Raw genomic sequence first — 57671 nt, 5'->3', positions numbered from 1 at the left:
TCGTCGATGAGCCGGCGTCGCAAGGCATCTCGCTTGTCGGGATCGGTCGGTGCGGTGACCATCCGCCCCTCGGTCTTGGAGAACACCTTGCTGGTGACCACCAGGATGTCGCCGTCGTGCAACCACGGTGCGTGGCCGAGGATCTCGGCTGCGAGATCGGAGTCGGTGGTGAACTCGGGCAGTCCGGTGACCGGCAGGATCTCGATCGCGCCATGTGCCCGGTGGTCGACGATGCTCACCATTGTCCGCCGGCCGCGTGTTCGGGCGTCGCAACGCCGACGAGCGCGCACGCGGCACGGACCATCCGTGCCGTCGCCGACGCGTCGGTCATCAGCAAGGGGGCCGAACCCACCGTTATCCCGTTCACGTGCGCCTGATCACCGTCGGCCACGAGCCAGCCGTCGAGGATGCCGTTGCCGCTGCGCGCCCCGTAGTGCTCTGCGATCGCAGCCGCCGACGTCTGCACCCCGATCACCGCGAGACACTCGTCGGCCATTCCGCGTAGCGGCCGGTTGTCGATGACCGGGGAGATCCCCACCACCGGCGCCGACGTGGACCGCAGGGCCGCACGCATACCCGGCACACTGACGATCGCGCCGATGCTCACCACCGGGTTGCTCGGCGCGAGCAACACGATGTCGGCCTCGGCGATCGCGTCGGACACCCCCGGAGCGGTCTGCGTCTCATCCGAACCGACTTGTGCGAAACCGAAAGTGGGGATCTGGGCGCGGTAGCGCACCCACCACTCCTGGAAGTGGATCGCGACCCGTTCGTCCTCGGCGCCGTCGGGTTTGGCCACCACGACGTGCGTCTCATGCCTCTCGTCGGTGGCGGGCAGCAGCCGTACGCCCGGTTGCCAGCGCCGGCACAGCGCCGCGGTGACGTCCGAGAGGCGATAGCCCGCGTCGAGCATCTGCGTGCGGATGAGGTGCGTGGCCAGGTCGCGGTCACCGAGACCGAACCAGTCGGGATCGGCGCCGTAGGCGGCGAGTTCTTCTTTGGCGTGCCAGCTCTCCGCGCGGCGTCCCCAGCCGCGTTCGGGGTCGATACCACCGCCGAGGGTGTACATGCAGGTGTCGAGATCGGGGCAGATGCGTACCCCGTGCATCCAGGCGTCGTCACCGACGTTGACGATCGCGGTGACCTCGTGTGCACTCGCGGGCGAATCCGACGGCGCCCCCTCGTCGGCTGCCTCGACGGCAGGAAACGGTGTCGGGCCGAGTAGTTCGCGGACACCGGTCAGAAATCGTGCGCCGCCGACACCGCCGACGAGTACCGTCACCTTCACCCGACCAACTGTAGTGACTGGTTCCCGAGCCCCTACCACGGACCACGATCCGACCCCGGGCGATCGGGTCAGAATGTGAGAATCCACCCCCCGGCGAACACGCATCGTGTCTTACCGGAGCTCCGGCGTCGGTCGATGGTATTAAGGAATCTTTCGATTCAACTTGACCAGACCCGCGGTGTGCGTGTGTAATCACATCAGTGTCATTCTGGGTTCGAGATCGAGAAGCACTGGCCCGCAAGGGCTTCGATCAATTGTTCGAATCCGGACGGATTGTTCGGACACCATCGGGGTGACCGTCGCGCCGGGCACTTGGTGAAGATCGAGAATGTACGGGTATGAGTGGCAGGCGGCAGTGGCGTCGCGATGCACGATGACAGAACGAGAAACGACTTCCCAGGCAGGAGGCGCCGACGATGGCTTTTGACAATGCGATCGGCAATCCCCTTGAACCACAAGACAGTTCCGCATTTGATCCCGAGGATGGTTTGGACTCGATGTTCAGAACCCTTGGGCCGGTTGACGAGTCGCTGATCGGCGGCACCGGAACCATGGACGAGGCCACTGGAGCCCGTCGGCACCTTTCCCTGGTGCCCAACGAATTCGACGATCTCTTCGAAGCGGTCGAGGATCAGTGGCAGGACCGGGCGCTGTGTGCGCAGACCGATCCGGAGGCGTTCTTCCCCGAGAAGGGCGGTTCCACCCGCGAGGCCAAGCGCATCTGTCAGGGGTGTGAGGTGAAGGCCGAATGCCTCGAGTACGCGCTGCACAACGACGAGCGGTTCGGCATCTGGGGCGGGCTCTCCGAGCGTGAGCGTCGCCGCCTCAAGCGCGGGATCATCTGACCCGAACTCGTTGCCCGCGAGGATGCGAGGGTAGGAGTCACTCCGGCCCGCGGTCGACGGTGTCCTCGTCGATGCCGAGGTGGGTGGCCACCTGTTGCACCAGCACCTCGTGGACCAGATCGAGAAGATCGGCGCCGCGTTTGGCCCGGCTCTCCAGCGGGCGCCGGAAGAGAATGATCTGAGCCCGCGTGGGCTGGCCCGCGACATCGATCCCGGCCGGCATCAGGCGCGCCAACGGCACCGCCCCGTCGGCGGTCACCTCTTCGGGCCACTGCACCGTCTCCGGATCCCGCGGCAGCAAACGGGGAATCTCGTCCACCGCAATATCGAGTCCGGCCAACTGCTCGTGCCAGCGGCCGTCGATCTCTGCGAATGCCTCCAGGACGACGGCGTCGAAGTCGTCGGATCTGCTCTGCCAGGCCGGCACACCTTGCGGGAGCAGGGGCGCGCGGAGTCCACGGCCCCGGCGGTCCCGGCGCGTACGACGCGAGACGGCCGTGGTCGGTGACGGATTGCGATCCCGCGCCTGCCGCCGCCGATCGATACGCATGGCGCGAGTGTAGTGGCCGCCGCGCCGTCATGTCCGCAAGGCCCGCCCGCAGGCCCCCGTCCGGTGTCGGCGGCAGGCGCGTGTCGCCACCCGTGATCGCCGACACGCCGGGATAACCTCGTGGGCGTGAAGCTTCCCCGACAGTGCTGCCGACCGGGCTGCTCCCGGGCGGCGGTGGCGACCCTGACCTTCGTGTACGCCGAGTCCACGGCGGTCATCGGGCCGCTGGCGACGTCGGATGAACCGCATTCGTGGGATCTGTGCGGCGATCATGCGGCGCGGATCACCGTTCCGCGGGGCTGGCAGATGCTGCGCAGCGAGCGGGGTTTCTCGGCGCCGGTCGCCGAGGACTACGAACTCACCGCGCTCGCTGAAGCGGTTCGCGAGGTCGGGGCCGCCGGTGGCGGCGCTGCCCGTGGTGGCCGGCCGTTCCGCAACTCTGCGGGTCGTCCCGGGGTCGGGTTCGCCGACGGCGGCGGAGCCGGAGCCGACCAGGACCTGTTCGACGAGGTGCAGTCGGGCCGACACCGCTCGACCGGACCCGTGCTCGATTCGCCCCCGGCCGACGGCGGCCGTTCGGGAGGCGGACCGCATCGTTCCGGTGCGGTCAAGCCGCGTCCGGGGCGTCGTGGGCATCTCCGGGTCTTGCCCGACCCCATCGACTGAGACGGGGAGCGTCGTGCATCGCTAGGCTGAGTGTCATGCGAACCGGTGCTCCCGACCTCGACGACGTCGACGATCTGATCGCGGCCGACGTCGACGGACTGCTCCCGGTGGCGGCGCTCGGTGGCGCGCAGGTACGCGCGGTGGCCGAGGCACTCCGGGAGGGCGTGTTCGAGCCACTCGACGCGCTGCGGCCGCGCAGTGTGGTGGTGGTGTGCGCGGCCACCGGTACAGCACGGGCGGCGAGCGCATGCGTGTCGGCGCTGTTGGCCGGGCGTCTGGACGTCCCGATTGTCTCCTCTCCGTCGTTACCCGGATGGATCGGTCCGCTCGACGTCGTCGTGGTGGTCGGCGACGACGCCGGTGACATGGTTCTCGCGGACGCCGCGGCGCGCGCGTCCCGGCGCCGCGCCGAAGTGGTCGTCGTCGCCCCGATCGAGGGTCCACTGCGGGATGCGCTGTCCGGAAATGGAATCGACGCCTCGCCCCGGGTGCATGTCGACCGGCGCTTCGCCTTCGCCGGCAACGTCGCGGCGCTGTTCGCGGTGTTCGCGTCGCTGACCGGGGTGCGGTTCACCGGTGCCATGCCGCGTCTGGACGACGTGGCCGATGCCCTCGACGCGGAGGCGGCCGCAAACCACTCCTCCCGCGAGACGTTTCACAATCAGGCGAAGTTGCTGGCCGCACGAATCGGTGAACGCCCGACGGTGTGGACCGGCGACGGTCCCGCCGCCACCGTGATCGCATCCCACAATGCCGCAACACTGCTCTCGGTTTCTGGAATCGTCTGCGGCACAAGCGATCTCGCCACGGTTGCGCAGACGTCCAGGCAAATCTGGGCGAATCGTCGACCCGAGGTCGATCCCATCTTCTTCGACCCCGACATCGATGGTCCTGCGGCCGATCCGCCGCCCCGGGTGTTCGTGGCCACCACCGCCGCCCGGGAGTGGTACACGCGCCAGGTGGCGGCGGGAATGCCGGACGCGGACGTGGTGGTGGGTGAGCAGGCCTCGCCCGCAACTCCTGCCGGTGGCCCGGCAGGATCCGACGATCTCGGCGACGCACCTACCGACCTGGCGTCGCTGCTCGTCGTGGCCGAGCGGGTGGAGATGGCGGCGGTCTATCTGGCATTGACCGCGGGCGGGGTTCGATGAAGGTACTCGAGGGTGTGGTGCGGCCCTATGCGTGGGGTTCGCGGACCGCGATCGCGTCGTTGCGCGGGATGCCGGTCCCGTCGCCACACCCGGAGGCCGAGTTGTGGTTCGGCGCGCACCCGCAGGGTCCGGCACATGTGCTCGACGCGCAGAACCGGCCGGTCTCGGATCTGCTCACCGTGATCGACTCCGACCCCGTCTTCGCATTGGGCGCCGGGTGCACCGCGGAGTTCGGCAAGCGGCTGCCGTTTCTGCTGAAGTATCTCTCCGCCGAGGAGCCCCTGTCGTTGCAGGCACATCCGAGCGCCGCCCAGGCACGCGAGGGGTTCGACCGCGAGAATGCGCAGGGCGTTCCCCTCGACGCGTCGGACCGCAATTACAAGGACCCCTGGCACAAACCCGAACTGATCGTCGCGGTGACCGACTTCGACGCGCTGGCAGGTTTCCGGGACCCGGGGCGGACCATCGAACTGCTGCGCGCACTGCAGATCAGCGAGCTCGACCCCTTCCTCGGGATGCTGGCCGGGCAGCCCGACCGCGAAGGCCTGCGTGCCCTGTTCACCACGTGGCTGACGCTGCCCGAGGCCTCGATCCGGGCGCTGGTCCCGGCCGTACTCGCGGCGGCGGTCGGTGCGCTCGAGGCCGGTGGCACCCCCTTCGTGAAGGAACTGCGGACGGTCCTCGAACTCGGCGAGATGTATCCCAACGATCCGGGCGTACTCGCGTCCCTGCTGCTCAACCGGGTGTCGCTGAGTCCGGGGCAGGGCCTGTACCTGCCGGCGGGTAATCTGCACGCCTATCTGCGGGGTACGGGCGTGGAGATCATGGCGAACTCCGACAACGTGCTGCGCGGCGGTTTGACCCCCAAGCACATCGACGTGCCCGAGTTGCTCAAGGTCCTCGACTTCACGCCCGTCGCGGAGGACGAGCTACAACCCCGCATCCGGATGGTCGGCGCCGAGCGGGTCTACCTGACGCCGTTCGGCGAATTCCGGCTCTCCAGTGTGGAACTCGACGGCACGGGCATGCTTCATGCGTCCTCGATCTGCTTCGACATGCCGGGACCGCAAATCCTGATGGTGTTGTCCGGCTCGGTCGAGGTCCGACCCGGCACCGGCGATTCGCTCACCGTTCCGCAGGGCCGTGCGGTCTGGCTTGCCGACGGTGATCCCGATGTGGTGGTGCGCGCGGCCGCTAGCCGCGCGGTGTTCTTCCGGGCCCTGGTGCCGCTGGCGGGAACGGCCTAGGCGGGACGGATCGTGCCGTCGGTCCGGACCCGATCAGGGTCCATTCCTCGTCGGTGGCGACCATGGTCACGCGGAACCGGTCGTCCGGGGTCGTGACCGTGATGTCTTGGGGGGAACGCGGATCCTGCATCAACACGATCGTCGCCGAGGCGACCTCCGGCGCGTCGGTCTGCGTGAGGAAGAGCCGGGTGGTGCCCGCCGGCGCTGGGTGTGGGGCCACCCCGTCGTACACCTCCACCCCGAAGTGACCTGCGGCACCGGGATGACGCTGGTGGACCGAGAATTGCCGCGGGTCGCCGACGGATTCCGCCAGTCGTGCCCACCGATCGGGCCGGGTGGTGTGCACCACGACGGCCGCGCCCGTCGCGACGATACGCGCGGTCAGCAGTGTGGCCAGACGATGTCCACCGATCACCGCGACGTCGGCAACATCGGGACCGTACAGCGGGATCGCCACGGCCCGGCCGAGGTGATCGGCGCCGACGAGTTGTCCGCAGCCCGCGGCCGGCAGCGCGATGGCTGCGAGCAGGTCGTATGCGGCGCCCCCCGAGGTGGCGGGCAGGTGCCGGAACAACCGTGCGGAGGCGGCCGTGGGGATGGTGGCGGTCAGGGCGTCGAACTGACGCCCGTCGACCGGCCACGCGCCCCGCGGCCACGCGGTGATCGCGCGGCCGGCATCGGGCAGTTCGGCGACACGTAGGAGTGCGCTGACCCGTAGGCGTCCGTCGGGGCCGTTGGCCAGGCGCAGCGCCGTCGTGGTCGACAGCGCCTGGTTCACCCAGGCGGTGGACAGCACCCGGCCCAGGTCGGCGGGCTCGATGGCGGCGGTGCGAATCCGGACTCGGCCCGCATGCACCCCCTGCCACTCCTCGGACGTGCTCTCCAGTGCCGCCCCTTCGGTCAACTGCGTTGTGACAGAGGTGATTTCAGCGGCATTGAGGGGTACGGCCTGCAGTCCGGTCTCGGTGAGCCGCCGGGCCACACGCCGGGTGGTGATGGTGGCCGTGCGCAGTGCGCCGGTTGCGCCCCCGCCTCGTCGGGCCACCGCGTCGGCGCAATCGGTGGGGTCCAGGCGCAAGACGACGTAGACCGAGCGATGGGCGGTGGCGGGCAGTGGCCCCAGTGTGCGGTCGTAGGCGGCGGCGACCCGGCCGGTTCCCCCGAGGCGCACCCCACGTGTGATGACGTCGATCGAGGCCAGCGGGATGTCGAACGGGTCGATACACATGGCCAGGGCGGTCAGCGGAATCAGCTGGCCCTCGTCGGTACCCGGAATGCCGCCGTGCGGGGTGAGATGGGTGGGGGCCGGTGCTGCGGGGGAGACGCGCAACACCGTGATGAGAGTGCCGCCGGCCCAGCGCGCGCCGACATGTCCACCGGGGTCCTGCGCCGTTCGCGCACCGCGGGCCGGCGGCCGGGTGATGGGTATGTCGAACGGAGCGGGCGTCAGCTCGGCGGAGCGCCGTCGCATGCGTGACCAGGCGAAGCCGATGCGGCGTGTGCCCGCCGCCGCCGCCGAGGCGCGCTCGCCCAGCGGAATTAACGCGAGGGCGATCAGCAATGCGGTGAGCAGTGCGATCCACCCCCAGGGACTGCCCGACGCGATCCAGATGATCATGCCGAGGGCGAGGAGCACCTGCACACCGACAAGAGTCGCCAGACCGGGCAGGTGTGGCATCCGACGCGATGCCGTGGACACGGCACGGCGCTGCGTCGTCACCGTCATCGACCGCCCCCTCGAAGTCCGCCCCGGCACCCGGACACGTCGCTGCCGGTGATCGGGTTTCGGTTAGGCTACTACCGCGCCGCGGCCGGACGCGCGGCGGAATCCACCGCGCCGGCGGCCATGTCGTTCGAACGAACGCCGATCGCCGCCGGGGGGAACCGGACGCGGGCGCCGCCCGTCACACTCGACGGACGCGGCGCGTGCTGCGACGCGCGAGTACCGCGACCGGCGGTGGCGCGCACATGTACACAGGGGGAGCGATGGCCCGTCAGCTGACCACGAAGGCTCAGGTCAACGGATATCGCTTCCTGCTGCGCCGACTCGAGCACGCGCTGGTCCGCCGCGATGTCCGGATGCTGCACGACCCGATGCGTTCCCAGTCGCGGGCGTTGGTCGTCGGGACCGTGCTCGCGTTGCTGGCGCTGGCCGGATTCGGGATCTGGGGGCTGGTGTCGCCGCAGGGTTCGGTGGGCAAGGCGAACATCATCGCCGGCAAGACCGGCGGAACCTACGTCCTGATCGACGGCACCCTGCACCCGGTCCTGAATCTGGCATCCGCACGACTGATCACCGGCAGTTCGGCCACGCCTGCCTCGGTGAGTGATCGCAAGCTGGCGCGCTATCCGCGCGGCCCGCTGCTGGGGATTCCCGGTGCGCCGTTCGCGTTGCCGTCGTCGGCGCATCCGGACATCTCGGTGTGGACGGTGTGCGACGGACCCGTCGGCGAGCACACCGACCCGTCCTCGGCCGACGCCTCATCCCGCCGGTTGTCGGTGCTTGCTGCGCCACCCGCACTCGGTGACGGCATCGACGTGGCGCAGCGCGATGCCGCGCTGTTGGTGACCGACGGCACCGACACCTTCCTCGTCTATCAGCTGCAGCGGGCATCGGCGACGGTGTCGGTGCGTGCACGCGTCGACACGGCCAGCGTGCCGGTGATGCGCGCGCTCGCGCTCGAGGGGGTCACTCCACGGCCGATCGCCACCGGCCTGCTCAACACTTTCCCGGAGGTCGACGACCTCACCCTGCCACGCGTCGACGGGGCGGGCGGTGCCGGGCCGCTGGCCGGGGTGGCGGTGGGGGCAGTGATCAAGTCGACGGGTATCGACGACGTGCCGCAGTACTTTGTCGCGCTGCGTGATGGGGTCCAGCCGATCTCGGCGGCGACCGCCGAGATCCTGCGCCTCGCCGACCGGGAGGGTGCCGCGCCGGTGGCCACCGTGGCGCCCGGCGCGGTGGCTTCCCTACCGGTGCGACACGCCCTACCGGTGGATGATTTCCCCACCGTCACACCGCATTTGGTGGACGCCCAGACGTCACCCACCGCATGCCGTGTGTGGCGGCGCGACGCCGGTGAACCGAATGCGACCACCCAACTTCTGGTGGGCCGGCAGCTGCCGGTGCCCGCCGGCGCGAAGGCCGTCGACGTGGCCACGGCCGACGGCGGCGGGCCCGGCGTCGACCATGTGTATCTCGCACCCGGCAGCGGCGAGTACATCCAGGTCACCGGGAACGAGCCGGACAGCGCCCGTGCCGAGTCGCGGTTCTTCGTCGGCGATACCGGTGTGCGATTCGGAGTGCCCGACAAGGCTACGGGAACGCTTCTGGGACTGGGTGATTCGCCTTCGCCCGCCCCCTGGGCGGTGGTGTCGCTGCTGGCCGCGGGTCCCACACTCTCGAGGGAGAATGCGCTGGTCTCCCACGACGGGATCGCGGCCGACGAGCAGGGGCGGCCGATCACGCCTCCGGGCAACTGACGGCTCACGCCGCCGGGCAACTGACGGCTCACGCCGCCGGGCAACTGACGGCCGGGAAACTCACGGTCGGGCCCGGTCGCCCGATGACGGGTCAGGACGTGAGCGGTCCGCCCATGATGTTGCCGACGATGCCGCGGATGATGTTGGAGCCGTCCTCGTCGCGTAGCTCGGCGTACCAGGCGGACGTCTTCTCCGGGTCCTTGCCGTGGGTGACGTCGCAGCGCTTGCGGGCACGCAGCACCAGGTCGCCCGCTCGCTCGGTGCGAGACGCCTCGTAGGCGACGAGCGCTGCATGGACGTCGTCGGGGTGTTCTTTGAATGCGAACTGCAGTGCCACAGCGTCTTCCATGGCCGAACAGCCGCCCTGACCGATGTCGGGTGTGGTGTTGTGGGCGGCGTCGCCGAGCACCGCGACGCGGCCTTTGACCCAGGTATGGAACGGATCGAGGTCGAGGATCTCCACACGGTTGGTGGTGGCGGGGTCGAGGGTCTCGATGAGCTTTTGCACACCCGGTGCCCAGTCGGCGAACTCCTCGGCGAGTACTTCGCGGGCGGTGCCGCGCTCAAAGGGTTCGCCCTCGGGCATCGGAACATCGAAGAAGAAGTAGAAGCGGTCGCCGGCCACGGGCATCACCGAGACCCGGCGGCTGTCACCGACGTAGGTGGTCCACTCGGTGGCCGGGCCGATCGAGGGGTCGGTGGCGACGAGGCCGTTGAAGTTGACGTACCCGGCGTAGCGCCGGGTGACCGGGCCGCCGAGGACGTATTCCCGGGTGATCGACTTGGCGCCGTCGGCGCCGATGACCACGTCCGCGGAGTCGGAGGTGCCATCGGTGAACTCGACCGTCGCGGCATCGGGACCGTCGGATACCGACGACATCCGCTTACCGAAGTGGATGTCGTCGATTCCGTAGGCCTCCATGAGCATCAGCTGCAACTCGGCGCGTGCGATGGGGTAGGGGCGCTGCCCGACCTCGTCGATCAGCGGCTGCATGCTGAAGCGGCACATGGTGTCTCCGGTGTGCCCGTCGATGTAACTCATGGTGTCGACGATGCCGCCGAGGTCGGCGGTTTCCTTCTCCAGCCCGAGATGGTTGAGGCATTTGACGCCGTTGGACCAGACGGAGATGGCCGCGCCCACCGGCTTGTTCTCGGTGACCTGCTCATAGACCTCGACATCGAAGCCGAGCTGTTTGAGTGCGATCGCCGCACTCATCCCACCCATTCCCGCGCCGATGATGACAGCCTTCACGGTCGTTCCTTTCGCCAGGTGTCACCAGGCTAAAGGGGATCGGACTCGTCCGCGCGTCGAGTAGGGGTGGGGTCAGCGAGGACCCAGTCCGGCGGCCAACGTGGTGACCATCCGCTCCCAACTGGCCAGGATCGACGCGTAATCCAGGCCGACCACACGGGTCAGGTGCCGCAGGGGGGCGGCGCCCAGCGGCGCCAGAATCGCCGTCGCCACGACGTCGAGTGGGTCGGGGAACCCGACCTGCCGCAACAAGATCTGGACGTGCTGGGTGGACGCCCGCATCACCGGGTGATCCCAGAACTCCCCGTTGTCGGTGCCCGCCTCGAGCAGGATGTCGAGGTGGTCGAGGTTCATCTTCAGCCGCGCGCGTCCATAGGCGAGGAGTCGGTCGAGCGGATCAGCGCCGGGACCCAGCGGTACGGGACCCGAGAGGTAGGCCTGTTGCAGTTCGGACTCGGAGTGGTTGAGCAACGCGAACATCAGTCCGGTCCGGCTGCCGAAGCGGCGGAAGACGGTGCCTTTGCCCACCCCGGCTTCGCGCGCCACGGCGTCCATCGTCACCGCGGCGGCGCCGTGGTTGTCGATGAGACTCTTGGCCGCCGCCAGCAGCAGCTGCCGGTTGCGGGCCGCGTCTGCGCGTTCGGTGTCTGCGCGTTCGCTGTCCGGGCGCCCGTGCACGTGCAACGGGAGCGGGCCGTCCTCGATGTGCTTGCGCATGCGATGAGCCTAACGGTCGACAGGATGGTGAACGGGATGAGACCCGATCGTGTGGGAATTAATCGGACCATGGTCCGGTTGTCTCACTCCAGTGTAGCGATTCGGCGCCGTGAAACATTCCCTGACTGTGTGTCGGGCGTTGGTCTGGGCACCGGCTCTCGCCGGCGGCGGATACGGGTGAATCACACGATTGTGATGCGTCGAGCGCGTTTCGGTCGTCGGCGCGCGCCGCGACGCGCCGCGACACGCGGCAATTCGAGATTCTGCACCGCCGGTGACCAGCGACTTTCACGAATGTGATTCACAACTTCTAGTGGTGACCCCAAATGTCAGACACTAGGTGTAGTGTTTTCCACACCAGCAAGGCCGACGACGAACCCCGGAATGGGCGACTCGGAGAAGGCGGTGGATCGGTGACCTGAGTCACATAGTTCACTCTGGGAAACCGTCCGAACCGCCAGTGTTTCGTAGCGAGCCACACCAGGACTCCTCGACTACCTCACCTTCTGAAGGAGCGATCGAATGGCCATCACCGTCTACACCAAGCCGGCCTGCGTCCAGTGCAATGCCACCTACAAGGCTCTCGACAAGCAGGGTCTGTCCTATGAGGTCGTCGACATCAGCCAGGACGCGGAGGCCCGCGATTACGTGATGGCGCTCGGTTATCTGCAGGCCCCGGTGGTCGTGGCGGGCGATGAGCACTGGTCGGGCTTCCGTCTCGACCGCATCAAGGCGCTGGCCGCGGCAGCTGCCTGAGGTTCGCGCCCACGATCCGAAGGGGAAGCCGGATCGATCATGATGTCCACCGACTCAACATCCATGCAATCACCCACCACCACGGCGGGTCCGCTGGTGGTCTATTTCTCGTCCGTGTCGGAGAACACCCACCGCTTCGTCGGCAAACTCGGCGTGCGTGCCGTGCGCATCCCGCTGAGTGGCGGCGTGGCGGGGGGTGTGACCGTCGACGAGCCGTACGTCCTGATCTGTCCCACCTACGGGGGTGGAAAGGTGTCGTCGGGTATCGGCGGCGGCTTCGTGCCCAAGCAGGTGATCAAGTTCCTGAACAATCCGCACAACCGTTCGCTGATCCGCGGCGTGATCGCCGGGGGCAACACGAATTTCGGTGAAGAGTACTGCCTCGCCGGCGACATCGTCTCCGCGAAGTGCTCGGTGCCGTATCTGTATCGCTTCGAACTGATGGGCACCGCCGAGGACGTGGAGCGCGTCCGTCGCGGACTCGCCGAGTTCGCCGAGAGCGATGCGTTCGCGACATCGGTCGCCCGCGGCGCCTGACTGTCGCACCCCGTTACTAGCCTCGTTCGTGTCAGCACCGTCCTCAGCCATACCCCATCCTCTAGCTGCACAGGAGTTCTTCGTGTCGCCAACCACATCCCTCTCCGACGCGACCACCGACACCACCACCTCGGCCAGCAAGTCGGGAGTGCATGCCGGGCCGTCGGGTCACGATCCGGGCGAACTCGACTATCACGCGCTCAACGCGATGCTGAACCTGTACGACGCCGACGGGCGGATCCAGTTCGACAAGGATCGTGAGGCGGCGCACCAGTACTTCCTGCAGCACGTCAATCTCAACACCGTCTTCTTCCACGACCTCGACGAGAAGCTCGACTACCTGATCGAGGAGAATTACTACGAGGCCGAGGTCCTCGAACGGTATGACCGCGAGTTCGTCAAGCTGCTCTTCGGGCACGCGTACGCGAAGAAGTTCCGCTTCCCCACATTTCTCGGCGCGTTCAAGTACTACACGAGCTACACGCTCAAGACCTTCGACGGCAAGCGTTACCTCGAACGTTTCGAGGACCGCGTGTGCATGGTGGCCCTGACGCTGGCCGACGGCGACACCGCGCTGGCGCGCAATCTGGTGGACGAGATCATCGACGGCAGGTTCCAGCCGGCCACGCCCACGTTCCTCAACTCGGGCAAAAAACAGCGCGGTGAGCCGGTTAGCTGTTTCCTCCTTCGCATCGAAGATAATATGGAATCCATTGGGCGGTCGATCAATTCGGCTCTCCAGCTGTCCAAGCGGGGCGGCGGTGTGGCGTTGCTGTTGAGCAACATTCGCGAGCACGGCGCACCGATCAAGAAGATCGAGAACCAGTCGTCGGGTGTCATCCCGATCATGAAGCTCCTCGAGGACTCGTTCTCCTACGCCAACCAACTCGGCGCCCGCCAAGGCGCCGGTGCGGTGTACCTGCACGCGCATCATCCCGACATCTACCGGTTCCTCGACACCAAGAGGGAGAACGCGGACGAGAAGATCCGCATCAAGACGCTCAGTCTCGGCGTGGTGATCCCCGACATCACCTTCGAGTTGGCCAAGAACAACGACGACATGTATCTGTTCAGCCCGTACGACGTGGAACGTGTCTACGGGGTGCCCTTCGCCGACATCAACGTGACCGACAAGTATCACGAGATGGTGGAGGACCGCCGGATTCGCAAGACGAAGATCAAGGCACGCGAGTTCTTCCAGACCCTGGCGGAATTGCAATTCGAATCGGGCTACCCCTACATCATGTTCGAGGACACGGTGAACCGGGCCAACCCGATCGACGGCAAGATCACACACTCCAACCTGTGCTCGGAGATTCTGCAGGTGTCGACACCGTCGACGTTCAACGACGATCTGTCCTACTCCCATGTGGGCAAGGACATCTCGTGCAATCTCGGCTCGCTGAACATCGCCAAGACGATGGATTCACCCGACATCGGACAGACCATCGAGACGGCGATTCGCGGGCTGACCGCGGTGAGCGATCAGACCGCGATCACCTCGGTGCCCTCGATCGAGAAGGGCAACAACGACTCTCACGCGATCGGTCTGGGGCAGATGAATCTGCACGGTTACCTGGCGCGCGAACGCATCTTCTATGGCAGCGAAGAAGGAGTGGATTTCACGAACATCTACTTCTACACCGTGTTGTTCCACGCGTTGCGGGCATCCAATGCGATCGCGCGTGAGCGTGGTCGTGCCTTCGCCGGGTTCGAGCGTTCCACCTACGCCTCCGGTGAGTTCTTCGACAAATACACCGACCAGGAGTGGTTGCCCGCCACCGACAAGGTGCGGGAGTTGTTCGCACAGGCCGAGATCGCCATCCCCACCCAGGACGACTGGCGCGAACTCAAGGCAGCGGTGGCGCGCGACGGGATCTACAACCAGAACCTGCAGGCGGTGCCGCCCACCGGGTCGATCAGCTACATCAACCACTCGACGAGTTCGATCCACCCGGTGGCCGCCAAGATCGAGATCCGCAAGGAGGGCAAGATCGGCCGCGTCTACTACCCGGCGCCATATATGACCAACGACAATCTGGACTACTACCAGGACGCCTACGAGGTCGGGTACGAGAAGATCATCGACACCTATGCGGCGGCCACCCAGCACGTCGACCAGGGGCTGAGTCTCACGCTGTTCTTCAAGGACACCGCCACCACTCGCGACGTCAACAAGGCCCAGATCTACGCGTGGCGCAAGGGGATCAAGACGCTCTACTACATCCGGCTGCGCCAGATGGCCCTTGAGGGCACCGAGGTGGAGAACTGCGTCTCCTGCATGCTGTAGCGCAGGCGGCTTCACGGGAGCAGACCGCATGGAACCAGAACAGTGGCTCGCCGCGATCAAGTCGGAGAGCGAGATCCTCGCATCGACGTCGGTCGGTGATTTGGCGATCGCCGTGCCGTCCTGCCCGGGCTGGACGGTGCACGACCTGCTCGGGCATGTGGGTGCGGTCCACCGGTGGGCTGCCGACCGGGTTGCGGGCACACGGCTGTACCGCGGCTACGACGGTATCCCGGTGCCCGGTCCGGACGCGGTGATCGACTGGTACGTCGAGGGGCGTGACCAGTTGGTGAGCACGTTGGGTTCGCACGACCCCGACGATCGCGCATCCACATTCGTCGGCGAACGCACCGTCGCGTTCTGGTACCGGAGACAGGCGCACGAAGTTGCCGTGCATCGGTGGGATCTGGAGTCGGCGACGCAGCCGCCGGAGCCGACGCCGATTCCCGCAGCGCTGGCCACGGATGCGATCGACGAGTGGTTCGAGGTGGTCGCGCAGCGCTCCATCGCCCGCGGGCCCGGAGTGCCACCCGAACTCGCCGGGCGGTCGATGCACCTGCACGCCACCGACGTCGACGACGGTGAATGGTCTGTCGACATCACCGCAGACGGCTTCGAGTGGCGTCGTGAGCATTCGAAAGCCGATGTGGCGCTGCGTGGTTCGGCAGCAGACTTGCTGCTGACCGTCTGGCACCGCATACCGCGCGACGACGTCGAGCGCATCGGCGACCACTTTGTGGCCGCTCGTGTCCTCGACCTCGTCCACGTGACCTGACCGATCCCACCTCCACCGACCCCAGTTCGCACCATGAACATCAACCCGCCACAGGAGGCGACACCATGACCGCAGGGACGCACAGCCCCGCCGACGGCGCACCGATCAAGCTGGTGAGCCGGGTCTCGGCCATCAACTGGAACCGCGTCACCGACGAGAAGGACGCGGAGGTGTGGGATCGCCTCACCGGCAACTTCTGGCTGCCGGAGAAGGTGCCGGTCTCCAACGACATCCCGTCGTGGAACACGCTCACCGCATACGAGAAGGAACTCACCATGCGGGTGTTCACCGGGCTCACCTTGCTCGACACCATCCAGGGCACGGTGGGAGCGGTGTCGCTCATCCCGGACGCCACCACCCCGCACGAGGAAGCGGTGCTCACCAACATCGCGTTCATGGAGTCGGTCCACGCCAAGAGCTACAGCTCGATCTTCTCCACCCTGTGTTCCACCAAGGAGATCGACGAGGCGTTCCGCTGGTCGGAAGAGAACGACCAACTGCAGCGCAAGGCCAGGATCGTCATGGACTACTACCGTGGCGACGATCCGCTCAAGCGCAAGGTGGCCTCCACGCTGCTCGAATCGTTCCTGTTCTACTCCGGCTTCTATCTGCCGATGTACTGGTCGAGCCGGGCCAAGCTCACCAACACCGCCGACCTGATCCGACTGATCATCCGCGACGAGGCCGTGCACGGTTACTACATCGGCTACAAGTATCAGCGTGGGCTCGAGACACAGTCACCGCAGCGTCGGCAGGAACTCAAGGACTACACGTTCGAGTTGCTGTTCGACCTGTACGACAACGAGTCCGACTACACCGAGGCGCTCTACGACGAAGTGGGTCTGACCGAGGACGTCAAGAAGTTCTTGCGGTACAACGCCAACAAGGCGCTGATGAACCTCGGCTACGAGGCGATGTTCCCGCGCGACGACACCGACGTGAACCCGGCGATCCTCTCGGCGCTGTCACCCAACGCCGACGAGAACCACGACTTCTTTTCCGGGTCGGGCAGTTCGTATGTGATCGGCAAGGCCGTCAACACCGAGGACGAGGACTGGGACTTCTGACGGCTGCCGGCGGTCACCGTGACGAGCGGGCTCGGCGGTGATTGCCGACCCAGGTGTCGAGGGTGGTGAGCGCCAAGGCCATCACGATCGCCGCGAGCACCGCTTCCACGTGCTCGAGAGCCAGCGACCACGTCGATTTTCCACTGGACGTCAGTAGCACCGCGGGCGTCAGGAAGATCACGTACATCGTGTAGTCGTGGGCGCGGATGTAGGCGAGGCAGAGTACGACACAGATCGCCGCCAGGATCAACGGGATGGGCGATGGCAAGGCGCTGAGCGCACTCGCGGCCAGGGCGCCGGCGATGGTGCCGATGATCCGTTCCCGCATTCGAGAACTGCGCATCGGGGCATCCACCGCCAAGATCATGCAGAAGGCGAGCAGCGACCACTGTGCGCGCGGCAACTCGAACGGTGAGAGTTCTGCGACCAGGAAGATGATCAGGCATCCCACCGCGAGGTACAGGCCGCTGCGCAACTGGTCGGACACCTTCTCGGCGGGTACGGCCTCGGACAGGTCCTCGTCGGCGTCGGAACCGGATCTGCTCGCCGCGAGAACAATGGCACCGATCACCGCCAAGACGGCACCGATTGTCGCTCCGAGCACCACCTGCCAGGCCTGGGCGCCGGTGGACGGCATCGCGGCAAACAGGATCAGATTGACCGGCGATCGCGAGATCGTGGCCACCTGGCCGAACCGAAGCACCGACTGCGCCAGGCACACCACGACGAGCGCCACCACGAGGAGTGCCAACCCTCCGGTGCCGTCACGGTGCTCGCCGATGACGTAACCCACCACGGCGACGATGAGCGCCCAGCCTGCGGCGGCAAACAGCCAGCGCAGCGGGAGCCGCATCGCCGGTGCAAGGAGAAGCAGCACACAGAAGTACGACGACAAGGCGGTCGGCATTCCGAACGCAGCGCGGATACCGAGCAGAACGGCCGCGGCCGCGACGACGATCCCGGCCGAGGAGAGGATGAGCGTGGGGTCGAGCCGGAGCCGTGTCACTAACGTGTGCACGCGCGACGTGGTGGGTTGGTCCGTTCCTGAATGCTCTTGCACCGCACGACCTCCGTGGTTGGCGGAGGCACATACTACGCGCCGGATCCCTCCGGTGCGTCGCGAGGATCGAGCCGGTCGTAGAGGTCGCCGAGCTGGTCGATGGCCTCGGCGATATCGCCCGGGGCAACACCGGACGCCCGCAGCGCCGTCCGCAGCGCGGTGGTGTCGAGGTCGGTGAGCGGATTCATCCGCGCAGGACGCGGCAGCGCCGGAAGCGGGGAGTGGTCACCGTAGAAGTCGTTGCCGGCCGGCGGCGTGCGGCCGTCGTCGCCCGAAGCGTCACCCCGCGGAGCGCCCGCGGCGCGATCGTCGAGCGCGTCGAGGATCGATGACAGGTCCGTGCCCATCACCGTCAGCAACGTCAGCGGTGAGCGGTCGATGTCGGCGGCCACCTCGTAGGCCACCGCGAGCACGTGGATGCAGCGCGACGACTCGTCCGGACACGTGCAGTCCGAGACGACGTCGGCCGATTCGGTGGGGCCGAGCAACCCGCCGAGCATCGCCGGCTGTTGGCCGCGTGTCACCGACATCACGTCATCGACCCCACCGTTGGCCCGCAGCAGCTCGGCGACCGTCGCGGCATCGACGGTGCGCATCGTGAGGGTCACCTCGAACGGCTCGAGCTGGCTGCCCTCCACCGACGCGGTCACCCGTCCGGGTGTGATGGCCGGCCGATGTACGTGTCGGTCTCGAAAGTATCTGCGCGCCTTGGCGATACGACGGCTGTCGGCCGACTCGGTGATCTCGCCCACGCCCGCGATGTCGGCGCGTCCCTCCACCACGTCCACAAACGTGCGCGACCAGCGCGTCAACGCGTATCCCCGCACCGGGACCGTTCCGCGGCTCATTCGCTGACCGCCTCGTCGCGTAGCCGGAACAGGTCGAACAACTCGTCGTCGCCGAGATCGGAGATCCAGTTCTCGCCCGCGGCGACGGTGAGCCGCGACAATTCACGCTTCTTGGCAACCATGTCGTCGATGCGTTCCTCGAGTGTCCCCACGCAGACGAACCGGCGGACGTGCACATGCTGATGCTGACCGATCCGGTACGCGCGATCGGTTGCCTGGTCCTCGACGGCCGGATTCCACCATCGGTCGACGTGGATCACGTGGTTGGCGGCGGTCAGATTCAACCCGGTGCCGCCGGCCTTCAACGTGGCCACGAGGATCGGGGGTCCGGTGTGCCCCGACCCGAACTCCCCGACGATCCGGTCGCGTTCGGTGCGCGTGACACCGCCGTGCAACAGCGGAATCGGCGTCTCGAGCAGATCGCCGAGCCACGCCGAGAGCATCTCGCCGAAGACTGCGAACTGGGTGAAGACCAGGGCGCGGTCACCGTCGGCGACCAGGGTGGCCGCCATGTCGCCGAGCAATTCGACCTTGCCGGAACGGTGCTGCTCGCGGTGCATGATCGCCGAGCCGTCACCGAGGTAGTGGGCGGGATGGTTGCAGACCTGTTTGAGGCGGGTGAGGGCGGCGAGGACGGTTCGCCGGCGCATCGCGCGTTGCTGCTTCACGCGGAGTGCGGCCATCAGATCGTCGATGATCGCGCGGTAGAGGGCTGCCTGTTCGACGGTCAGGTTGGCGCGCACCGTGATCTCGGTCTTCTCCGGCAGATCGGTGATGATCGTCGGGTCGCTCTTCTCCCGCCGCAGGATGAACGGGCGCGTGAGACCGGTCAACCTGCGCAACGCCCCGGGGTCGCGGTCACGTTCGATCGGCTCGGCGAAACGTGCGCGAAAGACGGACGCAGATCCGAGCATTCCGGGATTCACCAGGTCGATCACCGCACGCAGATCCTCCAGCCGGTTCTCCACCGGCGTTCCGGTCAGTGCCAGTCGATGGGCGGCCGGAATCGACCGCAGCGCCTTGGCTGCCGCGGTGTTGACGTTCTTGACGTGCTGGGCCTCATCGACCACCAGGCGCCGCCATGACCGGCCCGCCAGGAGTCCGCGATCGCGGGTGGCGATCGCGAAGGTGCTCAACACCACGTCGACGCCGTCGGTGCGTGTGCCGAACTCGCTGCCGCGCGCACGGTCGGCGCCGTGGTGCACCACCACCCGTAGGTGCGGTGCAAAGTGCTGCAGCTCGCGAAACCAGTTGCCCACCACTGACATCGGACAGATGATCAAGGTGGGTTCGGTGACTGCGCCAGGGGGTGTGGACTCCCGTTCACGGCACAGCAGTGCGATCACCTGAACGGTTTTGCCCAGGCCCATGTCGTCGGCGAGGACACCGCCGACCCCGAGTGTCGACAGATACCAGAGCCAGTCGAGTCCACGGAGTTGGTAGGGACGGAGTTCGGTGGCCAGTGCCGCGGGGGGACTCAGTGGCGCCGGCCGCAGCGCGCCCCCGGCCGCGATGTCGTCGAGCCAGCCCAACCCTTCGACCGAGGTCACGGGTACGGGCGCGTTGCCGGCTCCGTCGACCACCAGCCCGAACAACTCGCCCATGTCGGCGGGTTGGTCGGTGGCGCGCAGGGCGCGCTGGGTCCGGATGAATGCTGCCGCGCGGGTCAGGGCGGCGCCCTCGGCGCGCATCCATACTCCGCGAACCCGGACCAGATCGCCCTTCTGGCGCGACAATTCGTCGAGGTCACCGTCGGTGAGTGTGACGGCCTCGGGATCGTCGCCCAGCGACAGACGCCATTCGAACTCCCGCACCTCACGCAACCCGACCATTCTGGCCGGCGCGCCGCCACCGGGAACCGGTGTCGCCCGCACACCGAGGACCGGCCGCACGTCGGCGATCGTGCGCGGCAACAGAACCGGGAATCCCGCATCACCCAGGGCGGCGGCTCCCTCGGCGAACAACTGCTCCACCGCGCGGGTACCCAGCAGGAAATCGAGCGTGGTGCGGTCCGGTTCCGCCTGGGCGAGTTCCCCGAAAGCCCGCACCGCCGAAGCGAGTTCGGTGGTCATCTGGTCGAGGTCGTGGGCGTCGAGACGATGGGGGAGCACCGGTTCGGTGTGGCCGTCGGGTGCCCGGCGACACACCTGCAGGCGCCACCGGGGCTCCGCGATGGCGATGTCGGGTTCCCACTCGCCGAAGGAATCGTCGGGAGCGGGTAGATCCTCGGGCTCGTGCAGCCGGAAGATCAGTGTCGAATCATCTTGCGGTGCACTGCTGTTCCACTGACTCCAGGCCGTCCGGGTGGCCGGATGGCGTGCCTGCGGTGGCACCGTGGCGCCGTCGACCAGGGAGGCGAGCACCGGCGTGGACGGTGCGACCGGGCCCAGGCGCGGTATCGACGCGGCGAGGCGGGAGCGGCATTCGAAGTCTGTCAGTTCGGCGGCGAGGTCACCCAGCGCGGACGCACCCCCGTTGTCCAGGAGCACCTGCGGCGCGCCCGCGGCCACCACCGTGCACCAACTGCGCCACGACGGGGTGGGAATCGGCTGCCACCGCGCCACGGTCTCCCCGGCGACGTCGACGACGGCCGGCACCACCGCGCCCGCATCGACGAATCGGCGAACGCCGTCGAGGATCAGCCGGCACCAGCGGACATCCCCGCCGACCGGCAGGGACCGGGTGGCGTCGAGCAGGGTGACGGCCGACGACGTCCCCAACGTCATTGCGGAGACGAAATTTCGGTGGCCGTCGGGCCCGATGAGTGCGATGTCGCGGCGAAAACGTTTGCCCGCCAACAGTGTGGACACGGCGTCGGGGAGTGCGGTACCGGTCTGGTGAGGAGATGTGGCAGGGAGCTGGTCTCCGGCCGGGGTGGAATATGCGGGGTCCAGCCAGACGGCCAGGCCGATACCCGGGCGCCACAGCACATGCAGTCCGGACGCCGACACCGCCCCGACGCGATCTTCGGAGACGGTCGACCCCATGAAGCCACTGTAACCGGGACGGCCGACACCGGTTTGGACACAACTGCCGGGTATGCGAGCAGACCGGTCCACACTTGACCCATGACGACACCACTCGGCGACGGCGATACGACAGACGGCGATACGACAGACGGCGATACGACAGACGGCAACACGTCAGGCAGCGACACGTCAGACGGCGATACGACAGGCAGCGATACGACAGACGGCGACACGACAGGAATCGACACGCCGAACGACGACATGGCCGACGTGCCCGTCACCGAACCGGACATGTCTCCGTCGGATCCCACCACCGCCGCCGGGCCATCGACCTTCAGCGCCGCGCTGGCTTCCGGTCCCACCAAGTACTCGACCACCCGCAATCCCGTCGGGAAGGCGGCGCGCAAGGTCGTCCCGCGCAGTCAACTCGGGCAGTGGGATCCGTCGCGGCGTGGCCACGATGCCCTACAGACCATCCTGGCGCAGAACGAGATCCGCGATCAACGGCTCGTCCCCATCCGGCATGGCCGGATGTCGAAGTCGCCCTGGACGTATTACCGGGGTGCCGCCGCGGTGATGGCAGCCGATCTGGCGTCGCGGCCGAACACGGGGATCCACGTACAGATGTGCGGCGACGCCCACGTCCTCAACTTCGGGCTCTGGAACACCCCCGAACGCACACTGGCGTTCGACCTGCGCGACTTCGACGAAACCCTGCCCGGTCCGTTCGAGTGGGATCTGCTGCGGTTCCTCGCGAGCCTGGTGGTGCTCGGCCGCGACAACGGGGTCACCGAGGACGCCTCGGTCGACGCGGTTCGCGCCGGCTTCACCGCCTACCACACGTCGATGCTGGACTACGCGGGCTGGCCCATTCTGGACGTGTGGGCGGAGACGATCTCAGCCGACGAACTGTCCGGGTATCTGGCGCCGGCGCAGGGCGCCGAACTCGACAAGGCCATCACCAAACGGGCCAAGAAGCGCACCAGTCGCGGCGCGTCGAAGAAGTTCACCCACATCGTCGACGGACAGCGGATGATCATCGAGGACCCGCCGTACCGGGAACACCTCGACGGCTCGGCCACTGATCTACTCGACGAGATCGTCGTGAAGTACTACGGGTCGCTCGGCGAGAGGGTTGCGGCGCTGCTACGTCGCTTCGACATGGTCGACGCGGTTCAGCAGGTGGTCGGCGTGGGCAGTGTGGGCATGCGCGTGTTCTTGACACTGCTGGAGGAGCACGTGACCGCCGACCCCCTGTTCCTGCAGGTGAAGCAGGCCGCGCCGTCGGTGTACGAGAAGTTTCTCGCACCCAGCGTGTACGCCAATCACGGCCAGCGGGTGGTCAATGGTCAACGGCTGATCCAGAGTGCTTCCGACATGTTCCTGGGCTGGACCCGGATCGGGGACGAGGAGTTCTACGTGCGGCAGTTCCGCGACGGAAAGGTGATCCCCGACGGTCCCGGCGTGGCCCACGTCCTCGATGCGTTCGCCAGTGCGTGCGGGCACGTGCTGGCCCGCGCTCATGCCCGCAGCGGGGACGCTCGCGCCATCGCCCAATACCTCGGCAAGTCGAACAAGGCCGAGGATTCGGTGGTCTCGTTCGCACAGGCCTACGCCGACCAGACCGAACGCGACCATGCCCAGTTGGCCGCGGCGGTGGCCGACGGGTCGATCCCGTCGGCTCCCGGCTGGCCATGACCGGGCGGAATCACTCTCCGGCGGAGCTGCCGTCCAGCGAGCCCTTCACGTCGTTGAGCACCAGCCACGCCGCGGCCAGCCCCGACGTGCCGTACCAGATCTCGTCGTTGACGGCGAGCACGCGCTTCCAGGTGGGGGCGCCCATGTCGAGCCAGCGATCACTGAGGAGCACCTCCTTACCGCGCGACAATCCGGCGGGACCGTCGAAGCTGACATAGATGAGGTCGGCGTCGGCGTCGGAAAAGTTCTTGTCGGTCACCGTGATGGTGCCGGGCCGGCGCTGCGAGGCGGGACGCTGGACGCCGATCATCGACAGGATCTGTCCGGCGAAACTCTCGGTGCCCTCGATCACCTCGCCGTTCGGAGTGAAACGGACCAACGAGACCTGGGAATGGGCGGCATCCATGCGCCGTCCGGTTCTGGTGGCCTCGGTGCGGAACTCGTCGAGCAATCGGGGGGCGCTCTGGCCTCGCCCGAGGGCGTCGGCGACCTCGGTGAACTGCTGCTCCCAATCGCCGGGTGCGATGGTCGCCACCCTGGTGCCACCGAATGCGGCGGCCGAGGCGGCGGTCGCGGGGGTGGTCAGCACCACGTCGGGTGCGGCCGACTTCACGGCCGCGGCGTCGGGGGCGGTGCCGATCGCCGGGACGGAGGTCAGCTGCGGACCGAGGTACTGCGGGACAGAGCCCGGTGCTGCGGTGACCGCGGTGACCTTCGGACCGATCCCGAGCGCGCAGACCGCGTCGAGGAGCCCTGGGTCGGTGACCACGATGCGGTCGACCTCGGCCGCTGCATCGTCGGGTGCGGTCGGAGCCAGGCAGGTGTGTGCGTAATCGCGGTCGGCGGAGACGACGTTGACCTGCGCGATCCTGGTGGTCGACGTCGAGATCGGCTTCCCGTCGGGGGTGGTCAACGGGGCGTCCTGCCCGCAGCCGGCCAGGCCGACGGCAAGCGCACAGATCCCCGCCACGAGCATCGTCCCCACCGTGCGTCGGCCCGATCGGATCGGGTCACGACGGCTCCCGTGAGGGGTCATCGCACCTGGGAACACACCGCCGCTTCGCACCGCAACAAACTAGCATCGGTGCATGTGACGCCCGCCCGGCGCACGGCGCGTCCCGCGCCTTCCCCAACCTGTGTCCGGGGGTCACGTTCCGGGGGTGTCGCGAGCCCGGCGCGTCGAGGGTGTTCGGCATGCTGACCTGCCGTGACGGCTCGGGCGGCCAAATTAATACGACAGATCGTAGGACCCGCTCGGCCGAGGGGCTGAGAAGGGTTTAGGATCGGTAATCAGCGCTCGGTTTGTTCATGTGCCGACAGAGTCTTTAGTCACGACGTGACGAGGCCAATGGTCGGCAAGAGGAGGATCTGTGACCGCGGTTGACCAGCCCACCACGCAAGTGGAATCAGTGCGTCCGTATCCGGCGCGCTACCAGCCCAAGGGTTCGTTCATCTACAAGCTGATCACCACCACCGATCACAAGCTGATCGGGATGATGTACATCACCGCCTGCTTCGCGTTCTTCCTCATTGGCGGTCTGATGGCGCTGCTGATGCGCGCCGAGCTTGCGCATCCGGGGATGCAGTTCCTCTCCACCGAGCAGTTCAACCAGCTGTTCACCATGCACGGCACGGTGATGCTGCTGATGTACGCGACGCCGATCGTCATCGGCTTCGCCAACTTCGTCCTGCCGCTGCAGATCGGTTCGCCCGACGTCGCGTTCCCGCGGCTCAACGCCTTCGGCTTCTGGCTGTTCGTCTTCGGTTCCACCGTGGCCATCAGCGGCTTCCTCACCCCGGGTGGTGCCGCCGACTTCGGTTGGACCGCCTACACCCCGCTGACCGACGCGGTGCACTCCCCGGGTGTGGGCGCCGACCTGTGGATCATGGGTCTGGGCGTTTCGGGCCTGGGCACCATTCTCGGCGCGGTCAACATGGTCACGACCGTCGTCTGCCTGCGTGCTCCCGGCATGACGATGTTCCGGATGCCGATCTTCACCTGGAACATCCTGGTGACCAGCGTCCTGATCCTGCTGATCTTCCCGCTGCTGACCGCGGCCCTGCTCGGCCTCGAGGTGGACCGCCAGTTCGGCGCGCACCTCTACGATCCCGCAAATGGCGGTGTGATCCTGTGGCAGCACCTGTTCTGGTTCTTCGGTCACCCCGAGGTGTACGTCATCGCGCTGCCCTTCTTCGGCATCGTCTCCGAGATCTTCCCGGTTTTCAGCCGCAAACCGATCTTCGGGTTCTCCGGCCTGGTGTACGCCACCCTGTCGATCGCCGCGCTGTCGGTGGCCGTGTGGGCGCACCACATGTACGTCACCGGTTCGGTGTTGCTGCCGTTCTTCTCGTTCATGACGTTCCTGATCGCGGTGCCCACCGGCGTCAAGTTCTTCAACTGGATAGGCACGATGTGGAAGGGACACATCACCTTCGAGACGCCGATGCTGTTCTCCGTCGGCTTCATCGTGACGTTCCTCTTCGGTGGTCTCACCGGCGTTCTGCTGGCCAGCCCGCCGCTGGACTTCCACCTCTCCGACACCTACTTCGTCGTGGCGCACTTCCACTACGTGCTCTTCGGGACGATCGTGTTCGCCACCTACGCGGGCATCTACTTCTGGTTCCCCAAGATGACCGGCCGGATGCTCGACGAACGTCTCGGCAAGTGGCACTTCTGGCTGACGTTCATCGGCTTCCACACCACGTTCCTGGTGCAGCACTGGCTGGGCAACGAGGGCATGCCGCGTCGTTACGCCGACTACCTGCCGTCGGACGGATTCACCACCCTCAACGAGGTGTCCACGGTCGGCGCGTTCATCCTCGGTCTCTCGACGCTGCCGTTCCTGTGGAACGTGTTCAAGAGCTACCGGTACGGCGAGGTGGTGACCGTGGACGACCCGTGGGGCTTCGGCAACTCGCTGGAGTGGGCCACCAGCTGCCCGCCGCCGCGGCACAACTTCACCGAGCTGCCGCGCATCCGGTCCGAGCGCCCCGCGTTCGAGCTGCACTACCCGCACATGGTCGACCGCATGCATGCCGAGGCGCACGTCGGATCGCGAAGCGGCCACGACAGTGCATCCGCCGAATCCGTCCGACGTGAGCCACTGGTGACCGGAAGTCACGAGGCGTCCGGGGATCCCGACCGCTGAACTCGGTGGAACACCCCACACCGGTACTGATCACCGTCACCGGCCCGGACAAGCCCGGCGTCACCTCGGTACTCATGGGCGCGCTGGCCAACCAGCGAGTCGATCTGCTCGACGTCGAGCAGGTGGTCATCAACGACCGGCTCACCCTCGGGGTCATGGTGTCGGTGGGCGGCGACCCGGAGGAACTGCAGGACATCGTCGAGCAGGCGATGGCATCGGTGGGTATGGAGGTCATCGTCGAGGTCGGTGGCGCCACCACCGGGCATCCGCCGTCGAGTCACGCGGTGGTGCTGCTGGGCAGTCCGGTCACCGCGAGAGCCTTCCGTGCCGTGGCCGCTCAGCTCGCCGGGCAGAACGGCAACATCGACTCCATCCGCGGGGTCGCCGATTACCCGGTGACCGGCCTGGAACTCATGGTCAGTGTGGCCGGCCGCAACGACGTGGCCGCCGACGCCGCACTGCGCAAGGGTCTCGCCGCGGTGGCCGCCAAGCACGGCGTCGACATTGCGGTGGAACGCGGGGGACTCGCGCGGCGGGCCAAGCGACTCATCGTGTTCGACGTGGACTCCACCCTCATCCAGGGCGAGGTCATCGAGATGCTGGCCGCCCACGCCGGACGTGAGGCAGAGGTGGCTGCGGTCACCGAAGCCGCCATGCGCGGCGAAATCGACTTCTCCGAGTCGCTACACCAGCGAGTGGCCGCATTGGCGGGACTCGACGCCCGCGTCCTCGACGAGGTGGCCGCCGACCTCACCCTCACCCCGGGGGCGCGCACCACGATTCGGACGTTGCACCGGCTCGGCTACCACTGCGGACTCGTATCCGGCGGTTTCCGGCAGGTGATCGACGGGCTGGCACATGAACTGGAATTGGATTTCGTGCGGGCGAACACCCTCGAGGTGATCGACGGCAGACTGACCGGGCGGGTGATCGGCGAGATCGTGGACCGACCCGGCAAGGCGCGGGCGCTGCGATCGTTCGCCGACCAGGTGGGCGTGCCGATGGAGCAGACAGTCGCCGTCGGCGACGGTGCCAACGACATCGACATGCTCAGCGTCGCCGGACTCGGGATCGCCTTCAACGCGAAACCCGCACTGCAAGAGGTGGCCGACGCCGCGCTCAACTATCCGTTCCTCGACGCGGTGCTGTTCATCCTCGGCGTCACGCGTGACGAGATCGAGGCTGCCGACGCGGCCGACGGTGTGCTGCGACGCGTGCCGCTGCCGTGACGGGCATGCCCGATGCCGACGATCCCTTTTCCGACGCCTACCGCAGGCTCACCGGGTACGTGGGGGGCGCCGACGACCCACCCGACCCGGCCGACGTGCTGGCCATGCAGATGGTCCTGCACATCGAGAAGACCGATCCACCCGACCGCACCGACCTGCTGGTCGCGGCGGCACGGGCGGTGGCACTCGCCTGCCTCGACGACCGATCCGGTGCGGACGGACCGTGGGGAGCGCCCATGCAGGCGTGGTGCGACGCGCGGATCCGAAAGATCGCGCGGCGTGCTCGCGGTGCGCAATGGCATGCCGCACAAGAGGTCTGGGGGTTGACCGCGACCGAGGGCAACGCCGCGGCGAGAGCCCTGGTCCCGGGCCGGGTGGGTGATGTGGATCGCCGCATCGCACGGCTGCAGATCGGTGGCACCGACGTCGCCGGCGAGCTGCCCACGGCGCCGGCGGTACCGGGCGTGTGCCTGTGGGTGAACCCGACACTCGAGATGACGGTGGGCAAGCTCGCCGCTCAGGTGGGACACGGGTCGATGCTCGCGGTCCGGTTGCTCGACGCGGCGGATGCTCGTGCATGGCGCGATGCCGGTTGTCCCTTGCGGATCTGCTCGCCCGACGAAGCCGGCTGGACGGATCTGCTGGCCGCCGAGGCCGCCGGGCGGGCGGTGGCCGTGCGCGATGCGGGTTTCACCGAGATCGCACCCGGATCGGTGACGGTCATCGCCGACATCACGAGCGGCATCGAGACAGGGTCGCCGCATGGATGACCGTCGTCTGCCCGAATGGGCGCGTGAACTCGATCTCTCGCCCCATCCGGAGGGCGGCTGGTTCCGCGAGACGTGGCGCAGTGAGGTGACGCTGCCGGCCGACGTATTGCCCGACGGCTATACCGGTCCACGCGCGGCCGGCACCGCCATCGTGTTCCTCCTGCTGCCCGGTGAGGAGTCGGCGTGGCACACGGTGCGCGGCAGCGAGATCTGGCTGTATCACCGGGGTGCACCGGTCGAACTCGACCTGGGCGGCGCGGCGACGGCACCCGCATCGGGCGAGTCCGTGCTCGTCGGCCCCGATGTGGCGGCCGGACACCGACCCCAGGCCCTCGTTCCACCAGGACACTGGCAGCGGGCACGGTGCAGCGGTGACGAGGCATCCCTGGTCAGCTGCATCGTGGTGCCGGGGTTCGACTTCGCCGACTTCGCGCTCGAGGAATGATCACACCGAAGCGATGATCACCCTCAGGTCGCGGGCTGTGACGGAGTGAGTGCCGGCGCGAGATGTCCCAGGGTGCTCATCCACACGTCGCGATCCGGGGCCACCGACGCCACGATCAACTCGTCCGCGTCGGCATGCCCGGCGAACCAGTCGAGATAGGAACGCACCTCGGCGGGCGTACCCACACCGGTATAGGTCATCATCTGGTCGATCTGACGACCCTGAGGCATCGACAGCACCGCATCCGCCTCGTCGTCGGTGAACTGCCTGCCCCGACCGAAGAGCGCACTGACCCGCTGCCGCTTTGCCTGCAGCAACTGCGCCCGCGCGAGGTCGCCGTCGTCGTCGGCGATGACGCAGACGCCGGCGATCACGTACGGTTCGGCGAGTTGTTCCGACGGCTGGAACTGTTGCCGGTAGAGCGCCACCGCCTCGGTGAGCGCCTGCGGCGCGAAATGTGACGCGAACGCGTAGGGCAGACCGAGTGCCGCGGCCAGCTGCGCGCCGAACAGCGAGGAACCCAGAATGTAGAGCGGCACATCCGTACCGGCGCCCGGGGTGGCCGCGACCCCCTGGATGCGTGACTGGCCGCGCAGATAGCCCTGCAACTCCAGCACATCGGAGGGGAACCGGTCCGCGGAGGCGATGTCGCGCCGCAGAGCGGTGAAGGTCTGCTGGTCGGAGCCGGGAGCCCGGCCCAGCCCGAGGTCGATGCGCCCGGGATGCAGTTCGGCCAATGTGCCGAACTGTTCGGCGACGGTCAGTGGCGCATGGTTGGGCAGCATCACCCCGCCGGCACCCAACCGGATGGTCGAGGTGTGCGCAGCGACATGCGCGACGAGCACAGCGGGCGCCGATGAGGCGATGGATCGCATGTTGTGATGCTCGGCGTACCAGATTCGGCGGTATCCCCACCGCTCGGCGTTGCGGGCCATTTCGGTTGAGGCGGCGAGGGATTCGGCCACGGTCTCACCGCGACCGACCTGCGCGAGATCGAGAATCGACAGATCGATGGACATGTCAATGGCAAGGCTGCGGCGCCGCTCGGTATTCCCGACGCCCGCGTCCGCCGACACTTCGGGACAGCTACGCACGCGACGGCGTCCGGTAGGGCACGATGGGACGCGTGAGCGCCAGCGATACGTCCGATCCCGATCTGCTCATCGACTTCCGTGACGTGAGTCTGGTCCGTGGCGGAAACACGCTTGTCGGGCCGATCACCTGGCAGGTGGAACTCGACGAGCGGTGGGTGATCATCGGACCCAACGGTGCCGGAAAGACGTCGCTGCTGCGCCTCGCAGCCGCCGAACTGCACCCGACGGCCGGCGTCGCCTACCTTCTCAACGAGCAGCTCGGGCGGGTGGAGATGCGCGAACTGTCCACCCGGATCGGTGTGAGTGGCCCCGGGCTGGCCGACCGGGTACCCGACGACGAGATCGTCACCGACGTGGTGATCTCCGCCGGCTACTCGGTGATCGGACGCTGGCGGGAAACCTACGACGAGACCGACCGGACACAGGCCATCGAATCCCTGGAATCCATGGGCGCCGAACACCTCGCCGACCGTCGGTTCGGCACGCTCTCGGAGGGAGAGCGCAAGCGGGTGCTCATCGCGCGTGCGCTGATGACCGATCCCGAGTTGCTGCTGCTCGACGAGCCCGCCGCCGGACTGGACCTCGGTGGCCGCGAAGAACTCGTGGACCGGCTCGCCAGGCTGGCCGCCGACCCCGACTCTCCCGCGATCGTGCTGATCACCCATCACGTCGAGGAGATCCCACCCGGATTCACCCATGCGATGCTGCTGTCGGAGGGTGAGGTGGTCGAGCAGGGTCTGATCAAAGATGTGCTGACCAGCAAAAACCTGTCCGCCACATTCCGGCAGCAGATCACCCTCACCAAGGACGGCAACCGCTTCTTCGCCCGCCGGTCACGGCGCGCGGGCGGTCATCGGCGCGCCGCGGCCGACTGAGCACGCCCGCCGACGTCACCGCGGGGTAGCCCACGTCACACTGTGCGGTAACGTTCGCCGCGAGGGTGCATTGCCACCGTGGCACATTCGGGTTCCGCCGGGACCGCAGGAGGTCGTCGTGAGCCAATCGGAGAGCGTCGGGGCGGCGGCCGTGGCCCCGTTGCGGGACGCTGCGACCGTGGTCCTGGTGCGCGACGGCGTGTCGGGGGTCGAGGTGTTTCTGCAACGCCGTGTGCAGCAGATGGCGTTTGCGGGTGGCATGACCGTCTTTCCCGGCGGTGGCGTGGACGTCCGCGACAGCGACGCCGACCCTGCCTGGACCGGACCGGACGCCCGGTGGTGGGCGGCGCGTTTCTCGACAACACCCGACCTCGCCCAGGCCCTGGTCTGCGCCGCGGTACGGGAGACGTTCGAGGAGTGCGGGGTGCTGCTGGCCTCACGTGCAGACGGCACGTTCGCCGATCCCGCGTCGCTCCGCGACGATCGGGACGCGCTGGTGGCCAAGGAATTCTCGTTCGCGGAGTTCCTTCGCAGGCGCGAACTCACGCTGCGTGCCGACCTGCTGCGCCCGCTTGCGCACTGGATCACGCCGAAGAACGAAAAGCGCCGATACGACACCCGGTTCTTCCTCGCCGCGGTACCGGCGGGACAGACACCCGACGACGCCACATCGGAGGCCGAGGTGGCGCGCTGGGCCGGCGCGCGCGACGCACTCGCCGCCTGGGAGTCGGGCAAACATTTCCTGCTGCCCCCCACGTGGGCGCAGCTCACCGAGGTGGCGCGCTTCGACTCCGTCGACGATCTCCTCGACGCCGAGCACCCCATCGAGCCGATCGAACCCGACGTCAGCGTGGGTGAGGGGCTCGCCGCGTTACGCTTCGCCCACTCCGACGACTACTTCGCCGGTCTCGGCGACCAGGCACCTCCCGCATTTCTGCGTTGAGGCCCGTTTCGGCGGCGCCCGGACCGGCCGCCTGATGGACGTTGTTCAGCGGTCGAGGTCGACGACGTCGGGATCTGTGCCCGCAGGCGCGTCGCCGTCGGCCTCGTCACGGTCGGCCCACTCCAGCAACGTGTCGAGGCGGAACGCGACATCGTCGATCTCGGCATGCAGGTCGCCGAGTTCGGCAAACCGCGCGGGCATGGTGGCGATGGTGAAGTCGTCCGGCTCGATCCGGTCGATCTCGTCCCAGCCGACCGGCGCCGACACGGTGCCCCGCGCGTTGCCGCGCACCGAGTACGCCGAGGCCATGGTGTGGTCGCGCGCGTTCTGGTTGTAGTCGACGAACACCGCGGCCGGGTCGCGGTCCTTGCGCCACCACGTGGTGGTGACGTCGTCGGGAGCCCGCCGCTCGACCTCACGGGCGAAGGCCAGCGCGGCGCGGCGCACCTGCGGGAAACCCCACTCCGGCGCTATCCGCACGTAGATGTGCAGGCCGCGGCCACCGGAGGTCTTGGGGAAGCCCCGCACACCGAGATCGTCGAGCACCCCGTGCGCGACGTGCGCCACCCGCCGGATGCGCTCGAAGTCGCACTCGGGCATCGGGTCGAGATCGATCCGCCACTCATCGGGTGCCTCGGGGTCGGCGCACCGTGAGTTCCAGGGGTGGAACTCGACGGTGGACATCTGAACCGCCCAGATCACACTGGCGAGTTCGGTGACGCACAGTTCGTCGGCGATCCGGCCGAAACGCGGAAAGTAGATCTGGGTGGTCTGCAGCCAATCGGGGGCACCGGCGGGGATCCGCTTCTGATGCACCTTCTTGCCGCTGACCCCCTTGGGGAAGCGATGCAACATGCACGGGCGCTGCCGCAGCGCACGCACGATGCCGTCACCGACGGACAGGTAGTACCGCGCGAGGTCGAGTTTGGTTTCTCCGCGCTCGTCGAAATAGATGCGGTCGGGGCTGGAGAGCCGGACGCTGCGCTCGCCCACGTCCAGAGTCACCGGGTCGCCGGCATCGCCGGACGCCGAGGAGGGCATGTGCCCACTGTAGGTGCCCGCACCGCGGGGTGGGCCACGTCACGACGCCGACGTGGCGGGCGGTAGCCTTCGACCATGGCTGAGTTCGTGACTCTGGAAACATCCGACGATCATCCCGGCGTGGGCACCATCCTGCTCAACCGCCCGCCGATGAACGCCCTGAACCGGCAGGTGCAGACGGAACTCGCCGCCGCCGCCGCCGAAGCCACCGACCGCGACGACATCAAGGCCGTGGTGGTCTACGGCGGGCCCAAGGTACTGGCCGCGGGCGCGGACATCAAAGAGATGGACACGATGACCTTCGCCGAGATGAGCAAGGTCGCCGGCAAGCTGCAGTCGGGCCTCGGCGCCATCGCCGGCATTCCCAAACCCACCGTTGCAGCGATCACGGGGTACGCGCTCGGTGGTGGACTCGAAGTTGTTCTGGGCGCCGACCGGCGCATCGCGGGCGACAACGCGAAGCTCGGCGTACCCGAGGTGCTCCTCGGGGTGATCCCCGGCGGCGGCGGCACGCAGCGGCTGGCGCGCCTGGTGGGTCCCGCCAAGGCCAAGGACATGATCTTCACCGGCCGTTTCGTCGGGGCCGCCGAGGCCCTCTCGATCGGACTCGTCGACGAGGTGGTCGCCCCCGACGAGGTGTACAACGCCGCGCTCGCGTGGGCCGGGCAGTTTCGCAATGCGGCGTCGATCGCGCTGGCCGCGGGCAAGAAGGCGGTCGATCAGGGTCTCGGCGTCGACCTCGACACCGGACTCAAGATCGAGGAACAGCTGTTCGCGTCGCTGTTCGCCACCAAGGACCGTGAGATCGGCATGGCATCGTTCATCGAGAACGGACCCGGTAAGGCCGTCTTCACCGGCGAGTGACCGGCCCGGCCGCTACGGTGTGACGATCCGGGCATCCCGCCACCGCCGATGCCCGGGAGCGATGAGAGTGTGAGAGAGCAGAGGACGATGACGACCACGCCCACCCCCGATACCGATCCGGAACCCAATCCGCATGCCACGGCCGACGAGGTTGCCGCGGCGCTCGACGACACCAAGCTCGCGCAGGTGCTCTACCACGATTGGGAAGCCGAGACCTACGACGAGAAGTGGTCGATCAGCTTCGACGACCGGTGCATCGACTACGCGCGCGGACGTTTCGACGCCGTCGCCTCCGAGGTGCCGCTGCCCTACGGGAGGGCCATGGAACTCGGCTGTGGGACGGGCTTCTTCCTGCTCAACCTGATGCAGTCGGGGGTGGCGAAAAAGGGTTCGGTCACCGATCTGTCGCCGGGCATGGTCAAGGTGGCGCTGCGCAACGCCGAGAACCTCGGACTCGACGTCGACGGCCGGGTGGCCGACGCGGAAAAGATCCCCTACGACGACGACACCTTCGACCTCGTGGTCGGACACGCTGTGCTGCACCACATTCCCGATGTCGAGCAGGCGCTGCGCGAGGTGCTGCGCGTCCTGAAGCCGGGTGGTCGGTTCGTCTTCGCCGGTGAACCGTCGACCATCGGCGATTTCTACGCACGCTGGATGAGCCGGGCCACCTGGTACGCCACCACCAACCTCACCAGGTTCGGGCCGCTGCGGTCGTGGCGCCGACCCCAGGCCGAACTCGACGAGTCGTCGCGGGCCGCGGCACTCGAGGCGGTCGTCGACATCCACACCTTCGATCCCGACGAACTCGCCGGCATCGCACGCGCGGCGGGCGCCGCCGAAGTCGACACCGCCACCGAGGAACTCGCGGCGGCGATGCTGGGATGGCCGGTGCGGACCTTCGAGGCCGCGGTGCCACCGGACAAGCTCGGCTGGGGGTGGGCGCGGTTCGCCTTCGGCGGATGGAAGCGGATGACCTGGCTCGACGAGCACGTCCTGCGCAAGGTGGTGCCGCCGAAGTACTTCTACAACGTGGTGGTGACCGGCACCAAGCCGGAGTGAGCGGTCGGGGTCCGAGTACCCGCCGATGAGCTACGCGTTCACCCTCGACGACGTGACCTACCTTCGGTCACGGTACGGCGAGGCGGCACTGGCATCGGTGTCCGCGCTGGCGTTGACCCCGTCGACGATGATCGCCGACGTGACGCAGGCGCGCAGTCGGTATGCGCCTCACGACGCGGCGCTGATCGAGACCGTGCGGTGCCGGCGACGGGCGTCGAAGCTGCGGGACCCCGATCGGTGGCTCCTCACCGACGACGCGCTGCAGCAGGCGACCCCGTCGGCGGTGGCCGCGCACCGCGCCGCCGAGATCGCGGCGCGCCACCCGGGCGCGGTGGTGCACGACGTGACCTGTTCGGTGGGTGGGGAACTCGTGGAACTGTCGGCCCGCACCGGGATCGCGGGGGTGATCGGCTCGGACCTCGACCGGGTTCGGCTGGCGATGGCTCAGCACAATGTGTTGACCGACGGGGCACACCCGGTGGTGCTGTTGCGCGCGGACGCTCTCACGCCGACGTCCACCGCCGACGTGGTGATCGCCGATCCGGCGCGGCGATCCGGCGCCGGGCGGGTGTTCCGGCTCGATCAGCTCACGCCGCCGCTGCCGGCCGTGCTGATGACCTACGCGGGTCGTCCTCTGGTGGTGAAATGCGCTCCGGGACTGGATTATCGGGCGTTGCGCGATCGGATCGGTTTCGGTGGTGAGGTGCAGGTGGTCTCGCTCGACGGCGGTGTACGGGAGGCGTGCCTGTGGAGCGGGCCGGGGATCGCCGATGGACATCGTGCCACGGTGCTGCGGACCGACGAGCACGGTGGTGTGAGCGTCGAGGAGGTACGCGACGGCGAACCCGACGACATCGAACCCGCCGGCTCGGTGGGGGAGTGGATCATCGATCCCGATGGCGCGGTGGTGCGGGCCGGTCTGGTCCGCCAATACGCCCACCGGCACGGCCTGCGACAACTCGACCCGCAGATCGCCTATCTCACCGGGGATTCGGTGCCATCGGGGGCGCGCGGGTTCCGGGTGATCGCGCAGACCACGGTATCGGAGAAGATGCTGCGCAAGACGCTCGCCGCACACGACTGCGGTGCCCTCGAGATCCTGGTCCGCGGCCTCGACGTGGACCCCGATGCGCTGCGAAAGCGGTTGAAGCCGAAGGGAGCACGGTCTCTGGCGCTGGTGCTCACCCGCATCGGGCGCCACGGCGTCGGCTTCGTCTGCGACGCGGGTGTGCGCGCCCCTTGACAGCGCGATGGCGCCACAGCACACGGCCGCGGCAGCGAACCGGTGCGGGGTGAGAGGGGCACTCACCCGCCCGCGATGTACCAGCCGCCGGGATCGAGATGGACGGTGTCGCCCTCGCGGTGGGCATGCTCGGAATCGAGGTGCCCCGCGTCGCCGAGCGGCACGGTGATCGATTCGTGCGTGCGACCGGCGTTGAGCGCCACCACGATCGGGCTCTCGGCGCCCGCGCGGTAGCAGAGGCCACCCTGAGCGACGTGCAGTGTGGTGACCGGGGCCCGATGCAGATCGGGGAAGCGACGCCGCAGTCCGAAGAGGCGCTGATGAAGGCGGAACGCCTGGGGGAGTTCGGCGTCGGTGGGCGGCGCATCCGGCAGTGGGGGCCGGATGTCGTCGTCACCGCCGACGCGCTCTTCCTTGGCGCCCGTCCAGCCCAACTCGTCGCCGTAGTAGACGGCAGGGGTGCCGGGCAGCGTGGCCAGCAGTACCAGCGCGAGGTCGGCGGGCAGCCCGTGTAGCCGGGTGGCGATGCGGGTGACGTCGTGATTGCCGATGAACGTCCACGGCACGAAGCTCTCGATCATCTCGTCGTGGCGGGTCAGCGCCCAGGCGAGTTCGTGCATGTTCGCGTCGGTGATCGAACTCCAGATCGCCTTCCACAGCTCGTACTGGGTCACGGTGTCGACGGTGCTCGCGGCGACGAAACCCGGGTAGTCGCCGTGGATCACCTCGGCAACCACGTAGACGTCGGGAAAACGTGCGCGCACCCGCGGCAACACGTGACTCCAGAACTCGGGCGGTACCGCGTAGGCGGCATCGAGTCGCCAGGCGTCGGCCCCGAGTTCGAGCCACTGACACATCACGTCGACCACCAGGTCGGCGACCTCGGGATTTCGGTGATCGAGGGTAACCAGTTCGCCGTGTCCCTCGAAGGTGCGCAGCTCTCCGTCCCTCCCGCGGCGGGCCCAACCGGAGTCGACGGCGTGGGCGGTGTCGGCGACCAGGTGATGGTGGCGGGACACATGATTGAACACACCGTCGAGCATCACCCGAATGCCACGAGCGTGGCAGGCGTCGATGAGCGTGCGGAAGTCGTCGAGCGTGCCCAGCCGTTCGTCGATCTCGTGGTGGTCGAGGGTGTCGTATCCGTGCGTACGGGACGCGAAGATCGGACCGAGGGCGATTCCGTTGCAGCCCAGCGCGATCACGTGATCGAGCCAGCCGGTGAGGTCGGCCAGTGAACGACGGCGACCCCGGTCGGCGCCGGTGGTGTCGGCGCCGAGTGCACCCAACGGGTAGACGTGCCACCAGATCGACGTGGAAACCCAGTCCGGGGTGGGGGTCATTCGATGTCCTTCTTCGAGTCGAAGAAGTAGACCTCGCCGATGTTCGTGGCGACGGCGATCTGTCCGCCCGGCGACACCGCGATCCCGGTGGCGAATCCAACCGAATCCGGCAGTGGGAGCGTGCGTTTGGTGGCGCCGTCGCTGCTGCTGACCTCGATCAACGACAGGGAATCCTTGCCGGGGTCGCGGATCACGGACCAGGCTGTCTTGGAGTCGGTGAGCGTCGAGAGGCTGACCACGGCCAGATCCTTTCGCTGCCACACCTGCTCGGCTCGGTTACCGGCGTCGCGCAGCATCGTCAACGGTGCCCCGATCACTCCCGTCGGAATGATGAGGCCGTCGGGGGAGACGGTCATCGTGGCGAATCCGTAGCCGCCGTTGTCATAGGTCCACTTGGTGGTGCCCGATGCCGCGTCGATCGCCACGATCTGTCCGAGGCGGCTGAACGTATAGAGCGTGGCGCCGTCGGCCGAGAGTGTCGGCGGGCCGATCACCCCGCCGGGGACGTCCGCGTGCCAGATCTCGCGCACCGCCCGTGCGCCGTCCTTCTTGGCGAAGGAGAAACCGCGGATCTGGGAGGCGATCGCCCCGGTGGGCCAGAAGTTGAGGAAGAACCGCTCGTGTTGTTCGTCGACCGCCGGGGGAGCGGGGACCGCGCACCGCGGGCCGTTGGTGACGCAGTCGCCGAAACCGTACAGCGGGTCGCCCGGGTCGGCCTCGGGCCGCAACCGCACCTCGGGTGCGGTGAAGTCGCTGGTCTGTGAGTTGAGCATCAGGATCTGACCCTGCGTGGTGACCATGAGCACCTCGCTGGGTGCCGCGAACTTCGCCGACAGCGGCACCCCGATCACCGGCATCCGCCACCGGAAGGCGCCGCCGGCGTTGAGCGCGAGAAAGTTGGTGGACTCACCCACGTACGTCTGGTCGTACTGGTCGATCAGGGTCGCGTTGGAAGCGATACCGGTCTGCATTCGCTTGCAGAAGTTCTTCCGGCCGGAGTTGGGGTCGAGAACAAGGAAGTTACAGCCGTTGTCGGTGTTCGCGGTGACGCTGACGTTGGAGTGGCCGGAGACCGTCAGCGGCGCGGTGACTGGGCCACCGGTGGGGCGCGTCCAGCTCAGCGTGAGGTCGTCGGGCACCTCGGGGTAGGCGAAGTTCGAGTTGGCGGCGTTCCCGCCGAAACTCGACCATCCCGGACTCGCGACCGACCGCACGTCGACGTGACCGTCGGAGCACGCCGACAGGGTGAGGACCGACACGACGGCGACGACCATGCCGGCCCACAGTGCTCGCCCGCCCACTCGCGTCATCGTGCTCCCGTTGTCCGTCGCTGTTGATGATGTCCGTCGGTCCTCGGCAAGTGCGCCGGGACGCCAGCAGTAGAGCCTATCGTGTGCCATCCACCGCGCCGGGAGATCGGCGGGGTGAACCGGTGGATTAGGGTGTGTCGTCATGACCACGATGTGGAACGCCTCCTACCGGTCCCGCTGGCGAGCCGGTCGCCGCCGCGATCCCCAGCAGGTGCGCTTCCTCACGATGGAGTCACTGCGCTGGGTGTTGCGTAACCGCGCCTACACGCCGTGGTACCTGGTCCGGTACGTGCGCCTGGCCCGTTTCCGGGCCGCCAATCCGCACATCGTGCTGCGCGGCATGCTGTTTCTGGGACGCAACGTCGAGATCCACGCGACACCCGAGATGAGTCGTATGGAGATCGGCCGCTGGGTGCACATCGGTGACGGCAACTCCATCCGCTGCCACGAGGGCAGTCTGCGGATCGGCGACAAGACCGTGTTCGGCTGCAACAACGTGGTGAACTCCTACCTCGACCTGGAGATCGGCGGGTCGGTGCTGGTCGCGGACTGGTGCTACATCTGCGACTTCGACCACAAGATGGACGACATCACCATGCCCATCAAGGACCAGGGCATCGTCAAGGGGCCGGTGCGGATCGGCTCGGACACCTGGGTGGCCACCAAGGTGTCGATCCTGCGTAACACCATCGTCGGCCGGGGTTGCGTGCTCGGCGCGCATGCGGTGGTCAAGGGGGAGGTTCCCGACTACTCGATTGCCGTCGGCGCCCCGGCTCGCGTGGTGAAGAACCGCAAGGACGCCTGGGCGGCCAACGCGGCCGAACGTGCCGAACTCGAACGTGCGCTGGCCGACATCGAACGCAAGAAGGCCGAAGCGGCGCGCGGCGAGGCCTGAGCGACCTCGGCGGCGCGTGCAGTCCGGCTACCCCAGGTCGCGCTCGGGCAACGGCCGTTCGTCGATGATCGGTCTTGCCAACGGGTGCCGGACGCCCCGTTTGGCGGCCAGGTAGACACCCGCGGTGCGCTCGGCCACCTCGCGCCAGGAGAAGTCCTCGGTCAAACGCTGCCGGGCCCGGCGCGCCCGTGCGGCGGCCTGCGCCGGGTCCGAGAGTGTGGTGCGGACGGCCGCGGCCAGGGCGGCGACGTCTCCGGGGGGAAAGGTCAGTCCGGTCAGCGGCGCCGAGACGGCCTCACCGAGACCGCCGGCCGTCGACACCACCAGGGGTGCGCCGGTGGCCGCGGCCTCCAATGCGACGATCCCGAACGGTTCGTATCGTGACGGCAACACGATCGCGGCGCACCGATGCATCAGCGCCACCAGCCCCTCGTGATCGACGGCGCCCAAAAACTGCACGGCCCGCGACACGCGGTGCCGTCGCGCCGTCTCGCGCAGCCACTCGAGTTGGGTGCCGGTGCCCGCCACGGTCAGCACGGTGCCCGGGTGGGTGCGGCGGATGCGGGGCAGCGCGGCGAGCAGATCCTGCAGACCCTTCTCGTACTCCAGACGGCCGGCGAACAGCAGTTCGGTGCCGGGCGTGGCGTCGGCCCGATCGGCGAATGGCCAGGCCCGCAGATCGATTCCGTTGTGGATCACCGTCACCTCGGGGATCGCCGGACCGAACAGCCGGGTCACCTCGTCACGCATCGACGCCGAACAGGTGATGAGCGCATCGGAGTCGTTGGCCAGCCACCATTCCACCGAATGCACCTGCCGGTTGATGCTGCCGCTCACCCAGCCGCTGTGCCGGCCCGCCTCCGTGGCATGAATCGTCGACACCAGCGGAACGTCGAACACCTCGGCCAGTGTGATGGCGGGGTGGGCGACGAGCCAGTCGTGCGCGTGCACCACGTCCGGTGTCCACCGCGAATCCGTCTCCGCGGCAAGGATTCTCAATGCGGCGCGCACAAATGAGTGGCCCATGGCCAAGGTCCACGCCATCATGTCGCGGCCGAACTCGAACTCGGGTGGATCCTCGGCGACCGCGATCACCCGCACCCCGTCGACCCGGGTGTCGGACGTCGGGTGACTGCCGGCGTCGGTGCCCGACGGCCGGCGGGTGAGAACCACCACGTCGTGGCCGAGCGCGGCCAGCTCGATGGCGAGGTGGCCGAGGTGTCGCCCGAGACCGCCCACCACCACCGGTGGGTACTCCCAGGAGACCAGAAGAATCTTCACCGGTGGCGTCCGATGCGGAGCCGGCGGGCGTCGAGATCGGCGAAGAGTCCATCGGCGCGGTTCCAGCCGTCGGCCAGCGTCGTCGCCTGTGCGGTGCGGCCACGCATCGCCGCGTCGGCAATCTCGCGCGTGGCGTGCGCGTGGGTGTGGGCGCGGCGGATCGCATAGTCGGCGGCGGTGTCCTTGGACACCATGAACGGCCAGTCCGACGACACCGTGAGCAGGGTTTCCCGCACGATCTGATCGGCCACCCGATTGCGTGTCGTGTCGGTGTCGATGAGCTTGTCGACCGCGTCGAGTGCGGACTCGGTGACTTCCGCGTTGAGCCGAACGAGGTGGTCGACGTCGGGTCCGTTCCACACCCGCCAGTCCTTGCCCGATCCCCATGAGCACGGCACCAGGTGCACCGGCTCGCCGACGAATCCGTCGGCTGCGGCGCTGCGCAGCGTGCCCACGCGGATCCCGGCCTCGGGTAGCGTCCGCAGCACACGTTCCAGCCATCGCGGACCCTCGTGCCACCAGTGGCCGAACAGTTCGGTGTCGAAGGCGGCCACCACGAGCGCAGGCCTGCCCAGGCGATCGGACTCGGCGATCAGCCGCTCGCGGACATGGCCGACGAAGTCGTCGGCCTGTCGATCGATGACCGCATCGACAAGTGCCGGGTCGTAGGGCTTCTTATCCTGTGCAGCAACGGTTTTGCCGGTCACGCGGGACAGTTTGAGTCCGGTGGCATGGTCGTAGGTGTGGAAATCGCGGTAGGCAGGGTGCCCCGGATAGCCGGACTTGGGCGACCAGACGCGGTAACTCACCGCCAGATCCCGACCGAAGGCGATGACGTCGGAGTCACCCACCGGTCGGCCCAGGGCGGTGTCGCCGTGCAGCGCGGGACCGTCGACCATGAATCGGGCCACACCGGCCTCGGCGTACTCGGTTTCCATGCCGGGTGCGAACGCACATTCCGGAGCCCAGATGCCTGCTGGGCGTGCCGCCCAGCGCAGGTCCGCGTCGGCGAGTCCCTCGGTCAGCGAGAAACGACGCAACCGCGGGTCGAGCAGCGGCGCAAACGGGTGGGCCAACGGACCACCGAGCAGGTCGATCACACCGGAATCGATCAGTCCACGGATCACCGGCGCACCGCCGTGGCGCCAGTGCCGCTCGAACAGTCCCCGGGCCGAGCAGGCATTGCGGAACTCGAGGGTCGCCAGGTCGCGCCGCGTGCCATCGGACGAGCCGGCGGCCTCGACGGCGCGCAGTTGCCAGTCGGCGAGCCAGGAGTACATCGACTCGATGCAGTGAGGGTCGTCGAGCTGAGCCGCCAGCACCGGAGTGATGCCCAACGACACCTGATCGGTGAAACCGTCGCGCCCCAGGCGGCGGAGCATGTCGACGACCGGCAGGTAGGACCCGGCCCACGACTGATAGAGCCACTCCTCGCCGACCGGCCACCGTCCGTGATTGGCCAACCACGGCAGATGCGAATGCAGAACCAGGGTGAACTGGCCGGGAACGTCGGTGCCCGGTGCTGCGGTGCCGGTACTCGTCACGCGGTGTGTCAGGGGCATACGGTGCTTGCGGGTCGGACCGCAACGGCGATCAGGTCGAGCGATGCGTCGATGTCGACGCCGTCACCGGCCTCGACGATGACGAAATCCTCGGCGGCGATGGCCGCCACGTCGGCGACAAGCTCGGTGGGCCAGTCCTCACCGGCAAGCGCGCGTTCGATCTGCGCGTCGATGAGCGATCCGCCCCACTTCTCGTCGAGTGTCTGCAGGCGTGGGCCGTGGTACACGCCCGACATCCGCTCGACGGTGAATCCGCCCGCGGTGATCAGGTCGGACAGTTCGGTGGCGTCGAGTTCACGGGTGTGGAACGGATTGAGCGGAGTGGTGCGGCCCGGTGAGAAGGTGATCCGGTTCGGTGTGGACATCATCAGCCGGCCGCCGGGGCTCAGCACCCGGAAACACTCGTCGACGAACCGCGCCTGATCCCAGAGGTGTTCGATCACCTGGAAGTTCACGACGACGTCGACCGACCCGTCGGGCAGCGGCAGGTCGACAAGGTTGGCCTGCACCACGGTGAGTCCGGGATAGCGACGACGCGTGTGTTCCACCGCGCTCGGGTCGTAATCGACGCAGGTCACGTGTGCCCCCGCGGCGCCGAGCATCGCCGCACCGTACCCCTCGCCCGATCCGGCCTCCAGCACGCGACGCCCCGCGCACTCATCGGCGACGGCGGCGTAGGCGATCTCGTGGCGACGGAACCAGTAGTTCTCTGCCGGGATCCCGGGAACGGTGCGCTCACCGGTCAGCGCGAGTTGCTCGTCGGTCCCGAGGTCGGCCACACCGCGTATCGGCTCGGCGACCGGTGTCGGTGCCCCCTGTGTGTCGGTCATCCCCACGACAGTAGTACCCGCAGACGCGATGGCACCGGGCTCGGTGGGAGTTCGGTGTACGGTTGTCACTCTTTGTCGGTGCCCGCCCCTGCGCCCTGATCGCCATACTGTGAGGTAGGCGATGTGTTACGGCCAAATAGGAAACGCTAAAGTGGGGTAGACCGATGGCCTTACCCGCCGGTAAGTTGCCGAACCCGACGCAGGAGGTCGACGAAGACCCATGACAAACATTGTCGTTCTGATCAAGCAGGTTCCGGACACCTGGTCCGAGCGTAAGCTCTCCGACTCGGATTTCACCCTGGACCGTGAAGCCGCCGACGCGGTGCTCGACGAGATCAACGAGCGCGCCGTCGAGGAGGCGCTCCAGATCAAGGAGGCCAACGGAGGCGAGGTCACCATCCTCACCGCTGGTCCGGCCCGCGCGACCGAGGCCATCCGCAAGGCGCTGTCGATGGGCGCCGACAAGGCCATCCACATCCAGGACGACCTGCTCCACGGCTCCGATTCCGTCCAGACCGCCTACGTGCTGGCACGTGCGCTCGGCACCGTCGAGGGTGTCGAACTGGTGATCGCAGGCAACGAGGCCACCGACGGCCGCGTCGGCGCGGTGCCCGCGATGATCGCCGAGTACCTCGAACTCCCGCATCTCACGCACCTGCGCAAGCTCACCGTGGAGGGCGATCACCTCACCGGCGAGCGCGAGACCGATGACGGCATCTACCACATCGAGGCGGACCTGCCGGCCATCGTCAGCGTCAACGAGAAGATCAACGAGCCCCGCTTCCCCTCCTTCAAGGGCATCATGGCCGCCAAGAAGAAGGAAGTTCAGGTGGTCACCCTCGCCGAGATCGACGTCGAGCCCACCGACGTGGGCCTGGAGAACGCCGGAACCGCGGTGACCAGCTCCACCCCCAAGCCGCCCAAGACCGCGGGTGAGCGTGTCACCGACGAGGGCGACGGCGGCGTGAAGGTCGCCGAGTACCTGGTGGGCCAGAAGATCATCTGACCCCTCTCGAGCAGACCACCACCCCGCTCGGCGGCCGCCCCGATGGGCCGCGGGCATCGAAAGACATCAGGAGCGAAGAACAATGGCAGAAGCACTCGTGCTGGTCGAACAGGACGCCGAAGGCGCCCTGAAGAAGGTGACCAACGAACTCATCACCGCCGCCCGTGCACTGGGCACCCCGGCGGCCGTCGTGGTCGGTGCCCCCGGCTCGGCCGACGGCATCATCGACGACCTCAAAGCCGCGGGCGCCGAGAAGATCTACGTCGCCGAATCCGACGACGCCGCAAGCTATCTCCTCAGCCCCAAGATCGACGTGTTGTCGGCGATCGCCGAGCAGGCGGCACCCGCGGGCATCCTCGTGGCGGCCAACGCCGACGGCAAGGAGATCGCGGGCCGGTTGGCCGTACGCCTGGGTTCGGGCGTACTCGCCGACGTGATCGACGTCAAGGAGGGCGCCGTGGGCGTGCACTCGATCTTCGGTGGCGCATTCACCGTCGAGGCGCAGGCCAAGGGCGACACCCCGGTCTTCTCCATCCGTCCGGGCGGCGTCGAGGCAGAGCCTCAGGCCGGCGCCGGTGAGCGGGTGGACATCGAGGTTCCCGCCGCCCCCGAGAACGCGGTCAAGATCACCAAGGTGGAGCCGAACGTCGGTGGCGACCGGCCGGAGCTCACCGAAGCCACGATCGTCGTGTCCGGTGGTCGCGGTGTGGGCAGCGCGGAGAAGTTCTCCGTGGTCGAGGAACTCGCGGATTCGCTCGGTGCCGCTGTGGGCGCATCGCGTGCCGCGGTCGACTCCGGCTACTACCCGGGTCAGTTCCAGGTGGGCCAGACCGGCAAGACCGTGTCGCCGCAGCTCTACGTCGCACTCGGCATCTCCGGTGCGATCCAGCACCGCGCCGGCATGCAGACCTCGAAGACCATCGTCGCCGTCAACAAGGATGAAGAGGCACCGATCTTCGAGATCTCCGATTTCGGTGTGGTGGGCGACCTGTTCAACGTCGCGCCGCAGCTGACCGAAGAGGTCAAGAAGCGCAAGTGAGCGGCACCTCCGCTGGTTGAGCGTCTCTCCGCTGGTTGAGCGCCCTCCGCTGGGTGAGCGCCCTCCGCTGGTTGAGCGCCCTCCGCTGGTTGAGCGCCCTCCGCTGGTTGAGCGCCCTCCGCTGGTTGAGCGCCCCTCCGCTGGTTGAGCTTGTCGAAACCACCCCGTGACCCCCGGCCCGTGCCGGGGGTCACGTCGTTTCGGGGCGGCTCGCGGTGAGTTCACCCGTCGCGCACCGACACGTCACGCGGCCGTTCCCGCGGGGTCGTCGAACCTGGATTTCATCGGGGGCATGACCGGATTGCCGGGCGCGGCCACCACCCGACCGCGCACACTGCTCGCCGCCGGGGCCACACGCATCCTGCTCACCGAGGACCCCGACCACATCGACGCGGTGCAGCGGCTGCGTTTCGACGTCTTCGCCGCCGAGCCGGGCTTCTCCGACTCCATCGGTGATGCGGACACCGGCCGCGACGCCGACCGCTTCGACGAGTACGCCGAGCATCTGATCGCGGTGCACGACGATGCCGGGATCATCGGGTGCGCCCGACTGCTACCGCCACCGCGGGCCATCGCGGCGGGGGGCTGGTACACCGCAGGCGCCTTCGACCTCGGCGAACTCGACTCCATCGGCGCGGCGACCGTGGAGATGGGACGCGCCGCCGTCGCCACCGGACATCGCCACGGTTCGATCACCGCGCTGCTGTGGGCGGCGCTGCTCGCCTATCTCGAGCACAACGACTACCGGTACCTGATGGGTAGCGTCTCGGTGCCCGTGGGTGGGCCCGACATCGACGGCCGGGTGCGCGGCGCGGCGCTACGCGGTGCCCGTGACCTACTCCGCGATCGGCACCTGGCGCAGTGGCGGGCGCAACCGTTGACACCTCCGACCATCGACGGGCAACCGCTCGACCGCATCGACCCTCCCGACATCGTCGGGGTGCCGCCGTTGATGCGTGCGTATCTGCGCCTGGGCGCACGGGTGTGTGGCGACCCGGCGGTCGACGAGATCTTCGACGTCGGTGATTTCGTCACCGTCCTCGATCGGCAGAACGGCAACTCCCGATACCTGGAACGACTCCGTGCCACCTGCGCACGCCTGAGCGACGCCGGAGAATGAGGAACCGATGACCACAGCGGCGCCGACCATCCCGGACACATCCGAATTTCCCACTTTCGCACAACATCTCGTTCCGACGCCGCTGCGGCCTTCTCATCCCATGCCCGTCGCGGACACGCCGCACGCGTGGTATCCCACGAGCCCCTGCGGGACCCCCTGCCTGGGCGCCGACCGGTGCGACGTGGTCGGTGCAATGCGGGTGGTTGCCCGCGTCACCCGGCTGGTCGTCATCCTCGTCGGTCTCCTGGTGAGCGGCGTGCTCGTGATGCCGCTGCCCCGTCTGGTCCGCCGCGCGTATCTGCGCCGGTCGTCGCGGGCCGTGCTGCGTGCCCTCGGAGTGCGGGTAGTGATCGATGATCGCCGCCCCTTCGCGGCGTCGACCCGAGGACTGGTGGTGGCCAATCACGTGTCCTACCTGGACATTCTGGCGATCGCCGTGGTCAATCCGGCGCATTTCGTCGCCAAATCCGAGGTGATGGCGATGCCGGTGATCTCCACAGTCGCGCGACGGCTGGGCATCATCCCGGTGGACCGCTGCTCGCTGCGCACCCTGCCCGACACCGTCGATCGGGTGGTCGACGACCTGGAATCCGATTCGTCGGTCGCGGTGTTCCCCGAGGGCACCACATGGTGCGGCCGCGCCCGCGGCGAGTTCCGTCCGGCCTTCTTCCAGGCAGCCATCAATGCCGGGGTGCCGGTGATTCCGATGCACCTCGAATTCAGCGTCGACGGTGCGATCACCGCAGCGCCGGGCTTCATCGGCGACGATTCGCCCGCCGACACCATGCGTCGGGTGCTGCGGATGCGTGGACTCACCATGCGCGTGCGGATCCACGAATCCCAGCTTCCCGGTGACGACCGTCGCGAACTGGCCCGCCGCTGCGCCGACCTCGTCGGCGGCCCGCTGCCGCACCCCTGACATCACACACGCGACACCACCCCCGACATCACACTCCGAAGGGCGCGACCAAGCAGCCCGCAAGCGACCTCCAAGGCCCTCGGCCCACCCTGACTTCACCGAATCGGATCGAACAAAGGTGGAGACATGGCGGACACGAGCCCGCACTTGGGACGTAAGAGCCCGGCCTTCTCACGGACACAACGCATCACCTTGGCAGTGGTGTGTGCTGCGACAGCGATGCTCATGCTCGACATCGCGGTGGTCAACACCGCGCTGCCGGCCATCGCCCGAGAGTTCCGCGCCGACATCACCCCGCTCAAGTGGGTCGTCGACGGATACACCCTCGCACTGGCCACAGTCGTGCTCAGCGCCGGCGCATGGGCCGACCGGATCGGCCGGCGTCGTGTGTTCGTGGCGGGTGTCGTGGTGTTCACGCTCGCCTCGGCTGCGTGCGCGGCCGCCCCGACGATGGCGCTGCTCAACGTGTCCCGCGTGGTGCAGGGACTCGGTGCCTCCCTGATGTTCGCCTCGTCGTTGGCGTTGCTGGCCAACGCTTTTCCCGGGCGGACCGAGCGCACCACGTCGCTGGCGGCGTACGGGGCGACGATCGGCGCATCGTTCGCGGTGGGACCGTTGCTCGGTGGTGTGCTGACCGAGGTGTTCGACTGGCGGGCGATCTTCGTCGTCAACATCCCCGTGGGTGTGCTGATGGTCCTCGGAGCCCGTTGGGTGGACGAATCCCGGAGCAGCGCCCCGCGCCACGGCGACTGGTGGGGGCAGGTGGCGGTGATCGCCGGTCTCGGCGCACTCACCTACGGGTTCTTCGAGGCCAACTCCCGCGGTTGGGCGGATTCCGTCACACTGGCTGCCTTCGCAGTGGCCGCGGTCGCGATCAGCGCCTTCGTGGTCATCGAAAGTGTTGTCCCAGAGCCGATGCTGCCGTTGGGAATGCTGCGCAACCCGGCGTTCGCCGGCGCCCAGCTGGCCACCTTCGCGATCTCGGCGTCGATGTTCGCCGTGTTCGTGTACGTGACCATCTACCTGCAGGGAGTGCTGGGACTCACCGCGATCGAGGCCGGCCTCGTCTACCTGCCGGGAACCATGGTGATGCTCGTGGTCGCCGGACTCACCGACAAACTCCTCGGCAGGGTGGCGCCCTGGGTGCTGTTGGCGACGGCACTGGTGGGCGTCGCCGGTGGGCTGGCGTGGATGACGATCGGCGGTCTGCACAGCAGCGGATGGGTGATGGTGCCCGGCTTCCTTGTGGCCTGTGTCGGCGCGGGCGTCTTCAATCCGGTCATGAGCGGGGTGGTGCTCGCCGAAAGCCACCACGACGATTCCGGGCTTGCCGCAGGTATCAACGACGTCTTCCGGCAGTCGGGAATCGCGTTGGGAGTGGCAGCCCTCGGAGCGGTGTTCCCCGCCCAGTCCGTGCTGACCTGCGGTTCGCCCGCCGCATTCGTCGACTCCTTGCGGGTAGCGCTGTGGATCTCCTGCGCAGTCGCGGCCGCAGGCGCCCTCGTCGTGGTCGCGGCGATGCGCTCGGCCCGCGCGAGCACCGGGGGCGATTCGTACGGGGGCGATTCATACGGGGGCATCGACCTGCCTGCCGGAACCCCACCCCGTTTGGTCGATGAGAGGACGCACTGAGCATCCTCGCGCCCGTCGGCGACGTACACTCTGGCCGGGATCAAACAGACAATCCGGGCAGGCGGGAGGCATCCATGCGCGAGTACTTGGTGCTCGGTCCGCTCGAGGTGCGTCACGACGGGCGTCCGGTCGATCTGGGGTCTCCCAAACAGCGGACGGTGCTGGGTGCACTACTTCTCGCCCGCGGTGCGGTGGTGTCCACCGACCGATTGATCGACACGGTGTGGGGAGACGAACCCCCGGCAGCCGCCGTCACCAGCCTGCAGGCCTACATCTCGAACCTGCGGCGGTCGCTGCGTTCGGACCGGGGAGAGAGTTCCCCGATCCAGCGGGTCGCCACCGGCTACCGTCTCGAGCTCGGCGACGACCGTCTCGACCTCATCGAGTTCGGCGGACACGTCGCCGCCGCACGGGCGGCCAGGCACGAGGACCGCTGGACCGATGCCCTCACCGAAGCCGAATCCGCGCGTGGGCTGTGGCGTGGTGAGCTTCTCGCGGAGGCCGGCGCCGAAGTCCCGTGGATCGTGGCCGAATCCGCTGCCCTCGACGAAGCCCGGCTCGCCGTGCAGGACACGCACATCACCGCGCTGCTCGCCGCCGGGGACACCGGCGGCGCGCTGAGTGGCATCGTCGGTCTGCGGGCCCGGGACCCGTTGCGCGACAGGGGAGTCTGGTTGCACATGGTGGCCCTGTACCGGGCCGGGCGGGCCACCGACGCGCTCGACGTGTACTCACGGCACGCGCGCACCCTCGACGCCGAGTTGGGTCTGCGCCCGGGCGCCGAACTCGTCGAGTTGCAGGGTGCGATCCTCCGCCACGATCCGGTCATCGCGGCGTGGCCGCGTGCGCCGCACTGGTCCGGCGCCGAATCCGTGGCGGCCCCTGCCGAGGTCACCGATCCGCCTGCGTCGGTGCCCATGTCGTCGCCCGCGGTGACCGATGGCGCGGACATGAGCGAGATCCCCCTGGTGGGACGCGACGCCCAGATCGATCGGATCTCGACACTTTTCGACGGGTCGCCGGCAACGCGGTGGCTGCTGCTCAGTGGTCCCGCCGGAATCGGCAAGACACGACTGGCCGAGGAGGTCGCGCACCGAGCGGAGCGTGCCGGCTACTCGGTGGTGTGGGTGCGTTGTCCCGACGCCGACGGTGTCCCGGCGTGGTGGCCGTTGCGGCAGCTGTGCCGGGGACTGGGTGTCGACCCGGCCGATGTGTTGTCGGTGCCCGCCGGGGCCGACGCCGACACCGCCCGGTTCGCCGTGTACGAGCGAGTCCAAGCTCTGCTGGAATCTGTTCCGCCACAAACGGTGACGGTGATCGTCGAGGACGTGCACTGGGCGGACGCGATGACCCTGGGCCTGCTGGCGTACCTCACCACGGTCCTGCGCGACACCCCGCTGCAGATGGTGGTGACCGTACGCGACGGTGAAGGGGGAGCCGACGCACAGCGGCTGCGCACGGCGGTGTCGCGCGCAGGCGGGATGTTGATCGCGGTTCCTCAGCTCGACGACACCGAGGTGGCCGAACTCGTCCGGGCCGTGGCAGGCGACACGCTCGCCGATGCGGATGCGGCCACGCTAACCCGGCGCACCGGCGGAAACCCGCTCTTCGTCACCGAATTCGCGCGCCTCCCGCCCGATGAACGGCGTCGTGAGATGGTTCCGGCCGCGGTGCGGTCGGTGCTCGACCGTCGACTGCTCTCACTCGATCCCGCAGTGCTCGAGGTGGTGGGTCACGCGGCCGTTCTCGGCACCGAGATCGACGTCAATCTGCTTGCCACGGTGATGGGTCGTGACGTTGCCGAGATCGCGGACTGTCTCGACGAGGCCGTCGACGAGCGAATCCTGATGGCCACCCACACCGGTGGGCAGACGCGTTTCGCGCACGCCCTGTTACGTGACGAGGCTCTGTCGACGATTCGCCCGTTGCGCCGGTGTCGAATTCATCTGCGCTGTGCGGAGATCTTTGCGAGTGCCGACGGTGCCGACGCGATCTCGCGCCGGGCGGCGCACCTGCTCGAGGCGCGTCCGGTGGCCGAGGCCGCCGAAGTGGTCGCAGCCTGCCGGGCGGCAGCGGATGAGGCCACCACACAGTGGGATTCGGAAAGCGCGTCGTACTGGCTCGACGCTGCGCTGCGCACCTACGAATCCGCCGGGGTCACCGCGTCGACCATCGCCGAGCGCGACGATCTGCTGATCGCACTGCTGGCCGCGCGGGCCCGCGCCGGTCAGGTGCGGATGGTTCTCGAGACGGTCGAAACGCGACTCTACGAATGTATTCGGGCCGGTGCGCACGGCACGCTGGGACTGCTGGCGAGCAGTCTGATCCGCGCGGGAGGCGCCTGGCCGTGGATCGGCCCCCACGTGGCCGACGAGAGTCTGCTGGCCGCGCTGACCGGGGCCGCCGATGCCGCGTTGGAGGACCCGGCAAGTCTCGCGCGAGTCTGCGCTGCCGCCGCGATCGGGCACTGCTATCACCGCGACACGGCCGTTCCGGCTCGCTTGCTGGCGCGAGCGGACGCGCTGGTCGCCGGACTCGACGACGATGCGGTGCTGGCCGATGTGATCCTCGCGCGCCTGATCACCTACTCCGGCGTGGCCGACTACGCCGACGCCTCTCTCGAGTGGGCCGAGCGGTTGCGGTCGTTGACATATCCGGATGCCGATGTCGATTCGGTGGTCGTCGACACCATCCTCACGATGGCGACGATGACGCTGGGCGACGTCGACACCACCGAGACCCTGGTCCGGCGGGCGATCGCGGGAAGCGAATACCTGCGATTGCCGATCCTGCGCGCGCAGTTGCGCTGGATGGAGATGTCCCTGGCCTCCTGGCGGGGGGACTTCTCGCTGGCCAGGCAGCACTTCGACACGGCCGTCACGGTGCACGAGCAGACCGAGTTGTACGTGGCAGGCAGCAATTGGCTGGCGATGATGGCGATGGCCTGTGAACGCGGCATGCTCGACGACCTGGCGGGCGCGGGCGGGCCCGACCCCCTCGACTGGGCGCGCCGCAGCAGCGAGGAGTTCACCCACGACCAGATCGCGCTGCTGGTCGCTGCCGGGATCGCGCGGATCGCCGGTTCCGCGGGCGACCGAGAGTTGGCGCGGACGATGATCACGGTGTGGCTCGACGACGACCGGCCCATGGTGTGGACGTCGCTGTGCCAGGCGGTGCTGCTGGCCCACGTCGTCGCCGAACTCCGCATGGTGGAATACGCGCCGACCTTCATCGATCACCTGACCCCGTTCGCCGACCACATCGCGACGCTCGGACAGGTCGGCTGTGTGGGTCCGGTCGCACTCGCGCTCGCCGAACTGCACTACCTCATCGGCGACGACGACCGCGGATACGAGGCACTGCGCACTGCGCACGACATCGCGCGCACCGGCCGTGGAGTGCCCTCGATGTTGCGCTGCCGGCTGCTCGGCCTCCGCAGGCAGGCCCCGTCGGAGGCGCGTTCGGCAGCGCTGGCCGAGATAGAGTTCCGCGCCCGCTCGCTCGGTATGCAGCAACTCGCCGACTCCGCGGTGCAGGTGCGGCTGTCGGCACAGACGTCGGATCGCTGAACCCCGCACACCGAATCCGTATACCAACGGTAGGACGACAAGGGTCCAAGCACCTTCCAAGCGTGGTGCAATGACCCCGGCGCACTCTGGCGGAGCGATCAATCGGTCGCAACGAGTGCGAAGGAGACCCCATGTCCACAGCGTCCGACACCGATCAGGCCGCCATCACCCGACTGCGAAGCGAGGTTCGGGGTGCCGTGCACCGCCCGGGCGATCCGGATTACCCAAGTCCCGGATTCAACGTGGCGGTGCCGCGCACACCGTGGGCGGTGGTCGACGTCGCCGACGCCGCCGACATCGCCGCCGTTGTGGCATTCGCGGCGGCCAACGCGATGACCGTCACGGTTTTCGCCACCGGCCACGGCGGGACACCCGTCGACGACCGGTCGATCCTGGTGCGCACCAACGCACTCGACGAATGTGTGGTGGACCCCGCGACGCGCACCGCCCGGGTGGGTGCGGGTGTGCCGTGGCAGACGGTCATCGAGCAGGCCGCCGCCCACGGCCTGGCCCCGCTGTGCGGATCGGCGCCCGGGGTGAGTGCCGTCGGATTTCTCAGCGGCGGCGGCATCGGTCCGTTCGTCCGCACATTCGGGGTATCGTCCGATCGCGTGCGGTCCTTCGGTGTGGTGACCGGTAACGGTGAGATCAAACATGCTGCGCCGGAAGAGAATCCGGAACTCTTCTGGGGGCTGCGTGGAGGCAAGGCCACTCTCGGCATCATCACTGACGCGGTGATCGACCTGCTTCCGATCACCGAATTCTATGGTGGTGCAGTGTATTTCGACGGCGCCGACGCTCCGGAGGTGCTTGCGGCCTGGCAGCGCTGGACCACCGATCTGCCCCGGGAGGCGTCCACCTCGCTGGCATTGCTGCGATTGCCCGACATGCCCGGAGTGCCGCCGGTGCTCGCCGGACGACTCACGGTTGCCGTCCGGTACGCCAGCGTCGCCGCCCCCGACTCCGCCGCGCAGGCGTTCGCACCGATCCGCGCCGTCGCGGCGCCCATCCTCGACGCGGTGGGCGTGATGCCCTACGCGGCGATCGGCGCCATCCACGCCGATCCCGTGCACCCTGCACCGGCCTACGAGGGCGGGCTGCTGCTGTCGGAATTGCCCGACGACGCCGCCGCGGCACTGCTGCGCAACGTCGGCCCCGAGGTGATGTCGCCCCTGCTCGTCGTCGAGCTGCGGCTCCTCGGCGGGGCCTACGCGGACCCGCCGGCGGTCACCAGCGCGTTCTGTCACCGCGACGCGGCCATCAACCTGCACGCCGTGGGCATCCTCGCTCCGCCCATCGCCGCAATGGTGCCCGAAGCCACGGCACGTCTGGTCGCCGACATGGCTCCCTGGGCCGCCGGTGGCCGGCTCCCGAACTTCACCGCCGGCACCGACCCCGCCACGATCCGCAGCTGTTACGACGACGACACAGCGGCCTGGTTGTCGGCACTCGCGCAGCAATACGATCCGGCGGGAGTGTTGCGGGCCGGGCAGGTGATGCGGTGAGGCGCTCACGCAGCCGCTCGACCCCACTGCGCTCGACCCCTCTGCGCTCGACCCCTCTGCGCTCAACCCCTCTGCGCTCAACCCCTCTGCGCTCGACCTCATTGCGCTCGACGAGCAGATTGCGGGAATTTGTCAGCGGTCGCGACACGTTTATCCTTGCAGTCGTATGTCCGCAACCGCCCGTGAACCCGTCTACCTCGACAATGCCGCCACCACAGCGCTGCTGCCGGAGGCCGTCGAGGCGATGATCTCTGCCTCGGCTCAGCCGGGGAATGCGTCGTCGCTGCACGGTTCGGGACGCCGTTCGCGCCGTCTACTCGAGGAGGCGCGCGAATCCATCGCGGCGTCGCTGTCGGCGCGGCCCTCGGAGGTGATCTTCACCAGCGGTGGCACCGAAGCCGACAATCTCGCCATCAAGGGGATCTTCTGGGCCCGCCGCGGCGAGGACGATCGGCGGCGTCGGATCATCGTGTCCGCCGTCGAGCATCACGCGGTGCTCGACCCGGCGCAATGGCTCGCCGACTGCGACGGCGCCGAACTGGTGGTGCTGCCCGTGGACGCAGACGGTGTGGTGTCGCTGAGCGCGCTGCGGGCCGAGTTGGAGTCCAACGCCGAGAACACCGCACTCATCTCGGTGATGTGGGCGAACAACGAAGTCGGCACCATCGAGCCGATCGCCGAGGTTGCGGCGCTCGGCGCCGAGTTCGGAGTACCCGTCCATTCCGATGCGGTGCAGGCGGTCGGGCATATTCCGGTCGATTTCACGGCCAGCGGGCTGTCGGCGATGAGTGTGGCGGCGCATAAGTTCGGTGGCCCGTTGGGAGTGGGTGCATTGCTGCTGCGCCGCGACGTCGCCTGCGTGCCGTTGCTGCACGGGGGCGGGCACGAACGCGACGTGCGGTCGGGGACGCAGAACGTTCCCTGCGCGGCCGGCATGGCGGCCGCCCTGCGGTGGGCGGTCGCGACACTGCCCGCCACCATCACACGGGTGTCACACCTGCGCGAGATGCTGTTCGACGCGTTGCTGGCCGTGGAGGGCGCCTCGGCCAACGGTCCGCGCGACGACCGCCGTCTGCCGGGCAACGTGCATGTCACCTTCGCCGGATGCGAAGGTGATTCGCTGCTCATGCTGCTCGACGCCAACGGCGTGGAGTGCTCGACGGGTTCGGCGTGCACCGCCGGCGTCGCGCGGGCCAGCCACGTACTGCTCGCGATGGGACTCGACGTGGCCACCGCGCGGGGGTCACTGCGATTTTCGCTGGCGCACACCACCACCGAATCCGACATCGACACGGTCGCCGAGGTCATCGGCGAGATCGTCGACCGTGCCCGCATGGCCGGTCTGGTTTCCGCCCCTGCGGGGAGGGCACGCTGATGCGCGTTCTCGCCGCAATGAGCGGAGGTGTGGATTCAGCCGTCGCGGCCGCACGTGCGGTCGAGGCCGGTCACGAAGTGGTCGGCGTGCATCTGGCGCTGTCGACCGCGCCGGGGGCGCTGCGAACCGGCTCACGTGGCTGTTGCTCGCGCGAGGACGCCGACGACGCGCGCCGGGCCGCCGATGTTCTGGGTATCCCGTTCTACGTCTGGGATTTCGCCGATCGATTCAAGGACGACGTGATCGACGAGTTCGTCGATGCCTACGCCGCCGGCGAAACCCCGAATCCGTGTCTGACCTGCAACGAGAAGATCAAGTTCGCGGCGCTGGCGCAGAAGGCGGTCGCGCTGGGCTTCGACGTGCTGGCCACCGGACACTATGCGCGCCTGGCCGACGGAGAGTTGCGGCGCGCCGTCGACGCCGACAAGGACCAGTCGTATGTGCTGGCAGTACTGACCCGCGAGCAGCTCGCCCGGGCGATGTTCCCGGTGGGTGATACGCCCAAGCCGCAGATCCGCGCCGAGGCCGCCCGCCGCGGACTGTCGGTGGCCGACAAGCCCGATTCGCACGACATCTGCTTCATCCCCACCGGCGACACGCGCGCATTTCTCGGCGCCCGCATCGGGATCCGGCCGGGTGCACTGGTCGACGCCACGACGGGGGAACGCCTCGGCGATCACGACGGCGTACACGGTTTCACCATCGGGCAGCGCAAGGGCCTGGGGCTGGAGAACCCCGCCGCGGACGGCAAACCGCGGTACGTCACCGATATCGATCCGGGATCGGGCACCGTCACCGTCGGCTCGTCGGCGGATCTCCAGGTGTGGCACATCCGCGCGACGCGGGCCGTCTGGACGTCGGGCGTGACGCCCACCGAACCGATCGAGTGCACGGTGCAGGTGCGCGCACACGGGGGACTGGCGGCCGCCGTCGCCACCGCGACCGAGATGGACGGCGAACCCGCGATCGACATCGCGCTGCGCGAACCGCTGACCGGCGTCGCCCGCGGGCAGGCCGCCGTTCTCTATCTCCCCGACGAGCTTCGCGGCGACCTGGTGCTGGGATCGGGGCGTATCAGCACCACCTCGGCCGATGCCGCGAGTCGGCACGCCGCCGCCGCACGCGCGTGAACTCCCTGCCGGTCGGCGTGGGAACCGGTTTCGGTTCCATGCCCGGCACCGACGCCGCAGAGGCGGCCGCCGTCGTCAACGGTGAACTCGACCTGGCGCATCTGGCCGAACTGCCCGCCCGCGGCATCGGCGCCGACATGATCGGCCGGATGGCCACCCTGCTCGTCGACATGCCGATGGATGCGGGCACGTGGGGCTATCGCCTGGCCGCTCGCCCGTCGAATGCATCGCGCCGCGCCGCCGACTTCTTGCACGCCGACCTCGATGCCTTCGAAGAGCTCTGGGACACTGCGGGTTTCATCAACACCGGGCGGGCGTTCAAGGTGCAGGTATGCGGCCCGTTCACCCTCGCCGCGACGGTCGAAACGGCCAACGGGCACAAGGCAATCCGTGATCGTGGTGCGTTGTCGGACATCGTGGAGTCCACCGCCGAAGGACTGATCGGTCACGTCGCCGAGGTGACGCGGCGCCTCGGTGCCGACGTCGTGGTGCAACTCGACGAACCGCTCGTCGGCGCCGTCATCGACGGCAGCGTCACCCCGTTGACGCGGATGAATCCGATCGCCGCGGTGCCGGTGGCCGACGTCGCCGAATCATTGCGGCACATCGTCGATCTCGTGGGTCGTCCCACCATCGTGCACAACTGCGGCGCGCCGCGCTGGGACCTGATCGCCCGGCTGCCCGGCGTCGGCCATTCGGTGGTGCTCGACCGCGCGGTGCGCACCGGCGCATCGTCGATGGATGCGGAGACGCTCGACGGCATCGGCACGTTGGTCGACCGCGGCGACGTCCTGGTGGCGGGGGTGGTGGCTGCCGATCGTGTCGACCGCACGGCGCGCGCCGAGACCGTCGCGACGACGCTCGCCGGGATCACCGACCGCATCGGACTGAAACGAAAAGTCTTGTCCGAGAATGTGATGGTCACGCCGTCGTGTGGCCTGGCGGGTGCGCCGCCGAAGTGGGCGCGTACCGCCCTCGGTATCTGCGCGCGGGCGGGGGAGTTGCTCGCCGCCGATCCCGACGCGCTGTGACGCTGGGGCGCCCTCCCGCGGCGTCATTTCCCTCCCGCGCAGCGGATCTCTTACGCGGGAGGGAAATCGGTACGCGGGAACGGAGCAGTGGCCGCCGGACGCCTTGACGCTGCCCCCTTAGTGTCGCGTTTCGTTAGTTGGTTTTCGGTTGAGCTTTCTTGAGAATCTCCTCGACCGGTTTCGTCCACACGAAGGGGTGTTTGCGGTCGTTCC

General features: G+C 68.1%; 48 protein-coding genes (1 of these 48 running past the window's edge). 31 read left to right on the top strand and 17 right to left on the bottom strand.

What is annotated here, in order from left to right; genetic code table 11:
* Nucleotides 1-242, bottom strand: partial view of a coenzyme F420-0:L-glutamate ligase gene (locus tag ACWDSI_RS06800; RefSeq protein WP_449756066.1) — the beginning only. Its footprint begins 1108 nt before the window's first position; only the first 242 of its 1350 coding nucleotides appear in the window; it begins with the start codon at nucleotides 240-242; the stop codon falls past the left edge of the window.
* Nucleotides 236-1288 carry a 2-phospho-L-lactate transferase gene (gene cofD / locus ACWDSI_RS06795; protein WP_449745164.1) on the bottom strand — a complete coding sequence of 351 codons (1053 nt, stop codon included), beginning with the start codon at nucleotides 1286-1288 and terminating at the stop codon, nucleotides 236-238. The genes ACWDSI_RS06800 and cofD overlap by 7 nt, the downstream gene beginning before the upstream one ends.
* A 587-nt stretch (nucleotides 1289-1875) precedes the next feature.
* On the opposite strand from cofD, the gene ACWDSI_RS06790 reads away from it, so the two are divergent.
* Nucleotides 1876-2133 carry a WhiB family transcriptional regulator gene (locus ACWDSI_RS06790; RefSeq protein ID WP_449745468.1) on the top strand — a complete coding sequence of 86 codons (258 nt, stop codon included), beginning with the start codon at nucleotides 1876-1878 and terminating at the stop codon, nucleotides 2131-2133.
* Between the two features lie 37 nt (nucleotides 2134-2170).
* Here the strand turns inward: ACWDSI_RS06790 and ACWDSI_RS06785 are convergent, their stop codons facing one another.
* Nucleotides 2171-2683, bottom strand: coding sequence for a metallopeptidase family protein (locus tag ACWDSI_RS06785; protein ID WP_449745163.1), 513 nt, complete (start codon nucleotides 2681-2683; stop codon nucleotides 2171-2173).
* A gap of 126 nt (nucleotides 2684-2809) precedes the next feature.
* On the opposite strand from ACWDSI_RS06785, the gene ACWDSI_RS06780 reads away from it, so the two are divergent.
* Genes ACWDSI_RS06780 through manA form a run of 3 tightly spaced genes read left to right on the top strand, consistent with a single transcriptional unit; the run spans nucleotide 2810 to nucleotide 5747 of the window.
* A complete protein-coding gene (locus tag ACWDSI_RS06780; protein WP_449745162.1) occupies nucleotides 2810-3349 on the top strand; it encodes a DUF3499 domain-containing protein in 540 nt (179 codons plus the stop codon).
* Between the two features lie 35 nt (nucleotides 3350-3384).
* Nucleotides 3385-4500 carry a hypothetical protein gene (locus tag ACWDSI_RS06775; protein ID WP_449756065.1) on the top strand — a complete coding sequence of 372 codons (1116 nt, stop codon included), beginning with the start codon at nucleotides 3385-3387 and terminating at the stop codon, nucleotides 4498-4500.
* Nucleotides 4497-5747, top strand: coding sequence for a mannose-6-phosphate isomerase, class I (manA, locus tag ACWDSI_RS06770; RefSeq protein WP_449745160.1), 1251 nt, complete (start codon nucleotides 4497-4499; stop codon nucleotides 5745-5747). Before ACWDSI_RS06775 ends, manA begins: the two co-directional genes overlap by 4 nt.
* On the opposite strand, the gene eccE is transcribed toward manA, so the two are convergent.
* On the bottom strand, nucleotides 5695-7473 hold the full coding sequence (eccE, locus tag ACWDSI_RS06765) for a type VII secretion protein EccE (RefSeq protein WP_449756064.1): 1779 nt from the start codon (nucleotides 7471-7473) through the stop codon (nucleotides 5695-5697). The two genes, manA and eccE, sit on opposite strands and share 53 nt — an antisense overlap.
* Nucleotides 7474-7733: 260 nt before the next feature.
* Here eccE and eccB point away from each other — a divergent pair, with 260 nt between their 5' ends.
* Nucleotides 7734-9230 carry a type VII secretion protein EccB gene (eccB, locus tag ACWDSI_RS06760; RefSeq protein WP_449745467.1) on the top strand — a complete coding sequence of 499 codons (1497 nt, stop codon included), beginning with the start codon at nucleotides 7734-7736 and terminating at the stop codon, nucleotides 9228-9230.
* 91 nt (nucleotides 9231-9321) lie between these two features.
* Here eccB and hpxO read toward each other — a convergent pair whose 3' ends face one another.
* Entirely contained in the window at nucleotides 9322-10482 is a 1161-nt protein-coding gene (gene hpxO, locus ACWDSI_RS06755; protein WP_449745158.1) for an FAD-dependent urate hydroxylase HpxO, read from the bottom strand.
* A gap of 72 nt (nucleotides 10483-10554) precedes the next feature.
* A complete protein-coding gene (locus ACWDSI_RS06750) occupies nucleotides 10555-11199 on the bottom strand; it encodes a TetR/AcrR family transcriptional regulator (RefSeq protein ID WP_449745157.1) in 645 nt (214 codons plus the stop codon).
* A gap of 522 nt (nucleotides 11200-11721) precedes the next feature.
* On the opposite strand from ACWDSI_RS06750, the gene nrdH reads away from it, so the two are divergent.
* The 5 genes from nrdH (at nucleotide 11722) to nrdF (ending at nucleotide 16621) form a co-directional block, all read left to right on the top strand.
* Nucleotides 11722-11955: a glutaredoxin-like protein NrdH gene (nrdH, locus tag ACWDSI_RS06745; protein WP_449745156.1), complete on the top strand. Its 234-nt coding sequence runs from the start codon at nucleotides 11722-11724 to the stop codon at nucleotides 11953-11955.
* 63 nt (nucleotides 11956-12018) lie between these two features.
* On the top strand, nucleotides 12019-12492 hold the full coding sequence (gene nrdI, locus ACWDSI_RS06740) for a class Ib ribonucleoside-diphosphate reductase assembly flavoprotein NrdI (protein ID WP_449745155.1): 474 nt from the start codon (nucleotides 12019-12021) through the stop codon (nucleotides 12490-12492).
* Nucleotides 12493-12574: 82 nt separating this feature from the next.
* Entirely contained in the window at nucleotides 12575-14782 is a 2208-nt protein-coding gene (gene nrdE / locus ACWDSI_RS06735; RefSeq protein ID WP_449745154.1) for a class 1b ribonucleoside-diphosphate reductase subunit alpha, read from the top strand.
* A gap of 28 nt (nucleotides 14783-14810) precedes the next feature.
* Nucleotides 14811-15554 (top strand): maleylpyruvate isomerase family mycothiol-dependent enzyme, encoded by a 744-nt coding sequence (locus ACWDSI_RS06730; protein WP_449756063.1) that lies wholly within the window; start codon nucleotides 14811-14813, stop codon nucleotides 15552-15554.
* Between the two features lie 65 nt (nucleotides 15555-15619).
* Complete coding sequence (nrdF, locus tag ACWDSI_RS06725; protein ID WP_449745152.1) at nucleotides 15620-16621, top strand: class 1b ribonucleoside-diphosphate reductase subunit beta; 1002 nt, start codon at nucleotides 15620-15622, stop codon at nucleotides 16619-16621.
* A 13-nt stretch (nucleotides 16622-16634) separates the two neighbouring features.
* Here the strand turns inward: nrdF and ACWDSI_RS06720 are convergent, their stop codons facing one another.
* From ACWDSI_RS06720 to ACWDSI_RS06710, 3 genes are all read right to left on the bottom strand, one after another.
* Nucleotides 16635-17639 (bottom strand): FUSC family protein, encoded by a 1005-nt coding sequence (locus tag ACWDSI_RS06720; protein WP_449745151.1) that lies wholly within the window; start codon nucleotides 17637-17639, stop codon nucleotides 16635-16637.
* A 74-nt stretch (nucleotides 17640-17713) separates the two neighbouring features.
* Nucleotides 17714-18529, bottom strand: coding sequence for an SWIM zinc finger family protein (locus tag ACWDSI_RS06715; RefSeq protein WP_449745150.1), 816 nt, complete (start codon nucleotides 18527-18529; stop codon nucleotides 17714-17716).
* Nucleotides 18526-21516: a DEAD/DEAH box helicase gene (locus ACWDSI_RS06710; RefSeq protein ID WP_449745149.1), complete on the bottom strand. Its 2991-nt coding sequence runs from the start codon at nucleotides 21514-21516 to the stop codon at nucleotides 18526-18528. Before ACWDSI_RS06710 ends, ACWDSI_RS06715 begins: the two co-directional genes overlap by 4 nt.
* Before the next feature lie 273 nt (nucleotides 21517-21789).
* Between ACWDSI_RS06710 and ACWDSI_RS06705 the strand changes: the two genes are divergently transcribed.
* Complete coding sequence (locus ACWDSI_RS06705) at nucleotides 21790-23196, top strand: DUF2252 domain-containing protein (RefSeq protein ID WP_449756206.1); 1407 nt, start codon at nucleotides 21790-21792, stop codon at nucleotides 23194-23196.
* 10 nt (nucleotides 23197-23206) lie between these two features.
* Here the strand turns inward: ACWDSI_RS06705 and ACWDSI_RS06700 are convergent, their stop codons facing one another.
* Nucleotides 23207-24172 (bottom strand): ABC transporter substrate-binding protein, encoded by a 966-nt coding sequence (locus tag ACWDSI_RS06700; protein WP_449745148.1) that lies wholly within the window; start codon nucleotides 24170-24172, stop codon nucleotides 23207-23209.
* Nucleotides 24173-24566: 394 nt separating this feature from the next.
* On the opposite strand from ACWDSI_RS06700, the gene ctaD reads away from it, so the two are divergent.
* From ctaD to ACWDSI_RS06680, 4 genes are read left to right on the top strand one after another with little or no spacing between them, the layout of a single operon-like run.
* Entirely contained in the window at nucleotides 24567-26345 is a 1779-nt protein-coding gene (gene ctaD / locus ACWDSI_RS06695; RefSeq protein WP_449756062.1) for an aa3-type cytochrome oxidase subunit I, read from the top strand.
* A 5-nt stretch (nucleotides 26346-26350) separates the two neighbouring features.
* Nucleotides 26351-27574 carry a phosphoserine phosphatase SerB gene (gene serB / locus ACWDSI_RS06690; protein WP_449745146.1) on the top strand — a complete coding sequence of 408 codons (1224 nt, stop codon included), beginning with the start codon at nucleotides 26351-26353 and terminating at the stop codon, nucleotides 27572-27574.
* A gap of 5 nt (nucleotides 27575-27579) precedes the next feature.
* Nucleotides 27580-28344 (top strand): peptidyl-tRNA hydrolase, encoded by a 765-nt coding sequence (locus tag ACWDSI_RS06685; protein WP_449756061.1) that lies wholly within the window; start codon nucleotides 27580-27582, stop codon nucleotides 28342-28344.
* Nucleotides 28337-28789, top strand: a complete 453-nt coding sequence (locus ACWDSI_RS06680) for a cupin domain-containing protein (protein ID WP_449756060.1) — start codon at nucleotides 28337-28339, stop codon at nucleotides 28787-28789. The genes ACWDSI_RS06685 and ACWDSI_RS06680 overlap by 8 nt, the downstream gene beginning before the upstream one ends.
* 23 nt (nucleotides 28790-28812) lie before the next feature.
* Here ACWDSI_RS06680 and ACWDSI_RS06675 read toward each other — a convergent pair whose 3' ends face one another.
* Nucleotides 28813-29808, bottom strand: coding sequence for an LLM class flavin-dependent oxidoreductase (locus tag ACWDSI_RS06675; RefSeq protein ID WP_449745143.1), 996 nt, complete (start codon nucleotides 29806-29808; stop codon nucleotides 28813-28815).
* Between the two features lie 98 nt (nucleotides 29809-29906).
* Here ACWDSI_RS06675 and ACWDSI_RS06670 point away from each other — a divergent pair, with 98 nt between their 5' ends.
* Complete coding sequence (locus ACWDSI_RS06670) at nucleotides 29907-30758, top strand: ABC transporter ATP-binding protein (protein WP_449745142.1); 852 nt, start codon at nucleotides 29907-29909, stop codon at nucleotides 30756-30758.
* Nucleotides 30759-30876: 118 nt separating this feature from the next.
* Complete coding sequence (locus tag ACWDSI_RS06665; protein ID WP_449756059.1) at nucleotides 30877-31701, top strand: NUDIX hydrolase; 825 nt, start codon at nucleotides 30877-30879, stop codon at nucleotides 31699-31701.
* Nucleotides 31702-31746: 45 nt separating this feature from the next.
* On the opposite strand, the gene ligD is transcribed toward ACWDSI_RS06665, so the two are convergent.
* Nucleotides 31747-32742 carry a non-homologous end-joining DNA ligase gene (gene ligD, locus ACWDSI_RS06660; RefSeq protein ID WP_449756058.1) on the bottom strand — a complete coding sequence of 332 codons (996 nt, stop codon included), beginning with the start codon at nucleotides 32740-32742 and terminating at the stop codon, nucleotides 31747-31749.
* Nucleotides 32743-32817: 75 nt separating this feature from the next.
* Here ligD and ACWDSI_RS06655 point away from each other — a divergent pair, with 75 nt between their 5' ends.
* From ACWDSI_RS06655 to ACWDSI_RS06645, 3 genes are all read left to right on the top strand, one after another.
* On the top strand, nucleotides 32818-33606 hold the full coding sequence (locus ACWDSI_RS06655) for an enoyl-CoA hydratase/isomerase family protein (RefSeq protein ID WP_449745139.1): 789 nt from the start codon (nucleotides 32818-32820) through the stop codon (nucleotides 33604-33606).
* 87 nt (nucleotides 33607-33693) lie between these two features.
* Entirely contained in the window at nucleotides 33694-34668 is a 975-nt protein-coding gene (locus ACWDSI_RS06650) for a class I SAM-dependent methyltransferase (protein ID WP_449745138.1), read from the top strand.
* Between the two features lie 25 nt (nucleotides 34669-34693).
* Nucleotides 34694-35911 (top strand): THUMP-like domain-containing protein, encoded by a 1218-nt coding sequence (locus ACWDSI_RS06645; RefSeq protein WP_449756057.1) that lies wholly within the window; start codon nucleotides 34694-34696, stop codon nucleotides 35909-35911.
* A 62-nt stretch (nucleotides 35912-35973) separates the two neighbouring features.
* On the opposite strand, the gene ACWDSI_RS06640 is transcribed toward ACWDSI_RS06645, so the two are convergent.
* Both ACWDSI_RS06640 and ACWDSI_RS06635 read right to left on the bottom strand, forming a co-directional pair.
* Nucleotides 35974-37254 (bottom strand): alpha-amylase family glycosyl hydrolase, encoded by a 1281-nt coding sequence (locus tag ACWDSI_RS06640; RefSeq protein ID WP_449756056.1) that lies wholly within the window; start codon nucleotides 37252-37254, stop codon nucleotides 35974-35976.
* Nucleotides 37251-38528, bottom strand: a complete 1278-nt coding sequence (locus ACWDSI_RS06635) for an outer membrane protein assembly factor BamB family protein (RefSeq protein ID WP_449756205.1) — start codon at nucleotides 38526-38528, stop codon at nucleotides 37251-37253. Before ACWDSI_RS06635 ends, ACWDSI_RS06640 begins: the two co-directional genes overlap by 4 nt.
* A 178-nt stretch (nucleotides 38529-38706) precedes the next feature.
* On the opposite strand from ACWDSI_RS06635, the gene ACWDSI_RS06630 reads away from it, so the two are divergent.
* Nucleotides 38707-39459 carry an acyltransferase gene (locus ACWDSI_RS06630; protein ID WP_449745135.1) on the top strand — a complete coding sequence of 251 codons (753 nt, stop codon included), beginning with the start codon at nucleotides 38707-38709 and terminating at the stop codon, nucleotides 39457-39459.
* Between the two features lie 27 nt (nucleotides 39460-39486).
* Here the strand turns inward: ACWDSI_RS06630 and ACWDSI_RS06625 are convergent, their stop codons facing one another.
* From ACWDSI_RS06625 to ACWDSI_RS06615, 3 genes are read right to left on the bottom strand one after another with little or no spacing between them, the layout of a single operon-like run.
* The gene (locus ACWDSI_RS06625) at nucleotides 39487-40740 is read right to left on the bottom strand and encodes a glycosyltransferase family 4 protein (protein ID WP_449756055.1); all 1254 of its coding nucleotides are present in this window, start codon (nucleotides 40738-40740) and stop codon (nucleotides 39487-39489) included.
* A complete protein-coding gene (locus ACWDSI_RS06620; protein ID WP_449756054.1) occupies nucleotides 40737-42302 on the bottom strand; it encodes a 1,4-alpha-glucan branching protein domain-containing protein in 1566 nt (521 codons plus the stop codon). The genes ACWDSI_RS06625 and ACWDSI_RS06620 overlap by 4 nt, the downstream gene beginning before the upstream one ends.
* Nucleotides 42293-43132 carry a class I SAM-dependent methyltransferase gene (locus ACWDSI_RS06615; RefSeq protein WP_449756053.1) on the bottom strand — a complete coding sequence of 280 codons (840 nt, stop codon included), beginning with the start codon at nucleotides 43130-43132 and terminating at the stop codon, nucleotides 42293-42295. Before ACWDSI_RS06615 ends, ACWDSI_RS06620 begins: the two co-directional genes overlap by 10 nt.
* A gap of 220 nt (nucleotides 43133-43352) precedes the next feature.
* On the opposite strand from ACWDSI_RS06615, the gene ACWDSI_RS06610 reads away from it, so the two are divergent.
* The 10 genes from ACWDSI_RS06610 to ACWDSI_RS06565 all read left to right on the top strand — a co-directional run bounded on the left by ACWDSI_RS06610 (nucleotide 43353) and on the right by ACWDSI_RS06565 (nucleotide 57458).
* Nucleotides 43353-44138 (top strand): electron transfer flavoprotein subunit beta/FixA family protein, encoded by a 786-nt coding sequence (locus ACWDSI_RS06610; RefSeq protein WP_449745131.1) that lies wholly within the window; start codon nucleotides 43353-43355, stop codon nucleotides 44136-44138.
* An 82-nt stretch (nucleotides 44139-44220) separates the two neighbouring features.
* Complete coding sequence (locus ACWDSI_RS06605) at nucleotides 44221-45177, top strand: electron transfer flavoprotein subunit alpha/FixB family protein (RefSeq protein WP_449745130.1); 957 nt, start codon at nucleotides 44221-44223, stop codon at nucleotides 45175-45177.
* A 292-nt stretch (nucleotides 45178-45469) separates the two neighbouring features.
* The gene (locus ACWDSI_RS06600; protein WP_449756052.1) at nucleotides 45470-46297 is read left to right on the top strand and encodes a GNAT family N-acetyltransferase; all 828 of its coding nucleotides are present in this window, start codon (nucleotides 45470-45472) and stop codon (nucleotides 46295-46297) included.
* 193 nt (nucleotides 46298-46490) lie between these two features.
* Entirely contained in the window at nucleotides 46491-47216 is a 726-nt protein-coding gene (locus ACWDSI_RS06595; RefSeq protein ID WP_449756051.1) for a lysophospholipid acyltransferase family protein, read from the top strand.
* 126 nt (nucleotides 47217-47342) lie between these two features.
* Entirely contained in the window at nucleotides 47343-48848 is a 1506-nt protein-coding gene (locus ACWDSI_RS06590; protein WP_449756050.1) for an MFS transporter, read from the top strand.
* A 74-nt stretch (nucleotides 48849-48922) separates the two neighbouring features.
* Nucleotides 48923-52417, top strand: coding sequence for a BTAD domain-containing putative transcriptional regulator (locus ACWDSI_RS06585; RefSeq protein WP_449756049.1), 3495 nt, complete (start codon nucleotides 48923-48925; stop codon nucleotides 52415-52417).
* A gap of 131 nt (nucleotides 52418-52548) precedes the next feature.
* Nucleotides 52549-53922 (top strand): FAD-binding oxidoreductase, encoded by a 1374-nt coding sequence (locus ACWDSI_RS06580; protein ID WP_449756048.1) that lies wholly within the window; start codon nucleotides 52549-52551, stop codon nucleotides 53920-53922.
* Between the two features lie 166 nt (nucleotides 53923-54088).
* Complete coding sequence (locus ACWDSI_RS06575; RefSeq protein ID WP_449745124.1) at nucleotides 54089-55297, top strand: cysteine desulfurase family protein; 1209 nt, start codon at nucleotides 54089-54091, stop codon at nucleotides 55295-55297.
* On the top strand, nucleotides 55297-56427 hold the full coding sequence (mnmA, locus tag ACWDSI_RS06570; RefSeq protein WP_449756047.1) for a tRNA 2-thiouridine(34) synthase MnmA: 1131 nt from the start codon (nucleotides 55297-55299) through the stop codon (nucleotides 56425-56427). Before ACWDSI_RS06575 ends, mnmA begins: the two co-directional genes overlap by 1 nt.
* Complete coding sequence (locus ACWDSI_RS06565) at nucleotides 56424-57458, top strand: vitamin-B12 independent methionine synthase (RefSeq protein ID WP_449756046.1); 1035 nt, start codon at nucleotides 56424-56426, stop codon at nucleotides 57456-57458. The genes mnmA and ACWDSI_RS06565 overlap by 4 nt, the downstream gene beginning before the upstream one ends.
* Nucleotides 57459-57671 lie beyond the last annotated feature (213 nt).

The organism is Gordonia sp. NPDC003429, assembly GCF_053588575.1.
This window is presented reverse-complemented; position numbering and strand designations above follow the sequence as displayed.

Coding starts and splice junctions, on each gene's coding strand:
- eccB (WP_449745467.1), top strand. CDS start 7,734: ATGGCCCGTCAGCTGACCACGAAGGCTCAGGTCAACGGATATCGCTTC.
- ACWDSI_RS06600 (WP_449756052.1), top strand. CDS start 45,470: ATGACCGGATTGCCGGGCGCGGCCACCACCCGACCGCGCACACTGCTC.
- nrdI (WP_449745155.1), top strand. CDS start 12,019: ATGCAATCACCCACCACCACGGCGGGTCCGCTGGTGGTCTATTTCTCG.
- ACWDSI_RS06585 (WP_449756049.1), top strand. CDS start 48,923: ATGCGCGAGTACTTGGTGCTCGGTCCGCTCGAGGTGCGTCACGACGGG.
- ligD (WP_449756058.1), bottom strand. CDS start 32,742: ATGCCCTCCTCGGCGTCCGGCGATGCCGGCGACCCGGTGACTCTGGAC.
- ACWDSI_RS06635 (WP_449756205.1), bottom strand. CDS start 38,528: ATGGTCGTCGCCGTCGTGTCGGTCCTCACCCTGTCGGCGTGCTCCGAC.
- ACWDSI_RS06620 (WP_449756054.1), bottom strand. CDS start 42,302: ATGCCCCTGACACACCGCGTGACGAGTACCGGCACCGCAGCACCGGGC.
- ACWDSI_RS06610 (WP_449745131.1), top strand. CDS start 43,353: ATGACAAACATTGTCGTTCTGATCAAGCAGGTTCCGGACACCTGGTCC.
- ACWDSI_RS06715 (WP_449745150.1), bottom strand. CDS start 18,529: ATGAGCCGCGGAACGGTCCCGGTGCGGGGATACGCGTTGACGCGCTGG.
- ACWDSI_RS06615 (WP_449756053.1), bottom strand. CDS start 43,132: ATGACCGACACACAGGGGGCACCGACACCGGTCGCCGAGCCGATACGC.
- eccE (WP_449756064.1), bottom strand. CDS start 7,473: ATGACGGTGACGACGCAGCGCCGTGCCGTGTCCACGGCATCGCGTCGG.
- manA (WP_449745160.1), top strand. CDS start 4,497: ATGAAGGTACTCGAGGGTGTGGTGCGGCCCTATGCGTGGGGTTCGCGG.
- ACWDSI_RS06670 (WP_449745142.1), top strand. CDS start 29,907: ATGGGACGCGTGAGCGCCAGCGATACGTCCGATCCCGATCTGCTCATC.
- ACWDSI_RS06605 (WP_449745130.1), top strand. CDS start 44,221: ATGGCAGAAGCACTCGTGCTGGTCGAACAGGACGCCGAAGGCGCCCTG.
- nrdF (WP_449745152.1), top strand. CDS start 15,620: ATGACCGCAGGGACGCACAGCCCCGCCGACGGCGCACCGATCAAGCTG.
- mnmA (WP_449756047.1), top strand. CDS start 55,297: ATGCGCGTTCTCGCCGCAATGAGCGGAGGTGTGGATTCAGCCGTCGCG.
- ACWDSI_RS06710 (WP_449745149.1), bottom strand. CDS start 21,516: ATGGGGTCGACCGTCTCCGAAGATCGCGTCGGGGCGGTGTCGGCGTCC.
- ACWDSI_RS06680 (WP_449756060.1), top strand. CDS start 28,337: ATGGATGACCGTCGTCTGCCCGAATGGGCGCGTGAACTCGATCTCTCG.
- ACWDSI_RS06590 (WP_449756050.1), top strand. CDS start 47,343: ATGGCGGACACGAGCCCGCACTTGGGACGTAAGAGCCCGGCCTTCTCA.
- ACWDSI_RS06595 (WP_449756051.1), top strand. CDS start 46,491: ATGCGGGTGGTTGCCCGCGTCACCCGGCTGGTCGTCATCCTCGTCGGT.
- ACWDSI_RS06700 (WP_449745148.1), bottom strand. CDS start 24,172: ATGCTCGTGGCGGGGATCTGTGCGCTTGCCGTCGGCCTGGCCGGCTGC.
- ACWDSI_RS06785 (WP_449745163.1), bottom strand. CDS start 2,683: ATGCGTATCGATCGGCGGCGGCAGGCGCGGGATCGCAATCCGTCACCG.
- ACWDSI_RS06685 (WP_449756061.1), top strand. CDS start 27,580: ATGCCCGATGCCGACGATCCCTTTTCCGACGCCTACCGCAGGCTCACC.
- ACWDSI_RS06650 (WP_449745138.1), top strand. CDS start 33,694: ATGACGACCACGCCCACCCCCGATACCGATCCGGAACCCAATCCGCAT.
- ACWDSI_RS06675 (WP_449745143.1), bottom strand. CDS start 29,808: ATGTCCATCGATCTGTCGATTCTCGATCTCGCGCAGGTCGGTCGCGGT.
- ACWDSI_RS06645 (WP_449756057.1), top strand. CDS start 34,694: ATGAGCTACGCGTTCACCCTCGACGACGTGACCTACCTTCGGTCACGG.
- ACWDSI_RS06750 (WP_449745157.1), bottom strand. CDS start 11,199: ATGCGCAAGCACATCGAGGACGGCCCGCTCCCGTTGCACGTGCACGGG.
- ACWDSI_RS06580 (WP_449756048.1), top strand. CDS start 52,549: ATGTCCACAGCGTCCGACACCGATCAGGCCGCCATCACCCGACTGCGA.
- ACWDSI_RS06730 (WP_449756063.1), top strand. CDS start 14,811: ATGGAACCAGAACAGTGGCTCGCCGCGATCAAGTCGGAGAGCGAGATC.
- ACWDSI_RS06705 (WP_449756206.1), top strand. CDS start 21,790: ATGTCTCCGTCGGATCCCACCACCGCCGCCGGGCCATCGACCTTCAGC.
- ACWDSI_RS06655 (WP_449745139.1), top strand. CDS start 32,818: ATGGCTGAGTTCGTGACTCTGGAAACATCCGACGATCATCCCGGCGTG.
- ACWDSI_RS06775 (WP_449756065.1), top strand. CDS start 3,385: ATGCGAACCGGTGCTCCCGACCTCGACGACGTCGACGATCTGATCGCG.
- ACWDSI_RS06640 (WP_449756056.1), bottom strand. CDS start 37,254: ATGACCCCCACCCCGGACTGGGTTTCCACGTCGATCTGGTGGCACGTC.
- ACWDSI_RS06575 (WP_449745124.1), top strand. CDS start 54,089: ATGTCCGCAACCGCCCGTGAACCCGTCTACCTCGACAATGCCGCCACC.
- nrdH (WP_449745156.1), top strand. CDS start 11,722: ATGGCCATCACCGTCTACACCAAGCCGGCCTGCGTCCAGTGCAATGCC.
- ACWDSI_RS06630 (WP_449745135.1), top strand. CDS start 38,707: ATGACCACGATGTGGAACGCCTCCTACCGGTCCCGCTGGCGAGCCGGT.